Source organism: Heyndrickxia sp. FSL W8-0496, assembly GCF_038007825.1.
Classification (GTDB): Bacteria; Bacillota; Bacilli; order Bacillales; family Bacillaceae_C; genus Heyndrickxia; species Heyndrickxia oleronia.
Window position 1 is genome coordinate 1 of the sequence record NZ_JBBOXX010000003.1, and the last position, 40594, is coordinate 40594.

Here is a 40594-nt window from a genome sequence, read left to right on the forward strand (position 1 = left end):
AGAACAAGCCTACATGGAGAAGAATGCGATTAATCATCAAAGACAAAATGAGGGATATTGATATGAAATGTCCATCTTGTGGAGGGAAAACCAAAGTTAGTTACTCTAGGCCAGTAGGGAACATGGTTCAAAGGTGGAGACATTGTTTAACATGTGATACTCGATTTGTTACGTATGAACAGTTTACTTATGTATATAAAGAGCCTTCAGATAATAGTTTTAAGAAACATTTTAGCAATTAAGTTTGTTAGAAAGGAGGAAATAGAGTAATGAAAATCTATAATTTGCTAAAAGGGTTAGATTGGAATGAAGTAAATCAAAATAGAATAAAACGTTATGAAATGTTATTGAAAGTAACAAAACATACTGTGAAACGAAACAAAATTATCCAACATTTGAATTGGTTAAAGGAAAAGTCAAGTTAATCAAGTTTAATACGAAACAAAATGATAGGAGAGTTGCCAAGTGAAAAAGTGCAAAAATTGCAAGGGCATGGGTTTCACATTCACAGGGGTTGAATATGTTTCAAAAGGATTTAGGTTGCAATCTTTAAATAAAAAGGAAACTTGTAAAAAGTGCCATGGAAAAGGATTTAAATAGATCAGTTGATTAGGAGGATAGAGTATTGCCGAAGATTCCAAGTATAAAAATCCCTTTGTTATCAGATTTATGTCATTACTGTATGGGATCAGGAAAACTTAAAGCTATGCAAAGAGCAAAATTACTTAACTTAAATAAATCGATAAGAGTACAAGATACAGAATTGGAATGTCCCCATTGTAATGGTACCGGAAGACACTAATTACAAATGAACATTTCGAAGATTAAAAGAAACAAATTTCAAATAAAAAGGAGCCAATACTATGACAAAAGTACAATTAAATCAAAAAGAACAACATTATGCAGATACACGTGAAGAAGCAGAGGAAATTATTTCAGTTGCTAAAGAAAATGATAATCTTCAAATGCACAAAATCACAGAGAAATATAACAAATACGGACAATATTTCTTAATTGATTTAACATACGCATATCAAACTCCTAAAGAAGTAATGGAGAGTCGTCCGCAAAAAGATGATAGCGTACCGGAAGGACAAATGAGTATGGATGATCATGAGGGCATTGAGTATTCTGTGGACAAGAGTGGAGAAGTTAACGTGCCAGATGGTCAACTTGAATTAGTGAAGTAATATAAATTGCCCTGGGATAATTCCCAGGGTTCCTGATGATAAAGTATTCAATACTTTATTCTGTCATACAGGAGGGGGCAACAATTGATGAAACAATTAACATTTAAGCTGCCAGAAATAGATAGAAAACTGACTCAAGAAAATGTTGAATCTGCTATTGAAACATATCGAATGTATTTACTTACTGTTCCAGAAGAGATTATGCCTAAAGTAACTACATCCTTCTCATTAGTTCCTCCTACTTACACAAATGCTTTTCATTCTACAACTGAAGATGTTGCTATAGAAAGAGTAGATGAAGAACGTGCTCGAATTGAATATATTGAGAAGTTCCGTAAAGCTGTAAACCGATTAAGTAAAAAAGAACGTGAAGCTATCATTCTTAGATACTTAGGTGATGAGGAACTATTCGATTATGAAGTATACAACCAGTTAGGTATGAGCGAATCATATTACCATAACAAGTTTAAACCAAGGATATTTTACAAATTAGCCTTAGCTTTAAGGATTGAAGTATATAAAAAGAAGGTGGATCAGTAATGGCATATGCAAAATCAGAGCAAGAAACTGTTTTGGTTTTTGATTATGAGTTGAATCTGTGGAGGGCATATTCGACCGTACCTAAGCACATTCGAAAATTAATGAGTATTGCTGAAATGGAAACCGTAGAAATGGAAGATGATAGACCAATAGCATTCAAAGGTACATTAACAGAAAAACAGGTTTCTATGAAAAAACCTAGAGTCTACACTGAAAAACAATTAGAGGAATTTAAACAAAGGGGAAAGGCTTTAGCGAAGAAAACAAATAATTAATAGTAAAGTTTTCGTAAGGAAACTAGAAGGAAAATGAAAAGAATTTAGAATGAGCATTTGGATTTTTATGTGTTAAATTTATATCATAGATAATTTATCAAAGGGGCCAGCAATCGTTGGTTCCTTTTTCTTTTAATAATTATTTAATTTTGGTATAAGGAGGATTCTCAGTGATTAATGATTTTGAAATTAGAGGGGATATAACAGCAATCTTCTTAGATACAAAAAATTACGGCAGAATCGAAACTCTAATATCTACCAACAAGCTAGAAATGGTAAAAGAATTCCCTTATGCTTGGAGAGCAAAGTGGAGTGAAGATGTAGAAAATTTTTATTGTGTTGGTTATATAAATCTAGATAACAACAAAAAGAAAATTATCAGATTACATAGATTAATAATGAACTGTCCAGAAGATAAAATTATTGATCATTTTAATCACAATACACTTGATAATACAGATAGTAATCTGCGAATTGTTTCAAATGCTGAAAATCAACAAAATCGATTAGTTCAAAAAAACAATAGCTCAGGGGTTAGGGGAGTTTATTGGCACAAACATAGTCAAAAATGGTTGGCTAGGATTCAAGTATATAAAGAGAGGAAAATTATAGGTTATTATGATTCGATAGAAGAAGCAGAGTTTGCAATAAAAGAAGCTAGAGCAAAATATATGCCATATTCACAAGAGGCGTTCCTTAAACAGGAGCGTCTTTTTGTATAGTCATATAACTTTGATTCCTATTTACGGAAGTGAGAAATGACTTTTATATTTTCATAAACTTGTAAAATAGGCAGGAAAATAGTCACCCCTTGTCAAAATATTGGACTAAGGAGGTGATTAAATTGTCAAATAAAGAAAAAATGTTACAAATACTAAAAGCGTATTATGATAAAAAAATGTCTAATGAACAAATAGATGTTAATTCATTTAACTTAGAAGATGGTAGACATGAAGGTGCATTTTATTTATCCAGTTTAGAACGAGACGGTTTTATTGAGTTCGAAGGAGAAGTGATTGTACCAGGCGGACAAAGACATCAGAAATATAGTAACAGTGTTGCAGCTATATGGTGGAGTAATGCACACATCACAAAATCAGGGGAAAATGAATTGAAAGAAAATAACATTATTTAAATTATTTATCAAGGCACTCAAATTTTGGGTGTCTTTTTATTATACCTAAAGGTAGGTGAATTAAATGGATGAAGAACAAATTCTAAAACCTATTGAGCAGTTTCTTGAATTAATTAAAGGTACTGAATATGAAGACTATGCATTAAAAATGAAAAGGGAAATTGTAGACGCAATTGATTATTATAATCTTGATCTAAAGGCGGCAGGTGAAAGGGAAGATTAGTTAGGTTCATTAGGGTTTTGCTTATGTATGTAATCAAAACTGAATAAAAATTGATCTTTCAGACATCCACCATGGGTGTCTTTTTATTATACATAAAAGAAGGTGATGAGATGAGATTACTTGAGAAATGGCAATGCCTTAATGAAAAGTGTGAGAGATCATTTCTAGTCGATAAGTTTTCAGCAGTTAACACGCAGTTATGTTGTCCTTTCTGTTCAGATTTAGCTGAAGCTGTTGCAGTTCAAAATAATGAAACTAATATCGAAGATCAATTAGAAGGTTGCCTATATCCGAGTAACCTTTAGAAAGGTTGGGGGAATCGTGAAACTTGCTGATCATTTAAACCATGAAGAAAGAAAGCATATGGAGAAATTGAGGGAAAGAAATAAACCTCCATCTAAAAAGAAGCGTAAGGGGAAAGTGAAGGAAGAGAAAGTTAATTGGCATGACATTATGGGAACTAATCGTGACACGTTTAAAAGAGTAGGAGGAAGGCTGAGAAGGAAATGAAAAAGTATTTTAATCTATTAATTTTATTAATTGCAATTGTAGTTCTTTCATCTGGGTGTTCATCTTTAGAACGGGCAAAGAAGGATATGAAATCTGAATATGGCGGTGGCTTGGATAGGATAGTCACTGTGTATGATAATGCTGGTAATGTGATTAGGACATATGAAGGAAAGATTGATATTGCAAACCAGACAGATTCAAAAGGTGGTGCAACTGGTTCAGATAAAATAAAGTTTGAATTCAATGGTAAAAGAATAATTCTTTATAATGCCACAGTTGTTGTAGAGGAAAAGTAAGGAGCTGTTTATGATGTCAAATAGCTATGCAGCAAGTGATGACATATGAATTTTTATAAAACAACAGCATGGAAGAAGAAAAGACCAAGAGTTTTAAAACGTGATTCATACCAATGCCAAGAATGTAAACGATACGGAAAAAGTACTGAAGCAACTACAGTCCATCACATCATTCCTTTAGCTTGGTGCTTATTATTCAATAAAGTATTAGCACTATCAAACATTAACCTAATTAGCTTATGTAATCAATGTCATGACAAGATGCATGATAGGATTTCTAACAAACTAACAAATCTTGGTTTGAGTTGGGTAAGGAGATTAGGTTCTTTGGGTGATGATTGGATTGAAAAGTATAGTAATGAGGGGTGGAAGTAGCCCCCCCTACTTAATGATATATTTTTAGGTCTAATGGGGACCGAGGAGGGGAGCTTTTTCCAATAGAGCGACTTTTTCAAAATCAAAAGGGGGTGTGAAACGTCGTGACAAAACTTTTAACGAAAAAACAATTGAAAAATCAAACAGTAAAACGTATGGAACATTTAGGAGTTTATAGGGATGATTTTGATCAAATAATTGATATTTATGTTGGGATGTTAGCACAATACCAGGCTTTTGAAAAAGCGTTTGAGGAATCCGGTTATCAAATTACTGAAGAATATACGAATAAAGCTGGTGCAACCAACGATCGTAAAACACCCATTTATTCTGCAATGGAATCGCTAAGAAAAGACCTTGCAACCTATTCAAATATTCTTTGTATCAATCCAAAAACATTCCAAAGTTTAAAAAGACCAGACCCTCCTAAGCGTAAGGAAGAGCCAAAGAGTAAGCCGAAATCAAAGTTACAATTAATTTTGAGTGATAGTTCATGAGTTTTAAAAATTATGATCTAGTGATGGAATATGCTCACAGCATTGTGGACGGAACCAAATTAGCAAACAAAGAACAGATACAAGGATGTGAGAGATTCTTTAGGGATTTAAAAAATCCTGATTATGACTTTGATCCAACTGACGCTGAGTTTGTAATTGAAATAATTGAAAATACATTTGTACATGCTCAAGGTGAATTGTTAGACGGTACACCATTAAGAGGAACACCATTTTTATTAGAACCATTTCATAAATATCAAGTTTACAACCTATTAGGTTTTTATCATAAAGGAACTAAGATAAGACGCTTTAAAGAAGCGTTTATTTTTATTCCACGGAAAAATATTAAGACAAGTTTTGCTGCTGCATTAGCGTGGGCTCTTGGGATATTAAACAGACGGAGCGGGAGTAAAGTCTATATCGTTGCTGCAGCATTAAAACAGTCATTAGAAAGCTTTAATTTTATTAATTTTAACTTGGCTCAAATGGGAGAAAAGGAGAACTTCCGAGTAATAGATAATAACCAGGAGCATTCTATTGCTGGCGATTTTGGGGACGGTTCATTATTTATTCAGGCACTTGCGGCCAATCCAGATAAGCAGGATTCCTTGAACTGTAATATTGCAATTGCCGATGAGCTTCATGCTTACAAAACACCTAAGCAATATAACATCATCAAGGAAGCCATGAAAGCTTACACAAATAAACTAATGATTGGTATTACTACAGCCGGAGATGATATGACAAGTTTTTGTTATCAAAGGTTGCAGTATTGTAAAAAGATTCTTGATGGAACTATTAAAGATGAACAGTATTTTGTATTCATTGCAAAAGCTGATGAAGATGAAAAAGGAAATGTGGACTATACTAATCCAATTGAACACCAAAAAGCTAACCCTGCTTATGGTGTCTCTATCCGCCCTGATGACATATTGAATGATGCACTTCAAGCACAAAATGATCCACAACAGCGGAAAGACTTTTTAGCGAAGTCGTTGAATATATTTACTTCTGCATTAAGAGCATACTTCAATATCGATGAATTTAAAGCTTCAGACCGTCAATATGATTGGACCTTAAAGGATCTATTAAAATTTAATATTGATTGGTATGGTGGAGCTGACTTATCTAAAATGCACGACTTAACAGCTGCAGCATTATACGGGAGATATAAAGATATTGACATCGCCATCACTCATGCTTGGTTCCCAATCGTTGCAGCTAAACAAAAAGCAGAGGATGATAATATCCCACTCTTTGGGTGGAAAGATGATGGTTGGTTAGATATGTGTAATACCCCAACCGTCAACCATTCTGATATTGTTAACTGGTTTATAACAATGAAAAAGATGGGATTTAAAATAAAAAAGGTTGGCTTTGACCGTAAATTCTCTCGTGAGTTTTTCTTAGAAATGAAAAAGAAAGGATTTAAAATGGTTGATCAGCCACAGTACTTTTATAAAAAGTCTGAAGGATTTAGAAGGATTGAGAAAAAGGCAAAGGATGGGAAGCTTTACTATCTCCACTCACAAGCATTTGAGTATTGCACACAAAATGTAGCAGCAATTGAAAAAACTGATGACATGATTCAGTACGAAAAAGTAATGCCTGATTTACGAATTGATATTTTTGACGCTGCCGTTTTTGGCTCCATTCAAATGTTAGAGGATATGACTAAAGCTTCTGATGCTTCAAGTTGGCTTAACAACTAGGAAGGAGGTGTATAAATGGCTTTTTGGAATCGGAAGGAAAAAATGAGAAGTACAACAGGTATACCAATAACTTTAGGTTTTGGAGATGTAGAAACAGTTGGGTATACAAGATTATCTGATAATCCAGATGTTTTAATTGCTGTTGATAAAATAGCCGATTTAGTATCAAATATGACTATTCATCTTATGGAAAATACTGATGAAGGTGATAAAAGGGTCCGTAATCAATTATCTAGAAAAATAGATATTGAACCCTATAAAAATATGACTCGTAAAGGTTGGATATATAAAATTGTTCGGGATTTACTACTGTTTGGTGATGGAAATTCTGTGGTCCATATTGGTATAGATCCTGAAACAACATTTATTAGCGATCTAACTCCTTTCCAGATGCAAGCTGTAACATTTGAGGATACAGATAATGGTTACCTTATCAACTATAATGGAAAAGTTTATTCACCAGATGAAGTGATTCATTTTGTAATTAATCCTAACCCTAACTATCCATACAAAGGAACTGGATATCGTGTAGCATTGCGAGAAATTGTGAAGAATCTTAATCAAGCAACCAAAACCAAGAATAATTTCATGAGTGGTAAATACATGCCTTCACTCATTATAGCTGTGGATGCTTTGACCGAAGAATTATCAAGCAAAGAAGGAAGAGAAAGCATCATGAAAAAATACTTTGATGAAACTGAAGGAGGTAAACCATGGATTATTCCTGCAGATTTAATCAAAGTAGAACAAGTTAAGCCTTTGTCCTTAAAGGATATAGCAATTGTGGAAGGCGTAGAACTGGATAAAAAAACGGTAGCTGGACTCATTGGAGTGCCGGCTTTTTTTCTTGGAGTTGGAGAATTCAACAAGGAAGAATATAACAATTTTATCAATACAAGAATCTATGCAATAGGTCAGATAATCTCTCAAACATTGACCAGAGACCTTTTATATTCACCAAATTGGTTTTTTAGATTGAATCCACGAAGTTTATATTCGTATGACTTAACAGAAATGGTCACAGCAGGAGCACAACTAGTGGACCGCAACGCAATGAGAAGGAATGAATTGAGGGATTGGATTGGTTTGGATCCAGACACTGAAATGAATGAATTGATTGTGCTAGAAAATTATATCCCTGCTTCTGCTATTGGGCAACAAAACAAATTGAAAGGTGGTGATGAATAAATGGAGAAGCGTTTAATGGTTTTTGCATCTGAATTAAAAACCCGTGATGAAGAAAATGGTGAAGCTTTTATAGAAGGTTACTTTGCAGTTTTTAATCAAGAAACTGAACTATGGCCAGGAGCATTTGAAGAGATTGCGCCAGGAGCATTCGATAAGAGTTTAAAGGAAAACGACATTATGTGTCTGGATAATCACGACACAAGGGCAGTTTTGGGGAGTACAGGAAGTCAAACCTTAGAACTTAAAACAGATTCTCACGGTTTGTGGGGACGAGTGAAAGTTGATTTAGAAGATCCTTTTGCTAAGAGTGCATATCGTAAAGTTCAAACAGGGAAAGTTCGAGGATGTTCGTTTGGATTCATACCATTGAAGGAAGAAACCGAATACCGAGAAGATGGGACAGTGAAATGGGTTGTGACAGAGGCAGATACACATGAAGTCTCAATCACTGCATTTCCAGCATACCCACAAACAGAAGTAGCAGCACGAAAAAAGGATGTTGCTGCAATAAAAAAAGAAAAATTTGAGCAGAGAAAAGCTAAATTAAAGGAGAGATTGAATAATGCCTAATCCAGTTTTAGTCGGGGTTAAATTGAAAATGAAACGCGATGCTTTGTCAACTGTGGAAGGAAAGTTAACAGAACTTCTTGCTAAAAGAAGTGAATTTGAATCTGCTGTAGAAGCTGCTGAAAGTGAAGATGATCTAACAGCGATAGAAAATAGTATGAATGAAAATGATGAAGAAATCAAAACGAAAGAAGAAGAGAAAACAAAGTTAGAAGAAGAAATTGAAGAGCTTGAAAAAGAGCTAGAGCGTTCAAATGATAAGAAGCCAAAAAATCGCAGTAAATTAGGAGGTAAAGGAAAAATGGATAAGGAACAATTACAAGAACTACGTTCAGCAATTAATACTTATATTCGTTCAAAAGGGGCAGAAATTCGAGCGGTAGAAGGATTTAAAGTTGTTGATGGTGGGGCGTTGGTACCAGAAGAATTATTGACACCAGAAAAGGCTGTTGAAGATGTTGTAGATTTATTGTCATATGTTAAAAAGGTTCCTGTAAAACGTGGTAGTGGAAAATACCCAGTAATCAAAAAATCAGGCAGTAAAATGAATACAGTTGCAGAGCTAGAAGCTAACCCAGAATTAGCAAAACCATCTGTATCTGATGTTGCTTATGATATTGAGACTTATCGTGGTTATATACCTGTTTCGCAGGAAGTTATTGATGATGCAGATTATGATATTGTTGGTTTAATTGATGAAGAGATTCGAGATCAAGAATTAAATACTCGTAATGCAGCAATTGCTACTGTGTTAAAATCAGCTACTCCAAAAACTGTTTCATCACTAGATGAAATAATTACTCTATTAAATACAGGATTCAAAACTGCATACCAAGTAAAACTTTACGTATCACAATCTTTCTTTAACGATTTAGATTTAATGAAAGATGGTAATGGTCGTTACCTACTTCAAGATGATGTTACTGTGGCTTCAGGGAAACGTCTAAAAGGTAAAGAAATTGTAGTTTTAGATGATGATATGATCGGAACTTCAGCTGGTGATAAAGTGGCTTTCATCGGAGATGCTAAGGCATTCTGTAAATTCTTTGATCGTAAACAAGTATCAGTAAAATGGGTAGATAACAATATTTATGGTCAAATGCTAGCAGGGTTTGTTCGATTTGATGTTAAGAAAGCGGATGCTGAAGCTGGTTATTACATTACTTACACAAGTGGTACTACTACTCCAGAAGTATAAGAGGTGAATTAATTATGAAGTACAAAGTAATTAAAAGATTTCAAGATAAGATTACTAAGGCTATCTTTCCTGTCAATTCAACTTATCAAACTGATGATGAAGAGAGAGCGAAGTTTTTACAGGATAATGGCTTTTTATATGTAGAAAAACAAGAAGATTCTCCTTATGGGGCGGAACGCTCTATCCTTGATGAATCTGTGGAGGAAATCAAGAAAAACGTTACTGCAGAATTAGGAAAAGATAAATTAGAAGTTCTTTTAGAATTAGAAAAAGAAGCAAAAAATAGAAAAGGTGTTGTGGAGCATATAGAGGAACTACTTCAAGAGGTGGAGTAGATGGATGAAAAAACAAAATCTACTTTACTGGATTTATTAAAACTTGACTTGGGTATCACTCATAATTTGAGAGATCCCTATTTTAATAGTATTTTAGATAGCTCCTATAATGAAATTATCACTATGGGAGCTTCTTTAAATTTATCAAATACTGATGATCAAATGCTTATTGTAGATTTTGCAGCATGGAACTATAGAAATAGACAAGAAAACATTCCTTTATCTCGGAGTATTCAGTTTAGAATCCACAATAGATTGATCAAAAAGGCAGGGAGTGCGGATGCCATCACTGAAGCCTAGTCTAGGAAATAAAGAAAATATATCATTGGATGATGTGTGTGAACTCATTAGTATAACAACCACACAAGATGAATTAGGACAAGATATAGAGACAGAAATACCTAGACAAATATTCTGTTCTAAATTGAGTGTAAATAGGGCTGAATTTCTTGTTGCTGGTCAACTAAATCATAAACCACAAATAGTATTGGTTGTTGATTCAGATGAATATGACGAGGAAACAAAGATTAATTACCAATCGAAAAAATTCACGATTTACCGTTCTTTTATGAGGTCTGATGGATTTACTGAGCTCTATTGTGAGGTGCGAGCTGGTGGTTAAGGTAAAGGATCTTTCAAAAGAGATTGCTAAACAATTAGCGCTATATACTGATGCTGTTAAAGAAGAAGTGGAAGTTATAAAAGAAGATGTTACGAAAGAAGCAGTGTCCCTTTTAAAGCAAAAGAGCCCTAGGGATTCTGGTGATTATGCAAAAAACTGGGCAAAGAAAAAGGTTGGTAAAAATATTGTCATTTACAACAGAAAATATCAGATCACACATCTTTTGGAGTTTGGCCATGTAAAACGTAGTGGTGGTAGGGTTGCAGCAAAGGTTCATATACGACCAGTTGAAGAAAAGATTGTGGATGAATATGTGAGTAGAGTGGAGAGGGCGATCAGACAATGAATTTAGTTCAATTGAAAAAGATACTTGATGAAACAGGTTATCCAGTCACTTATTCACATTTCACACCAACAGATAATAATCCAGTTCCTGATCCACCTTATATTTGTTATTGGACACCGTATTCTTCTCACTATATTGCTGACAATAAGGTCTATCAAAAGATAGAAAATGTACAAATTGAACTTTATACCTTAAAGAAAGACTTATCAGCAGAAGCTAAGCTTGAATCAGTACTAGATAAATATGAAATACCCTACCAAACTACTGAAACTTTTATAGAATCAGAAAATTTATTTCAAAGAATATATGAAGCGAGGTTGATTTAATATGCCAGAAAATAAAGTAACGTTTGGTTTAAAAAATGTTCACTATGCTCCTTACACTGTAGTAGATGGGAAAATTACTTTTGAAACGCCCATAAAAATGCCAGGTGGTATTGAATTATCCTTAGAACCACGTGGGGATATGATCGAGTTTTATGCAGATGATATGCTCTTTTATTCTGCAAGTAATAACCAAGGATACGATGGTACCTTATCAATTGCCAATATCATAGAACAATTTGCTATTGATGCTTTAGGCGAACAAAAGGACGAAACCGATATGGTATTGAATGAATTAGCGGATGCTAAAGGGAAACCATTTGCACTCCTGTTTGAATTTGATGGTGATGTAAAAGCTACTCGCCATGTTCTATACAATTGCACTGCTAATCGTCCAACTGTAGGATCAAAAACAAAAGAAAGTTCAGCTGAACCTAATCCCAATGAATTAACGTTTGTAGCTAGTCCTTTAGAAATCAACGGTAAACCAATGGTTAAAACCAAGACTACTGTTGCAACTCCTGCATCTGTTTATGATGATTGGTATACAAAAGTTTATGAAAAAACTCCGGCAGCATAAGGGAGTTTAAATGAATTCTATGAGGTGATTAAATATGGAAAAAACAGTTACTATAGATGGTAAAGAAATAAAGTTTAAATCCACAGGGGCAACACCTATTCGATTCAAATCTCAATTCGGAAAAGATTATTTTACCGAAATCATGAAATTAGGTGTACTTGATAAATTAAACAAAATACAAGATGATGATTTTTCTGCAGAAGACCTTGAAGGATTAGACTTTGAGGTCTTTTATAATATCGCATGGACTTTAGCAAAAACAGCCAATAAGGAGATACCTGAACCATTAGAATGGTTGGATTCCTTCGATGAATTTCCAATGTTAGATGTCATTCCAGAACTAATGGAAATGATTCAAAAAACTATTCAATCTAAAAAAAAATAAATGATGATGACCAAGGAACAGATAATGATGGAGAGTTTTCCACAGAACTGTTCCTTGCTCTTTGTTATAAATGCAAGTTAACTAGAAACGATCTAGAAGATATGACAATTGGAATGTGTATGGACTATATTCATGAATTTATAGACATGCAAAAACCACCAAAGAAAAAGGCTAGAAAAGCCACACAATCCGATTTTGATTCATTTTAAGCACTCTTTTATAGGGGTGCTTTTTTCTTTGTTTGAAAGTGGGGTGAGGATATGGCAGGTAGTAATAAAATCAAAGGTATTACGATAGAAATAGGGTCTGATACAGTAGGTTTGGAGAAAGCTTTATCAGATGTAAATAAGCAAAGTACAAAGTTGCAAACTGAATTAAAGGACGTTGAACGACTACTAAAATTTAATCCTGGTAATGCAGAATTGTTAGCACAGAAACAAAAGCTTTTAGCTGATCAAATTCAGGTTACTACACAAAAATTAAATCAGTTAAAAGAAGCGCAGTCTCAAGTTGATCAGCAATTTGCACAAGGGAAAATATCTGAGGAGCAATATCGTGCTTTTAATCGTGAACTTGTAGCAACTCAAAGTGTGTTAGATGGTTTAAAAGGGAAATTATCTATTGTTAATCAAGAACAAGATAACATTGCTAAATCTACTAGACAATTAAACACACTTTTTGAAGCCACAGGGACTAGCGTAGACAATTTTTCAAGTGCTTTAGGCGGAAGGCTTACAAATGCTATCAAGAACGGTACAGCATCTTCCAGACAGCTTGAGGATGCTATTAATAAAGTTGGGGTAACTGCCCTAGGTACAAATGCAGACTTGGATAAAATGAAACGAGCTCTATCCAAAGTTGATGACGGTGGTTCTTTAAAGTCTGTAAGGAAAGAATTAAGTCAGATTGCTAAAGAAGCTGAGAATGCAGGGGATAAAGTTAACGGTTTTGGTGATGAACTTTCAGGGGTTGTTGGTGCACTTGCTGCAGGTGGCGGAATAGCAGCAACAATAGAAAAAGCACTGGATACTTCTTCTTTGAAAACTAAAGTTGACATTGCATTTGAGGTTCCAGAAGAATCTAAGGAATCTATTCGTGAAGTAATACGAAATCTTGAAGCATATGGTGTGGACGGAGCAGAAGCATTAGAAGGTGTAAGACGTCAATGGGCATTAAATAAAACGGCAAGTGACGAAGCAAATAGTTCCATAGTTAAAGGAGCATCTGTTATTTCTCAAGCTTATGCAGGAATAGATTTTATTGAACTAATTCAGGAAGTTAATGAATTATCTGGTGAAATTGGAGTTTCTAATGATCGAGCTCTTGCTTTAACGAATTCACTTTTAAAAGCGGGTTTTCCACCTGAACAATTAGATACAATTGCTGAATATGGAAAACAAATGAAAGATGCTGGTTTTTCTGCAAAAGAAATTCAAGCCATTTTTGAAGCGGGTATTAATACGAAAACTTGGAATATTGATAACCTAAATGATGGGGTGAAAGAAGCAAGGCTTCAAATGGCTAGCTTTGGTCTAGGTGTTAGTAAGGATATGACACCTTTAATAAACAGTACTGGCATTTCTGTTAAAAAGTTTGAGGATTGGGGAAAAGCGGTAGCCAAAGGCGGAGAAGATGGATCGAAAGCTATGAGTGAGGTTGCTACATGGCTTGAAGGCATTAAGGATAAAACAGTTCAGAATGAACTTGCTACAAAAGTGTTTGGTACTAAATGGGAAGACCAGGGACAGAACATGATTGCAGTATTTAAAGGTGTATCAGATGCTACAGATAAAACAAAGCAAAATCAGGAACAATTAAATGATGCAATCTCTAAAATGAATGCTGATCCAGCGATTCAATTGAAACAAGCATTTGCTGATTTAAAAACGGCTGCTGAACCATTTTTATTAAAGGTTGCAGAGCTAGTTTCTAAAATAGCTGAATGGGTGAAGGAAAATCCAACTTTAGCGGCTACAATTGCAGGAGTTGTTACAGCACTTGGTGTATTAATGGGTATTTTTATGGCACTTTCCCCAATAATATCAACCATAACAGCGTTGATACCAATATTAGGAACAGTATTTACTGCTCTAGCTGGACCTATAGGAATTATTGTTGCAGCGATTGGATTATTAGTTGCTGCAGGTATAGCAATATATAAAAACTGGGATGAAATTAAAGAAAAAGCCATTGAAGTATGGGGAGTTATAAAAGACTTTTTATCCTCCACATGGGGAGGAATAAAAAGTACTGCTGAATCAGTATGGACAGGCATTAAAGACTTCTTTTCTGGAATATGGGAAGGGATAACAACAGCGGCAACATCTATTTGGGATGGAGTTACATCGGTGTGGACTTCAACCGTTGAAACATTAAAATCTATTTTTACTCCAATAGTTGATTTTTTTACTAGCACATGGGATTCAGTTTCCAGTGCTTTTTCTAATGCCTGGAATAACATTAAAAAAGTTTTAGAAACATCATGGAATGCAATTAAAACAGTGGCACAATCATCTTGGGAAATTATCAAGAATGTTATCCTTGGTCCTGTTTTATTATTAATAGATTTATTAAAAGGTGATTTTGACGGATTTAAAAGTCATTTATCACAGATATGGAATAACATTAAGACCGCTGCATCAACTGCTTGGAATGCAATTAAGACAGCTATTTCCACAATCATAAAAGCCTTTGTGGACGGTGCTAAATCAATATTTGAAGGGTTTAAAACAGCAATAAGTACGATTTGGAATGCAATGAAAACAACTGCTTCAACAGTGTGGAATGGAATCAAGAGTGCTATTTCAAGTATTGTTAATGCCATAAAAACAACTGTTGTAAGTGTTTGGAATGCGATTAAAACAGCTATTTCAACGATTATAAATGGGATTAAGTCAACAGCTACTAGCATTTGGAATGGGATTAAATCCTCAATAACTTCCATTGTTAATGGAATGAAAACAGCTATTACAAATGTCTGGGAAAATATTAAGTCTGCTACTAAAACGGCTTTTGACCAAGTTGTTAAGTTCATTAAGGACCCATTAAAGGCAGTTGATCTATTTTCTATTGGAAAAGATATTATTCAAGGTTTACTAAATGGTATCGGTTCACTTGCTAAGTCTGTTTGGGATAAAGCTAAAGATATAGCAAACGGAATAGGGGATTCAATAAAAAAAGCATTAGGAATTCATTCACCTTCAAGGGTTACAACAAAGCTTGGAGAACACACTGGTGAAGGTTTTGCTAAAGGGATATCCAATAAACAGAAAGAAGCAGAAAAGGCAGCTAAAAAGAATGCTCAGGCTGCAGCTAAAAACTTTAAAGAAGCTTTAGATAAAGAAAATTATCGTTTTAAAATGGGTGAAGTAGATGCTCAAGCACATATAAAGTCTTTAGAAAAAATTAGAGCTCAATATGCTAAAACCCCTGAACAAGTAAGAAAAATCAATCTAGAGATTGAAAAAATCAGACAGGATTCAGTGAAAAAGGAAGCTGAATTATTAAAACAGCAATTTGAACAATCCAAATCATACATCGAAAAGAAAAAGCAGATGAATGAACTTTCTCTTGCTGACGAACTTGCTGCATGGGAACGAGTACAAGCAAGATATAAAGTTGGTTCAAAAGAAAGAGAAGAAGCAGAACAAAATGTTTTCCGTGTAAAAAAGGAAATTCATGATAAATTAACATCTTTGAATGAAGAGTATGTTACAAAGGTTCAAGAGATTAATCAGAAGTTAATTGATGAAGAGAATGCTTTAAATGCTGAATATCAAAAGGCAGTTGAAGATCGTACGAGATCATTGTATTCATTTGCAGGTATATTTGATGAAGTCTCTCAAAAGGCTGATGTTACAGGTGATAAACTCCTTAAAAATCTTGAAGATCAAGTGTCTATCTTTAGCGAATGGGCTACAAATATTCAACAACTAGCTGAAAAAGGAATAGATAAAGGGTTGCTTGCGGAACTTCGTGAAATGGGTCCTAAAGCAGCTGCAGAAGTTTCAGCTTTAAACAGTATGACTGATTCACAATTACAGGATTTTGTTCGATTGTGGAAGGTTAAAAATGAACTTGCACGTTTACAAGCGACAAGCGAATTAGAAGGACTTAAAACTGATACCAAAAAGAAAATAGATGAATTGCATAAAAACGCTAATTCCCAATTGGAGCAACTTAAAACGGATTGGACTAAAAAGGTTAAGGATATTCGTTCTGGAACTACAGCTGAATTTAACGCTATGAAAGCAAGTATGAATAGCATTGGTCAGAATACGATTAAAGGCTTAATGAATGGATTATCTTCAATGACAGGTCCTTTACTACAACAAGCTAGAGAAATTGCAAATTCTATTTCTTCCACAATCTCTAAAGCATTAGATATTCATTCACCATCTAGAGTAATGATGAGACTTGGAGAATATACAGGGCAAGGGTTAGCTGAAGGGATGAAAAACAGTATTAGGGGAATAACCTATCAAGCGAATGAATTAGCAAGAGCTGCTGTTCCAAGTGTACCAGGTTCTGATGTTTTAAATGGTTCCGTACCAGGTTCTCAATTGCCAGCCATCGAACAAAATTTTAACTTTTACCAACCTAATCCATCACCTTATGACGTATCAAGAAAAACTAAACAGGCAATGGTCCAATGGGGTATGGAATTTAATTTAGGAAGGTGATCAAGTGGCTGAAAAAGTAACTTTTATCAATTCTAGAGGGCAGTCTATTGAAATAAGTAATAGACTTCCTTTTTTATTAGAAAATATTGATGGAAAAGGTGATGTGCAAGCTGATATTCAAACGTCAAAGGCTCCCTACCAAGATGGAAATACCTTTATTGATGCTCGACTTCAACCACGTCCAATAACTCTTTATATTTCAATTATTGAATCTAGTAGAAATGGATTATTAGAAAAACGTCAATTGTTATCTTCTATCTTTAACCCTAGTTTGGGTAAAGGAAAATTGATTTATGAGAATGGAAATACAAAACGAGAAATATGGGCTGTTTCAGAAAATGTTCCAACATTTCCTTTGGGTTCTGATAATAAAGGACAGTGGTATCAAAAGTCTATTGTTAATCTCTTATGCCCTGATCCATACTGGCAGGATACTAATCCAACGAATATAAAATTGGAGGACTTTGTTTCACATTTCCGTTTTCCTTTTCATTTCCCAGTACGTTTCGCATCAAGGGGAGATTCAAGGGTATTAGTTAACATTGGTGATGCACCTGCCCCAATCAAAGTTACCTTTAGAGGTGAGGTGGTAAATCCGAAGATTACCAATTTAACAACTGGAGAATTTATTTTGATAAATTATGCAATACCAGAAGGATATAACTTAATAATCACAACTGATTTTAATGGAAAAGATGTGAACATCGTTGCTCCCGACGGTGTAGAAACTAATGGAATGGGGTTTATAGATTTAAGCAGTGAGTTTTTCATGCTAAGGCAGGGAGAAAATGCAATATCGTTTCTTTCAGATGGTGGAAAACCAGAGGTATATGTTGAATTTAGAAATCGTTATGTAAGTGTGTAAGTAATTGGAGGTGCTGTTATGGCAGAGAATTTTAGTTTTTTTGATCCAGTTGAAGTTGCTCCAGGAGTTTGGGATCGTGAGTATTTTGCACAACAATTTACTGATTATTTCCGAAGGTTAGTTACGACTGGAGTTATGAAAGGTGAGAGTGGTGAACTGAAAGTTTCTACCGAAGGAAATTCAATGATTACGACTCTTAATACAGGAGTTGCTTATGTTGTAGGTAGGAGTTATGAGAATACTAGTCCTTTATCTCATACGCATGATACTGAAGTACTTGGGAAAAATCGTATTGATAGAATTGTAGTAAGGTTAGATTTAAGAACTGAATCTCGATTTGTAAAATCTTTTATTAAAAAAGGTGTAGCATCTACTATTCCAGTTCCCCCTGCATTACAAAGAGATCAATTTGTTTATGAAATCTCTTTAGCACAAGTAAAAATTGTCGGTGGTCAAACCTATATTAATGTAAATGATGTGATTGACGAAAGAGGGAAAACAGATATATGCCCTTGGGCAGGTTCTAAGATTCTTCCAAACTTTGATAACAATGCTCTATTAGAACATGTTCACGATTTTACAGAACATATACCCTATGCAATAACAACTGGTGATGGTAGTGTATACAACGTTGAAATAGATCAATCCATCACAGAGTATAAAGAAGGATTAGCGTTAGCAATAAAAATACATTTAACAAATAATCGTTATCCTAAAATAAATGTAAATGGAATAGGCGAAGCATATATAGCTAATCCAAGTAGTGGTTTGTTAATAGCTGGTTTATTACAGAAGGGGAATGTTTATACATTAAGGTTTAATGGTAATGCATTTATAATTCAAGGTGAAACCGAATATAAGACGTCTTATTATTTTATTAATCCTTGGTCGGGTTGGCTTGCTGAAGATAGTTCAAAAAATGCTGTAAGAAGGGTGGATGATATTGTTTATGGTTTTGGAATTATGAAAAAAGAAGGTGCGAATTCAACACCGATTATTGCACAATTACCACAGGGATTTAGACCGACCTTTGATGCACCTTTTAATTTGTATGGTGGTGTTAATGGCACAAACCAAGTTTTTAATGGATTGATAACTACACAGGGTTATTTAATGATAGATCCTAAAACACCAGTCAGTCAGATAAATAATAACAATGAAATAACGTTTATTTTTTCATTTATGCTCAAGTCTTAGGAGGGATAAATGGTGAATCAAGTTTTAACGTATGCATACAAAGTAAATGAAGAGGGGTATATTATAGATGCACTACTTGTTAACCCGAATGATACATTAGATGATAGTATAGTCATAACCCCTATTCCCCCTGGACTCTTTGAACCAGTTTGGGTGAATGGTAAGTGGATAAGCAGTATGACTGAAGAGGAATTTGTAAAGAAGCAACAAGAATATGAGAGTGCTAATAAGCCTGATAATATTATTCTCGGTCAGCAATTAACTGAACGAGAGTTAGAAGCAATGGTTCATGGTCAGCAAATTACTGATTTGGAATTGAGAATGCTAATGATTGAAATGGGGGCGAGTAAATAATGACACTATTTGAATCATTGAAAGAACGCTATGCAAAGAACTGGTGCAGAAAAGATCAATTAAAACGATATGTACAATTAGAAGCAATTACACCTGAACAATACAAAGAAATAACTGGTGAAGATTATAACGCTGAATAGGCGTATTTTTTATGCTCTAAAAAGGCGGTGACTAGATGCAAAAACCAATACGGATTTTATCTGCAGACATGGATATATTAGGTGAAACAGAAGCCTATGAATCTATGTTTTTTACTAGACGTTTCCACACATTTGGAGACAATGAATTACAAATAAATAGGTACAAAAAACATGCTGATAAACTTCTCAAAGGAAACCTTATTTTAGTTGGTAAAGACCTGAATAAGGTTTTTATTATTAAACATCGTGAAATTGAATTAGATGAGCAAGGAAAGGCAACAGAAAATTGGATTATTAGAGGGTTGTCTTTGCAATCTGTAGTTGCCCAAAGGATCACCATTCCACCTGCATACACAGCTTATGACTATAAGAGTGGTAATGCTGAAACAGTTATGAAACATTACATTGAAAGGAATATTGTCAATCCAGTAGACCCAAGGCGAAAGATTCCACAACTTGTAATTGCACCGAATAAGAATAGAGGACCATCTATTTCCTGGCAATCACGTTATAAAAATCTTGCAGAGGAAATGACAGAAATCAGCTTAGCAACTGGATTAGGTTGGGATGTCATACTTGATTTAAAGAATAAACAATGGGTCTTTGATGTTGTGGAAGGAAAAGATGTATCTGTAAATCAATCCGTCCACCCTCCTGTTATTTTCAGTCCACAGTTTGAGTCTTTACAATCCCTACACTACACAGAGAGTGAATTAAATTATAAAAACTCTGCTTATGTAGCTGGTCAAGGCGAAGGTGTAGAAAGACGTATAGTTGAGGTTGGGAAAGAAGTTGGATTATCTCGACATGAGATATTTATCGATGCAAGGGATATTCCAGAAACAGAGGATATAGAAGTTCCTGATGGTGATGGTGGAACAACTAATGAAACTATTCCTAGACCGGTTGCAGACATCATAAAAGACCTAACAGACAGAGGAAATCAACAATTGGAACAACTAATTCAAGAGCATTATCTTGAGGGACAGATATTAACTTATAGTCCTTTTAAATATGAAAAGGATTATAATCTTGGCGATATTACAACCATTCAAAGTAAGGATTGGGGAGTAACATTAGATACCAGGATAACGGAAATCAAAGAAATTTATGAGGAAAATGGATTCCGAATCGAAGGAACATTTGGAAATAACAGGCCCACTTTAACTCAAAAGATTAAGCAGGAATTGGCTCAAATGAGTGGGGAAGTAAGGAAATAACACTTTTTAGAAGGAAATAGCAATCCATTAATTGAATACCACATTTAAACAAAATGTTTAGGAGTGGTATTGTAATGGATTCTATTTCTTTAAAAAGACTTGAAAATAATCGCTATGCGCTTAAAAAAGCATACGAAAGGTTAAAAAATGCAATCAAACAAAGAGATGAACAGGAAATTTACTCAGCAATTGGAGAGACTCTTCTATGGTTTTTAACAACTGAAGAATGGCATAAAAAGCATAATAGAGGTTACAAGAAAAGGAAAGAGTCAAATGAAAATGGGAAGATTTTATTTGGACTAAAGCACGCATATAACTCGATGAAGCATAATATGGAATTCATGACAATTCATAAACGTCAAGGTGGCTTTCATTTTCCAATGGTCTTTCCAGTAAGTTTTCCACCTATTACAGTTCATTGGATTAAAGCAGAAGGAGTTTTGGAAGGAGATCGAAAAGCTCAAAAGGAAAATTATGAGCAATACATCGAAGGTAAAGAAATACTAAGTACCTTTGAATCTGCTTTAGAATTTTTAGAAATGGAGTATCAAAATATTAATGAGGTGTGACCTTAATGAATCGAAATGAAGAATTGAATGTATTAGCTAAAAAATTAGGTAAACTTGAAAGTGATTTTAAAGTAAAAATCATATCAAGTAATGGCTATACCGATGCAATAATTGTAGATCAGATAAACGGTAAAGGCTATGAATACCAAAGAGGAACAATGATATTGGCAGAGGATGAATAATTTTACTCATAGAGCAATGTCTTGAACTGATCAAGGCTATTTTTATGTAGGCGGTGTTGCTTATGGATGCAAATCTTGCACAATATTTTTTAACCCAAGGACCCTTTGCGGTTCTTTTTGTTTGGCTTTTTTATTCTTCAAGAAAGGAAAGCCAAGAAAGAGAAAAACAACTGTATCAAACGATAGATGATCAGAATGAGATCATTAAAAGGTTTAGTACCAAGTACGACATCATCATAACAAAATTAGATGATATGGAAGAGCGATTGCCACCTAGGTAGTCGTTATTTTTTTGCTTGAAAGGGGGTGAGAAAAATGGATAAAGGTACTGTTATTAGAACAATCGTTTTGGCGATTGCTTTAGTAAATCAGTTCCTAGTGGGATTCGGTCTTTATGAAATACCAGGAACAGAGGAAGAGCAGACAGTAGTGATTTCTTCCACATTCACATTTGTAACTGCAACAATTGCTTGGTTTAAAAATAACTATGTAACAGCAAAGGGGAAAAAGCAAAAAGAAGTGTTGAAAAAAGAAGGTTTAACGAAATCTAAGTAAGAGCAATGACTAAAAGATTACTTTTTTCTAAATAGCCTTTCCGAAAAAGGACAGGTTAGCATAACAATAGATTAAGAAATAATTATTTCTTTTGAAAACTGTAGCCAGCTATGTACCGATCATATTAATATCTTTTAGGTGGTGCATTATGGAAGAACGAGTATCGAAACTTGAAAGTGATATTTCAGATGTTAAAACAAGGCTTGCAGTAGCAGAATCAAACATTAAAGACATAAAAGAAGATATCGCAAGTATAAAAAACAATACGACTTGGATTTTGAGAATTGTTATTGGTGCAGTTGTTTCTGCGGTTTTAGGATTAATAATTAAAGGAGGAATATAAAAAATATCGTAAAGAGCGACAGCAATTAGTTGTTGCTCATTTTATTTTAAAAGGAGTTTTGTAAATGAAAATAGCAATCGATGCTGGACACGGAAAAAATACTCCAGGTAAACGTACTCCTGATAATTCCTTACATGAATGGGAGTTTAATAGTGGAGTAGTAACGAAACTAATAAATAAGTTAAATACGTGTGAGAATGTTTCAATATTAAGGACTGACGATCCAACAGGTAAAACAGATGTTTCTTTGAAATCCAGAACAGACAAAGCAAACAAATGGGGTGCTGATGTATTCTACTCTCAACACGGAAACGCTGCATATAGTTCATGGAATAGCGCAAACGGTCTTGAAACATTTGTATATACTTCATGGCCAAAGGATTCATTAGCATTCGCTAAAGTAGTACAAGAATATGTTGTTAAAGCTACAGGGTTACGTGATCGAGGAGTAAAAGCTAAAGACCTTCATGTACTGCGAGAAACAAATATGACAGCAATCCTACAAGAAGGTCCATTTATGAGTAATAAAGAAGAAGCGGAATTATTAAAATCAGAGGAATTCCGTGAGAAGTATGCAGAAGCAGTATTTCAAGCTTTTGTATCTCACTTTAAATTAAAAATCAAAGAGGTATCTAAAGCAATTGTAAAGGATGAATCCAAAGTGGAAAAGAAAATTTCTTTTTATACTGGTGGATATTCGGGAGATTCGCTTGTAAAGATTCATAATTTCCTTATTCAAAAAGGATATTATTATAAGCCAATGCGTAACGATGGAGGATCACTATCATTTGAAATTGGACAGTTTACAGAAGGATCACCAAAAGCAAAAGAGATGGAGAACTTCTTAAAAAGTATTAATGCTTGGTATCAAATTAGATAGTTTTAAGGGGGAAGTATGGTTACCTGGAGTACGTACTTCCCCCTTAAACGAAACACCAAAAGTAATCTCTTGGGTAAAAATATTATTTGTTAATTAGATTAAATTTATTCAAATTAAATGTATTAATTATTTTTTATTATCAATACTATAAATAATCCTGATATTGATTATTCAAGAACCCCTTCTCAAACGAGAGGGGGCTTTTTTTGTTTGAACACACAACATTGAAAGTAACTATTCTGGTTTATTTCCTTCTGCTACATCAATTAGCTTTTGAATATATTTATTTCTTTTTTGTTCGGGAAGCATATCCAACAGTTCCACGAATCTCTCATAGAGTTTCATGTCTTCTGGGGCTATACTTTCATAGAATTCTAGATCTTCTTGTTCCTTATTTTTGCGAATTTTAACTTTAATTTCTTCATATTTATTTTTTCTACTGATTTTCATAATGCACCTCTTAGAAAAATTGATCCATTTATATTAGTTTCTACAAGGTGGTTCAATTTTCCTACAAAAAAATAATTATAGTACAAAATACACATAAAGATATTATTTATTTCACTTTTAATATAAGTAGTACTTCAATAATTCCTCGGTCCGATTTAATGAGATATTAAATGTAACTGTAATAGATTAAAAACCGCCCATATGGACGGTTATTTTTTATAGGCCTAATAATTCTTTTTTCTTTGTTGCGAATTCTTCCTCAGTAATTATGCCTTCATCAAGTAATTCTTTAAATTTTCTAATCTCATCAGCTGATCCTGTTTGTACTTGTGGTCCAGTAGATGAATTTTTGTTAGCTATAATATTTTCAATATATGCTTTTATTTCATTTGCCATATCTTGTTCTTTTTTTATAAACATAATAGTATTTTCATCTTTTGTTGCTGCAAATAAACCGCCCTTATTTTCTTTACTACCCATAAAGATAAATTGTAAATATCCACTGGTAACAGATCCAGCTTCTTTCATTTGAACACCAGACATGTTATATATATCTATTGTTTTTTCTCCGTCCATACCATGGTTAGCAAAGTTAAGGAATCCTTTTCTTTTAATTCTCAAAAAATTACCATCTAAAATAACTCTTGTTTTCCCAGCACCTTTAAAGTTAAACTCCTTCATTTTCTTCCCCCTCAAATTTATATAAATCGTCAACTTTCTTATCTAATAATCTAGCCAAAATATATGCCTTGTCAATGGGAATTAATGATTCTCCTGTTTCATATTTCCTCAATTGCCGTACTGACACTTTCAGTTTATTTGCAATAAAATCTTTTCGAAAACCACTGCTTTTTATAATTTTCTCAATGTTAGGAGTTAATTTCATTTATCATCACCAATAATTATATTCTTTAAAACTTGTCTAATTCCTTTAAGAATCAAAATTACAAAAAAAGCGTCATTAAAATTCATGTAGACATGCATTTTTAGTTCATTCGCCCATACAATGTACTATACAAAGAAGGGAGAGTGAGAAAGAATGGATCCTTTCACATTTGGATTAGTATTTGTAGGTGCTACAGGCGGGGCATTAATAGGAGTTTCTTTACTTGATAAATCTGGTATAGCAATCAATGGATCATTAGTGTCTTTCGTAATGGAGGTGGTCAAATACGGAGGAATTTTGTATTTATTGAAAGAGTTAAGCCGGATATTTCTATAAGTATATAAATATATAGCCCTATGAAATATAAAGTGAAATATACGAATTAATCATTGCCCTATCTATCATTGCATACTTCAATGAACAATACATTTAGTGAATCTTACAATGAAGTATTCAAAGAAAAGAGGAATGAACATGTCAATGAATAATATGTTGAGGTCAATGTTTCAAAGCTTGGCTAATAGTAAGTGGAACAAAGACAGATTAAGAAGAAATCAATTTGATGAATTAAACGAACCTTTCTTATTTTCATCCAGTCATCTGAATTCTATTTTTGAAGAGTGTGAGACAAAAGAAGAATATGAATCCATTCTAGATCACATGTACAAATTTGATGCTTGTGAAGTTGATAGTTACAAGGCAATTGAAAATAAAATTATTGATAAATTGTGGTGAAAAGGAGGTTTAATAATGATTGAATGGTTAGCAATTCCAGCGATTGTGGTTGGTGCAGCACTTATTCCAAAGAAACAAGTATCCGATGTAAAAAAGATTCAAACCATATTTGAAAATAGAAAAGTAGGTATCAAAAAGAATGATTCATTTTTATATCCAAAGTTGTACAAAAAACACGATAATGAACAGTTTTCAACTTACTTATATACATTACCCTTGGGAATACCTTCAGAAGCATTTGAAACCATAAAATCAGCTATTGTGGACGGTCTAAACAAGGATATTGAAATAGAGTATGATGGTCTTTTGAAAATTAAAGTTTATAAGCAAAAGTTGCCTGAAAAATGGTCATATACGGATGATTTATTGAATGAGGGGAAATGGGAGATACCAATTGGAAGAAATTACGAAGGTATCTTATATCATGACTTTGATAAATACCCTCATATGCTTGTAGGTGGTGTAACAAGGTTTGGTAAAACAGTTTTAATTAAAGAGATATTTTACTCATTACTCATGAATCAAATTGAGAATGTAGAATTTTATATTCTTGATTTAAAAGGTGGAATGGAGTTTGGTCATTATGTTGGTATTCCACAAGTTAAAGAAGTATCGAGTGATATATTCGAATCTACAGAGTTACTCTCCACAATCATTGAAGATTTGAAAGGACGTCAGAAATTCATGAGAACCAAGCAATATACCAATATTGTTGATACACCTATACAGAAAAGAACTTTCATCATAGTAGATGAAGGAGCAGAATTATCTCCCAATATTGTGGAAGGTGATTCTAAAAAATATGCAAAGTTTTGTCAGGCAGCATTATCTGAAATTGCTCGTATCGGTGGAGCATTAGGATATAGATTAATCTTTTGTACTCAATATCCAACTAAGGAAGCAGTGCCAATGCAAGTAAAAATGAATATTGTGGCCAGATTATCTTTTATTGCTGCAGCTCAAATTGCAAGTAGAGTCATCTTGGACGATATAGGAGCTGAAGATCTTCCTTCTATACCAGGAAGAGCCATTTACAAAATAGAAAAGAATCGTACCATTCAAGTTCCATATATTGATGATAAATATATGTTTAGCAAGTTGGAGGGGAAACAAGATGCTATTATCAACGCAGTCAAGGATAGAAAGTCTACTTACAACAATTGACCAACTTGGAATGGTTACAATCAGACAATTAAGGCAGAAGCATGACTTGAAAAGTTATCGAAATGCATGTAGGGTTGTTAAACAACTGGAACCATACATTCATACAACTTTTTTTAATAAAGAAAAAGTCCTGTATTTGAATAAAAATGGAGTAGATTTAATTGGATCGACTAGAGATATTAAACGTAATCCAGCCTTTATAAAACATAGTCTGTTAGCAAATGAAGTTTATTTTCATTTCAATTGTCCATTAGATTGGAAAAGAGAACACATATTTGAACTCGAATCCATTAAACAAGGAATCATCTTCAGTGGATTAAATCTGACTTACAAGAAAGTAATTGCTGATGCTAAATTTGAACGTAATGGATATATGCACTTAATAGAAATTGATAACGCTCGAAAAATGATTGAAAATCACAAGAAAATTGATTCGTATGTTGAAGTAATGAAACAAATAAATCATACTATTCCTGTCCTGTATGTATTTACTATAAGCAAAGATCGTAAGAGAAAATTCGAATCCTGGATCAAACAAAATAATCTAAGAGCTCATGTTCACACTTTTGATGAAATTAAATAAGTCTCATAAATTCAACTCGAAATAAAGGGTAAACTCGGATTTGAATAGAATAATATAAAAAAATAGTGTTCTTCGAAAGGAGTCCATTTCATGAAACAATTAATTGCATCAATATACTTGTCCTTTGGTTTTTTGTTTTATATGTTTACTTTTTTTGATAACTTCTATCAAAGAGGTATAACTACATTTATTTCGTTATTATTTATCTTGGTTGGTATTATTTATTTGATAAAAGGCATTAGTGAATCTAAAAAACAAGGTAAATAATGTTTTCTAGTTGATTCCCATAAATTCATCATCAAAATAAAGCTTGTCCATAATCTTGTTAACAATCCCATTAAAGTATCCAAATTTATTCTTAATACTCATTCCACTTTTAACCTTCATAACCAACTCTTTTAGTGCCTTAATTCCAATATGTAATTCTTGTTTATCAGTAAATGCTCGAGTGCCTTCCACATGATTGATGATAGGATTGTTCTGTTTAACCACTTTCCAAAATTCATTGATAGTTATAGCTTCATGATAGAAACAGTTAGCAAGTTTTCCAAATTGTTCTGGAACCCAAGAAGCAATAAAATTCGCTTGAGCAAATGAAACGATTGCTTTACGTTTATTATTAATATTTTGTTTTAAAGAACTAGAATTGGTTTTAATGGTCGGACACTTCCCGGACTTTTTAGGAGGGGTCTTGTCGGACACATCATTTTTAGCTGGAATGATCTGAATAGCGTTAGCAGTTTGCAACATATCAGATTTTCTTTTCATTGGTATTTGACGGATCATTCCTAGATCCTCTAATTTTTTCATTAAGCGTTGTACAGTTTTATAAGATAGTTCTAACTTATCAGCAATAGTATTTTTAGACATGTAGCTAACACCGATTTGCTTGCAGCTATGGCGCTTTAATACTTCCAGTAATGCAATTAGTCTAGTTTGTACGTCAGAACGACTTACGGATGATTTAATGATATCTCTATAAATACGAACAGTTTTATTCATACCTTCAATACAGTCAAATGTTGAAAGATTGTGGAAGGAATCCACACTTGCTATTACATCAATTTTCTTTTTCATACTAAAACTGCTCCTTTAAGAAAGAAAAAAGCAACGGTTCACCATAAGACAAACCATTGCTTTATCAAACTACACGTAATAAAATACATGTAAGGAGTACAGCAAGTGTTTGCCTAGTCTACTTAGGCGGACGGTATGAGAGTGTTGGTAGCACTACTTATACACGTTGTGCTTCTTCTTTTTATTTCGATTTAAGTTTTAGTATTCATTACCAGCCGTTTGAATCGCCGGATATGAATACCGAAAAAATAAGCATTAAAAATTCCAAGCGATTTCTATATTTTCGCCATGGATATATATTTGTTTTATTAGTTTTTGAATAATAGATTGTTTTTTATTAAAATCTGCAGTGTAAAGATCGGATACATATTTCTTTAACTCTTTTGGAGTTAACACATTTTGTTGCTGAGAATTTTGATTTTCTTTTTTCTTAATTAATTCGTGTTTTTCATCCTCTAGGGATTGAATACGTTGATCCAATTTGTTTTTATCAATCCTGCCGAGTTCATATAAATCTAAAATACGATTTTCTCTTTCATCTACGTTGCTGATTAATTTATCATAGTCAATTATTTTATAATTATCATTTATTGTCTCTTTGTTTTTAATAAGCTCATTTATTTCGTTAATAATTAAATCCTCAAGTTTTGAAGAATTCCATGTTTTGTTCATACATTTCTTATCATATTCCGATGGGAATCTTCTAGCACGACAAAGGTAATATCTATATGTTTTCCCCTTATCATTAGTTTGATAAGTATGGTAGATTTCTCCGCAACGTCCACAAGTGATTAATCCAGAAAAAAGGCTTTGTTTAGCTTTATGTGCATTATTACCTTTATGTCTCGATAAAAGTACTTGTACACGGTTAAATTGTTCCTCTGTAATAATAGGTTCATGTCTTCCTTTGTAGTACTTACCAGCAAAACTAACATAACCACAGTAAAGTTTATTTCTCAATATGTCGTTATACCTTCTAAAACGCCACACAGGGAATCCTAAGTCTTTTAGATGTTTTTGTACCTTGGTGATAGAAAGATGCTGTTCATAGAGGTTATACGCGGTCTGGATGTGCTTCACTTCATCTTCCTTTGGTACCAGCTCACCGTTTATCCTTGAATATCCAGATGGATCATAGTCTCCACCAGATGTTCTATATCCATTTTCAGCTCGTTTGATATGCCCCATTCTCATTCTTTCTGCTATTGTTTCCCGCTCCAACTGAGCAAATACAGATAAAATACCTATCATTGCTTTTCCGAAAGGAGTAGAAGTGTCTAAGGTTTCAGTTATAGATACGAATTCAACGTTGTTCTTAAGAAAGTGCGCTTCAATTAATTCCAGAGTATCTTTTTGTGATCGAGACAACCTATCTAGTTTGTATACGACTACAACATCAATATTTGGTAATTCAGATAACATACGCTGTAAACCAGGTCTGTTGATATTTGAACCACTGAATCCGGGATCCAAATAAGTATCATAGATTGTCCAATCTTTTGATCTACAGTATGCTTCAATTCTTTCTTTCTGGGATTCAATACTATAGTTTTCAACTTGTTCTTGTGTACTAACTCTTATATAAATAGCAGCTTTCAAAAATAACACCCCTATAAAAAGAGAGCATTTCAGCTCCAATTTATTCTAGAAATTTAAAACAACTTTTTTTAGTTTCCCAATGATACGAATATTTTTCTTATCGTCAAGCACAATTGGAGGATAATTAGGGTTTTCGCTTTGGAGAATTATATTATTATTTGTTTTATAAACCCTTTTTAAAACAGCTTCATCTCCAATAGCAACAGCTGCAATTTCTCCATTTTCAACATCATTTTGTCTACGAATAAGTAATAGATCTCCATCTAAGATGCGCGCATTAACCATACTATCTCCTTTAGCTCTTAGATAAAAATATTCTCCACCATTTAACCAATCTAATGGTGTTTCTTCATATCCTTCTATTTCTTCAAAGGCAAGTACACCTGGCCCACAAGAAATTTTTCCGACCACAGGGAGTTTTTTAGTTGTTGTGGAAATGTAACTAACTTTTCCTTCATTTACAGTTTTTGAATTGTTATTAAAACTTGGGTCAATTTCAAACTTAGGGACCCCGAATGCCTCAGAAAGTTTTTCTACATTACCAGGATTAATTAACGTTTTACAATTTATATAGTCAGAAAGTGTACTTTTTGATATACCAGATTTTTCGCTAGTTCTTAATTGAGTCCATCCGCGTTGTTTCATTAAACTCTTTATATTATCGGATATCTCTTTTTTTAAAGGTAAATCTCTATCTAACAAAACATATCCCTCCTTAACTCTTGAACAAATTATATCCGAAAAAATACGGAAAGTAAAGAATAATTCCGAAAAAAGTCGAAATAATTCTTCTGGTTTTTAAATAATTTTTATAATATTTCCGAGAAAAATCGGTTGACATTCCGAAAATACTCGGATATATTAGAAACAAGCCGAGGGGAACAAGGAGGTGATAACATGATAAAAATAACTTTAAGAGCAGCTCGTGTGAATGCTGGCTTAAAATTAACAGAAGCAGCGAAACTCTTTGGAATCAATAAAGATACCCTTTCGAAGTATGAAAAAGATTCTTCTAATGTTCCAAGATCTTTTTTCATAAACATTGAAAAGTTTTATAAAATTCCTGTTGAAAATATTTTTTTTGGACCTCAATCCGATTTTTTTCGGAAATTAAAAACTGCATAAAGGAGGAATTCTCTAAGGAGGTTAATTAGATGATTGTTGTTACTGAAATGAAGGTAGGTGAGTACCAAGTTCCAGTTCCAGCTGGTCTTTCTGAACTATTAGCAGATACTTGGGTGAAAAAGAAAAAAACTCCCTCGATTGTTTATGAATACGAAAGAGTAGTTGAATGCCGAAATGGTTCTTTATTTACCAAACTGATTAAAAAGGAGGAGACATAATGCCAATAGAAGCACTACTGTTTTTAACTAGTTTTGTAGTTTTACTTGGCATCATGATTGGCGACTTTATGGCAGATAAAAATGAATAAGGAGATATGTAAATATGAAATGTTGTATGTGTAGTCGACCATCTAAAGATATGGTTATTCGTAAAAATGGAGATTCCTTTTGTAAGGAATGTCATGAAAACAATTGTGAACACAACCAAACTGAAACTATTCCAGTAGCGAATGGATGGGAAACAGTCACTATTTGTCATGATTGTGGTAATGAAATATAGTTACTTCACATTTCGAAGATACAATTTATCAAGCCTAATTAGGCTTTCCTTTTTAGCCACATGGCGAAATTTGATGATAAGTAATCGGAATATTTGAAGGGAGGTGAGAATAGTGAGTGTGAACAAATTAATGTCTCCAGCAGATTTGATGGAATTAAGCAAAATAGGTAAGGAAGCCTATAAAGAAAGTGTTTTATCAGGTCCTACACTTAAAAAAATAATTGAGAACATTGAAGATTCAGCTTTAAAAGGATACACAGGTTGGAGAAAAAAATTAACCTCAAATGATGATTTAAGGGAGCTTAAGATTATCAAAGATTATCTCTGTGAAAATGGTTACGATTGTGAATTTAAAACAGAAAAGAAGAAGTCTTTAATTGCTGAGTATTATGAACGGTACTTTGTGATTAGTTGGGAAAAAAATAATCCCACCAGCTGCAACTGATGGGAACAAAACAAATAAAAGTTAACTTCAGTTTATGAAAAATTGAATAAAAAATCAACTGGAGGATGTAAAATGCCATATTTTGAATCGAAAGATCGTACTGTTTTCAGTCCACAAAATGATAAGTTGCTACCATTCTATAAATTTTTAGAGCAATATAATCAATCCCTTGGTGGCAGTAACTTATTTGAGGATTTAGTAGAAACATATGAATATCTTGATTTTGTATTTAAGGAGGGAAAAGTAGATGAATGCACTACAACAAAATGAATTATTGGAAATTGATGAAATTGAATCACAGGAGCAAACACAGTTTGAAATTACTGATCTCGATAGCCTTAACTGGGCATTTCGTAAACTATCAGCTTTGAAGTCTAAGGAAAAGGAAATCAAGCAATTAGCAAATGTTGAACGTGATCGTATCGCTCAATGGGAGCAAAGTGAGCTTTCCACAATTGAAAATAGTACAAGCTTTTTCGAAAGTTTGATTCAACAATACCATGCTAAACAACTTGCTGAGGATCCAAAGGTAAAAACAATTAGCACTCCATACGGTAAGTCGAAAACTCGTAAGAGTAAAGAAGCACCTGAAAAGGCTAACGAAGATGAACTCCTTGAATATGTTCTTGAAAATGAAATGCTCGATTTTATAAAAAATAGTGTGAAATGGTCTGATCTTAAAAAGACACTCAAGATTGTTGAAATCAGTGGTGAAAAGGTAGTTGTGGATGAAAATGGCCAATTAGTAAAAGGTGTGACTGTTAAGCCGGAATCAATTTCTTATTCTGTGGAGGTCTAACCATGGACAATCGAGAGATTGATAAATTAGTTGCTGAAAAAGTAATGGGTTGGTACTCCTGCACAGATGCAAACGGAAATAAGTGGTGGGCGCCTAGTGCTGAAGAGTTTCCGATTTGGCTTAAACCGCAAAAAGGTTTTGAACCTTCCACAAATATTAAAGATGCTTGGTTAGTGGTTGAAAAGTTGGACTTTGATGTGAAAGTAACCAAATACGAAAACTCAGCTGGTTATCAATGTCATGTATTTATTCCTAGTAACGTTCAAATGGTATTTGATAAGACAGCACCATTAGCAATCTGTAAAGCCGCACTACATGCAGTGGGAATTGAAGTAGAAAAGGAGTGAATTAATTGGAAATCACAAATGGTGCTCAAATTACTAAAAGTAAAAAAGCAAAAATTATCATCTATTCAAAGCCTGGTGATGGAAAAACAACAGTAGCTGGAAAACTTCCGGGGAAAACGTTGGTTCTTGATATTGATGGGACAAGTCAGGTGCTTGAGGGTTATTCAAATGTTGATGTAGCAAAAATAGATATAAACGATCCACACACTAGCATACTTAAATTTTACGGTATTGCAAAAGCAAATATAGCAAACTATGACAATATCTTTGTGGACAACCTTACACATTACCAAAAGCTTTGGTTAATGAATAAGGGAGAAAACACTAAAAGTGGTATGCCAGAGTTGAAGGATTATGCTTTATTCGATAATCACATACTTAAATTAATTGAATCATTTAATTCACTGGATGCAAATGTGATTTATACAGCTTGGGAAACAACTCGAAGCATCATTCATGATGATGGTCAACAATACAATCAATTTGTTCCAGACATTCGAGATAAAATTGTAAATCACATCATGGGAATTGTTCATGTTGTCGCAAGGTTAGTTAGAAAAGCTGATGGCACTAGAGGTTTTATGCTTGAAGGCAACCAAAGTATTTTTGCTAAAAATCATTTAGATCAACGTAAAGGTTGTTTACAAGAAGAATTATTACCCAGTAATGAAGAAAAATCAAATGCCTAACATTAACCACCCATTTTACTGTGTAGGGTGCGGAAAGATTCAGCCAGATAAGGAAACTTTTAATGAACATTACCAAAAGTGCTGGTTAGAACAGGATGATTTTTCGGAGGAAGAAATCTTTAACCTAGTTTATAACGAAAACAATTATTAGGGGGAAATCAATAATGTCATTCTTTAAATTTGATAAAGAAAATGCAAGTGCAGGATTTGAATTAGTAGCAGAAGGTAAATATGAAGCCGTTATTGTGAATGCTGAAGCAGGTAAAACACAAGCAGGTAAACCAAAGTTATCAGTAGATTTCGAGATTCGTAGTGATGTCCCACAAAAACATCAGGGAGCAAAAGTGCTTTATAATACATTTACCTTTGAACATGAAGTTTCTGTAAGAATCGTCAATTCTTTAATAAAAGCGTGTGGGTTCCCAAACGGTTATTCCTTCAATTCAGCAGAGGATATGGCAAAACAACTTATTAATAAAAATCTAAAAATCACTGTTAAGCATGAAGAATATGAAAAAGTGGTTGATGGAGAGAAACAAAAACGTACAGCTGCAAAAGCAAAATATTATGATGTTACAGATGTAAAACCAGTAATGGAAGCTGGTGGAATAAATATCGGTGATGACGATCTTCCGTTTTAAAAAACTAAATAGAGAAGTTGGTATTTTGCTAGCTTCTCTTTTTTATACCCAAAAACAAGTGAATGAACAATAGAACTATTATCCGTATCGAATTTGATCATAGAACGGAAGAAATCTTGACTAAATTAAATATAAAAAAAGAAGCCTTTTAAGACTCCTTTGTTTTAGTTCGTTTGTACTTTACTATGTCGTAAATTGCTCTAAGGGTAAGCAAGAGTATGCACAAAACAATAACCCAAACGTCCACAATACGAGAAAGACGAATTTGTAAAATAATAAGAATTGCATAGGTTACTAGGCTGAAAATTAAATTTGCAAATTCTGATTTGAACATTAATATCACCGGCTTTTGTTTATTTACTAGAGTAATACGTTCAAAAAATAAATAAGTTTCACTCGAGGTGAATTTTAGCAGAAATGCGAAGAATGAAATGTAGCTTTACAAATACTAAGTGAACTAATAAAAAATGGAGGGCAAAATGAAGGAAAATCCATACAATTTCAACGAAATCCCTGCCGAACTAAAAGCCCTTCCTCAATGGATTTTGTGGAAATCAGAAAAACGAAATGGCAAGCCAACAAAAGTTCCATATCAGGCAAATGGAGAAATGGCCCAAGCAAATAATAGACGTACCTGGAGCACCTTTGCTACTGCCGTTAAGTTTTATTTACAAGGCGATTATGACGGCATCGGATTTGTGTTTAGCCGGCAAGACAATTACATCGGGATCGACATTGATAAGTGTGTTACAGACGAAAAGCCTAATACATTTGCAACGGAAATTATAGACACGCTTGATAGCTATACGGAGTTTTCACCGTCTGGTAAAGGCATCCACATCATTGTTAAGGGAAATCTTCCACAAGGAGTTATTGGAACAGGACGTAAGAACACAAAGCATGGTTTAGAAATTTATTCATATGGTCGCTATTTTACCTTTACTGGTAATAAGGAAAATTCCAATGACATATATGAACGTTCGGATGAATTAGCAGAAGTATTTGAACAATATTTTGATGATAGCGACATTCAAGGACGTATCAACCTAGCTGAATTTGAAAAAGATGAAATAAAAATTTCTAATGACGCTCTTTGGGAAAGAATATTTCGTTCTAAAAACGGTGATGAAATTCGCTCATTGTATAACGGTCATTTAATCAATGGAGATCATTCAGCAAGTGACCTTGCTTTATGTAACCATCTAGCATTCTGGACAGGTAATTCTGCAACTCGAATGGATGCAATGTTCCGTGAAAGTGGACTGATGCGTGATAAATGGGATGTTATCCATTTCAGAGATACAAATGAAACCTATGGTGAAAGAACAATAGCGACAGCTATTTCTTCAACTTCTACAACTATATTAGATAACAAGGAACAATTCGCAGAATTCTCTTTTGACTTCCTCAAAGGTGATGCTGCAGAAGTTGTGGAGGAAAAGCCTAAAAAGAAATTCCGTTTAACCGAACTTGGAAATGCTGAACGAATTGCTTATGAATATGGCCATGTTATCAAGTATGTATCGGATATGGGTTGGCTAATATGGGACGGTAAACGGTGGAAAATTGATACTAAAAAAGAAATCGAACGAATTACAGCAAAGGTCCTGCGTAGTCTCTATAAATCGGAGGATGAAGCAGAAACAAAATGGGCCAGAATGTGTGAGAGAAGAAACATACGTATGAATAGCATTAAGGATCTTATGCCATTAGTTCCAGGAGAACGCGAGGACTTTGATAGACATAAATATTTGTTCAATGTGGAGAATGGCATTGTAGATTTAAAAACAGGCAAGTTGCAGCAACATGATAGAGATCTTAACCTAACTAAAATCACAAATGTTGAATTTGATGAAAACGCAAAATGTCCAATATGGTCAAATTTCTTAGAACAAATTTTTAAAGGCGATAAGGAATTAATCGATTATATGCAAAGGCTTGTTGGCTATTCACTAACAGGGGATATTTCAGAGCAATCGATGTATTTCTTAGTCGGTGGTGGATCAAACGGTAAATCGACATTTATAAATACTATCAAAAAATTAATGGGCGATTACGGTGCACAAACAAAATCAGATACGTTCATTAAGAAAAAAGATACTGGAGCAAATAACGATATTGCTAGATTGGTAAATTCAAGATTTGTTTCTGCAGTTGAATCTGAAGAGGGCGAAAAATTACAGGAATCACTTGTTAAGACCATTACGGGTGGTGAACCTATTTTAGCTCGATTCTTAAGACAAGAGTACTTTGAATTTATTCCAGAATTTAAGGTGTTCTTTACGACAAATCATAAGCCGATTATTGGTGGTGTAGATGATGGTATTTGGAGACGTGTAAAAATCATTCCATTTACTTTAAATCTAAAACCACATGAACGTGATAAAAAGCTTGAAGAAAAGCTATCACTCGAAATGCCTGGAATCTTGAATTGGGCAATTGAAGGATGTTTGAAGTGGCAGAAGGATGAATTAAAAGAGCCGAAAGTTGTTGTGGACGCAACAGGAAATTACAAAGAAGAAATGGATATATTAGCTCCATTCTTAAGTGAAGTTTGCTACATCGATGAGCCGAAAAATGAAGCTATCAGAATCGAAGCTAAAGAATTGTACAACGTATACGACAATTGGTGTTACAAGTCGGGTGAACGTACTTTAGGGAATAGATCGTTTTATCGAATGTTGGAAACGAAAGGTTTCGGAAAAATGAAGGGAGCAGGTAATAAAACATTTCTTACAGGAATTACCTTAAAGGAACGTAAACCAGTTACTAAAGGGGTTACTGAAAACGAGCAAAACGGCTTTTTCAAGGTCGTTCAATAACTAAAAGTTAGTTTCGATAACTCCAAGTAAAAGAGTGTGAATTCAGTAGTATCAAGGCTTTAAGAACTATATTTATATTTTTAGTTATTTTAGTTATTGGATTTCCAGAAGATAAAAAAAACCAAAAAATAAAATATATATATTATATAGAGTTTTAACAACTTGGAAAAAGATGATAACTATAATAACTTTTGGTGTGTGAAAATCACTATCAGCCTTAGAGCGACAAGGGTTTTAAAAAAGTTACTGAAATGAAAAAATAGTTATTTAAGTCCGTTTTTAGTTAGTAAACAAGCATTTTTGAAAATCTTTAATAACTAGAGGTTAAAAGAATGATAGAAAAATTCATTGTAGAAAATATTGAACGAGATATTACAAGGTATGAAACGGTGGAAAATTTATATAAAAGATATTTATTGTTTTGTGATTTTTATAAATTTGAGCCTTTAACAAAAACAAAATTCCACAATCAGATTAAGTATTTTGCTGTCGGAGCAACTGATAAGAGAAGAAGGAAGGGAAGAGAAAATAAAGTTTGTAGATGGGGAGTGAAACTTCTTCCATGCAAGTATTAATGATACTCAGCCAAATATGGAAATCAGGTGCGGATATCTATCTTGATAAAGAAGATAATCGGATTGCGATAAAAAATCAAAACTTAATTCCGAAACCAGTAATGGAATCAGCAGAACATAACTTTCAAAAAATCGATGAATGGTTTAAGTCTTGGAAAAGTGCAAATGGCGAGAAACTTACACTTAGGAAAATGGTTCATCATATGTGCGGATGGCAGCACAATGAGCAAATAGAAAAATGGTTATCTGCTGAAGATGATTCTCTAATTCTATTTGATGATTGGATGGTTGTTCTTGCTAAGAACGGTTGGAATGATATTTATGAAGATTATCGTCAATTTGAAAATAATGAATCAAATAAAATGGCACATGAATTATATGTGCGTGCGGTTAGTTTTGCGAAGAAAGGAGCATGAGGATGAGACAACCCAAATTTAGAGGTTATAGTCTTGAAACAAATACTTGGCATTATGGACATGGTTGGTTCGAAGTTGACTATACGGAAGAATACAAGAAAGAGAAAGGTATTGAAGATAAAGCAAGGCTATATACAGAAGGATATCCTGTTGAATGTGAATTGAAATCAATGGGGGAGTATACAGGCCTTAAAGACAAAAACGGTAAAGAGATTTATGAGGGAGATATCTTAAAAGCTCGCAAAAGTATTTCAGATGAAACAGAAGTGTATTTCAGAGTGAAATATACAGGAGCAGCATTTGCTTTAGTCCATCCAGAATATCATAACACTATCTATATGGAAGTTATGCCTTGGTATGTAAGAGAAACTGCTGAGGTAATAGGCAACATTTACGAAAACCCTTCTTTATTGGAGGAATCTGAATGATTCATTTTCATTACACAGATGCAGAATTAAATAAAATACTCAAAACGCTCACCATCGTTATAGATACTCGTGAAAATGTAAATGGCCACATTCTTAATTATTTGCGCCAAAAGGATATACCGATAAAAATTCAAAAATTAGATACCGGTGATTATGGTTGTATGATTCCAAAAAATGAAGAGTTGGGAATAGCAAGGGATATCTATCTAGATAGTCGAGTTGAACGAAAAGCACACATGGATGAAATAACTGGTAACTTACAAAAAGATACGGCAACGGCTTTTGAAAATGAATTGATCCGTGCAAAGGACATTCCATTTACTTTAATTGTGGAGGATCTCAATGGTTACGAAAAAATGCTCAAGGGTGAGTATCGTTCTAAATACAATCCGTTAGCATTGCTCGGAAGACTTAATACATTCAAAGCAAAATACAATTTTGAAATCGTGTATTTAAACCAAAAATATAGTGGCAACTGGATATACCATCATTTTTATTACCAAGCTAAACATTATCTCAAAACAGGAATTTTTTAATAAAAAACATCATGAATCTACATAAAGCAAAAACAAATTGAAAGGTTGGTTTTATGGAACAAACTTTATTGGATTTTTCAAAGCATGCTGTTTCTGATAAATCATTAGAAACGTTAAAAGAAGTCATGTATAAGCAAGATGATTTCGGAGTTACAAAATACGGTATAGCTTTAGACCATTCTCATAAATATGATTGGTTGAAAATGCTACAAGAGGAATTAGCAGATGGATTGAAATATCTTCAATGTGAAATGGAACGGAAAGAATATGTTATCAGTCTATTAAAAGCTGGTGTACGGTCGGATGAACCAAAGACATTCATAGAGGTTGCTCTTGATTTACTTACTATGGACGGTACAGGCAAATGAATCTATCAAAAGCTAATGATTCGCAATTGAAAAATATTCTAGAGTGGGATGAAGGATGTTCCAACGTCCTACTCTATCCGATATATGAAGAATGTGTGAAACGTGATTTATATAATTCGTTCATAATCGGATTCTTAATAAAGCTTTATGGATCGACTAAAAAGGCTCAACAGTTAACTAGATTATCTGTAGATGAAATTAAATGGTTATCTTATGAGCAAGGATTTAAGATATTGAAGGTCTTTAAGCCAGGTAATCGTCCTTTTATTGCTGCTTGGAGCCATGTTATCAAATGTAAAATACATGAAATCATTCGTAAACAGTATGCGAAGAAAAGGACTGGTGAAGAAATCAATATTGATGAAATGGTAATCGGTATACCTTCGTCAAATCATGATACTGAAAAAACTGCTATCAATCGAGTATACATTGAATTTCTATTTCAGAATCTTAGACCGTTTGAAAAAGAGATTGTTTTGGCAAGGTATCAAGGATTTACCTTAGATGAAATTGGAGCAATGCAGGGTGTTACTACACCAGGTATTCAGAAACGAATAAAAACTTATGTGAAGCGATTGAGGGAGGTAGAAGAAATTGAATTTAAAGCCACTGTTTGAAATTCAAAGAAAACTTGATGACCACATAATGGATGAACATCCTGAGTTAAAAGAACAAAATAATTTAGATTGGAAAATCCTAGCCTTACACGTTGAAATAGGTGAATGTGCAAACGAATGGAGAGGTTTTAAAAAGTGGAGCCATGATCAGGAGCCTAGAACCAGAGTATATGACAAAAATAATTCTAGGATAGATAAGGTAGTTTTTAAAAACCCACTCCTTGAAGAATATGTGGACGGATTACATTTTGTTTTGAGTATTGGACTTGAAAATTATAGTTGGTATAACGAATTATTGCCAGTAAATCAAGGTTTAAGAAATACAGATCCAATAAAATATGAAAATACTATTAAGCAATTTAACTATCTATTTGAAACTCTAGGATATTTTATGGATTGCTGCCTTGATCATGAGATTGGAACGACTTCAGAGGTTGAAGAACAGTATGAAAATATCGTCAGAATGTATTTAGGTCTAGGTGAAATGCTTGGTTTTTCTTGGGAACAAAT

General features: G+C 33.6%; 65 protein-coding genes. 59 read left to right on the forward strand and 6 right to left on the reverse strand.

What is annotated here, in order from left to right:
* Nucleotides 1-13 precede the first annotated feature (13 nt).
* The 37 genes from NST63_RS27855 (at nucleotide 14) to NST63_RS27455 (ending at nucleotide 23284) form a co-directional block, all read left to right on the forward strand.
* A complete protein-coding gene (locus NST63_RS27855) occupies nucleotides 14-61 on the forward strand; it encodes a hypothetical protein (protein ID WP_445663904.1) in 48 nt (15 codons plus the stop codon).
* A 1-nt stretch (nucleotide 62) separates the two neighbouring features.
* Nucleotides 63-242, forward strand: coding sequence for an NrdR family transcriptional regulator (locus tag NST63_RS27280; RefSeq protein ID WP_445663905.1), 180 nt, complete (start codon nucleotides 63-65; stop codon nucleotides 240-242).
* 27 nt (nucleotides 243-269) lie between these two features.
* A complete protein-coding gene (locus NST63_RS27285) occupies nucleotides 270-425 on the forward strand; it encodes a hypothetical protein (protein ID WP_341044317.1) in 156 nt (51 codons plus the stop codon).
* 200 nt (nucleotides 426-625) lie between these two features.
* Nucleotides 626-802, forward strand: a complete 177-nt coding sequence (locus NST63_RS27290; RefSeq protein WP_341044318.1) for a hypothetical protein — start codon at nucleotides 626-628, stop codon at nucleotides 800-802.
* A 61-nt stretch (nucleotides 803-863) separates the two neighbouring features.
* Nucleotides 864-1190 carry an organic solvent tolerance protein OstA gene (locus NST63_RS27295; RefSeq protein WP_341044319.1) on the forward strand — a complete coding sequence of 109 codons (327 nt, stop codon included), beginning with the start codon at nucleotides 864-866 and terminating at the stop codon, nucleotides 1188-1190.
* A gap of 87 nt (nucleotides 1191-1277) precedes the next feature.
* Complete coding sequence (locus NST63_RS27300) at nucleotides 1278-1730, forward strand: ArpU family phage packaging/lysis transcriptional regulator (protein ID WP_259549241.1); 453 nt, start codon at nucleotides 1278-1280, stop codon at nucleotides 1728-1730.
* On the forward strand, nucleotides 1730-2005 hold the full coding sequence (locus NST63_RS27305; protein WP_341044320.1) for a hypothetical protein: 276 nt from the start codon (nucleotides 1730-1732) through the stop codon (nucleotides 2003-2005). The genes NST63_RS27300 and NST63_RS27305 overlap by 1 nt, the downstream gene beginning before the upstream one ends.
* A gap of 170 nt (nucleotides 2006-2175) precedes the next feature.
* Nucleotides 2176-2727 (forward strand): HNH endonuclease, encoded by a 552-nt coding sequence (locus tag NST63_RS27310; protein ID WP_341044321.1) that lies wholly within the window; start codon nucleotides 2176-2178, stop codon nucleotides 2725-2727.
* A 122-nt stretch (nucleotides 2728-2849) separates the two neighbouring features.
* Entirely contained in the window at nucleotides 2850-3140 is a 291-nt protein-coding gene (locus NST63_RS27315) for a hypothetical protein (protein WP_341044322.1), read from the forward strand.
* Between the two features lie 64 nt (nucleotides 3141-3204).
* A complete protein-coding gene (locus tag NST63_RS27320; protein WP_341044323.1) occupies nucleotides 3205-3363 on the forward strand; it encodes a hypothetical protein in 159 nt (52 codons plus the stop codon).
* Between the two features lie 321 nt (nucleotides 3364-3684).
* Nucleotides 3685-3873: a hypothetical protein gene (locus tag NST63_RS27325; protein WP_341044324.1), complete on the forward strand. Its 189-nt coding sequence runs from the start codon at nucleotides 3685-3687 to the stop codon at nucleotides 3871-3873.
* Entirely contained in the window at nucleotides 3870-4169 is a 300-nt protein-coding gene (locus NST63_RS27330; RefSeq protein WP_216386475.1) for a DUF5052 family protein, read from the forward strand. The genes NST63_RS27325 and NST63_RS27330 overlap by 4 nt, the downstream gene beginning before the upstream one ends.
* Nucleotides 4170-4214: 45 nt before the next feature.
* Nucleotides 4215-4544: an HNH endonuclease gene (locus NST63_RS27335; protein WP_280616708.1), complete on the forward strand. Its 330-nt coding sequence runs from the start codon at nucleotides 4215-4217 to the stop codon at nucleotides 4542-4544.
* Between the two features lie 104 nt (nucleotides 4545-4648).
* Nucleotides 4649-5041, forward strand: a complete 393-nt coding sequence (locus tag NST63_RS27340) for a P27 family phage terminase small subunit (RefSeq protein WP_280616709.1) — start codon at nucleotides 4649-4651, stop codon at nucleotides 5039-5041.
* Nucleotides 5038-6753 carry a terminase large subunit gene (locus NST63_RS27345; protein ID WP_216386473.1) on the forward strand — a complete coding sequence of 572 codons (1716 nt, stop codon included), beginning with the start codon at nucleotides 5038-5040 and terminating at the stop codon, nucleotides 6751-6753. Before NST63_RS27340 ends, NST63_RS27345 begins: the two co-directional genes overlap by 4 nt.
* A gap of 15 nt (nucleotides 6754-6768) precedes the next feature.
* A complete protein-coding gene (locus NST63_RS27350; protein ID WP_341044325.1) occupies nucleotides 6769-7941 on the forward strand; it encodes a phage portal protein in 1173 nt (390 codons plus the stop codon).
* Nucleotides 7942-8511 (forward strand): HK97 family phage prohead protease, encoded by a 570-nt coding sequence (locus tag NST63_RS27355; protein ID WP_216386471.1) that lies wholly within the window; start codon nucleotides 7942-7944, stop codon nucleotides 8509-8511.
* Nucleotides 8504-9706, forward strand: a complete 1203-nt coding sequence (locus NST63_RS27360; RefSeq protein WP_216386470.1) for a phage major capsid protein — start codon at nucleotides 8504-8506, stop codon at nucleotides 9704-9706. Before NST63_RS27355 ends, NST63_RS27360 begins: the two co-directional genes overlap by 8 nt.
* Before the next feature lie 14 nt (nucleotides 9707-9720).
* Entirely contained in the window at nucleotides 9721-10041 is a 321-nt protein-coding gene (locus tag NST63_RS27365; protein WP_216386469.1) for a hypothetical protein, read from the forward strand.
* Nucleotides 10042-10341: a hypothetical protein gene (locus NST63_RS27370; RefSeq protein WP_216386468.1), complete on the forward strand. Its 300-nt coding sequence runs from the start codon at nucleotides 10042-10044 to the stop codon at nucleotides 10339-10341.
* On the forward strand, nucleotides 10322-10663 hold the full coding sequence (locus NST63_RS27375; protein WP_216386467.1) for a phage head closure protein: 342 nt from the start codon (nucleotides 10322-10324) through the stop codon (nucleotides 10661-10663). The genes NST63_RS27370 and NST63_RS27375 overlap by 20 nt, the downstream gene beginning before the upstream one ends.
* Entirely contained in the window at nucleotides 10620-11009 is a 390-nt protein-coding gene (locus NST63_RS27380; protein WP_216386466.1) for an HK97 gp10 family phage protein, read from the forward strand. The genes NST63_RS27375 and NST63_RS27380 overlap by 44 nt, the downstream gene beginning before the upstream one ends.
* The gene (locus NST63_RS27385; RefSeq protein WP_078109227.1) at nucleotides 11006-11335 is read left to right on the forward strand and encodes a hypothetical protein; all 330 of its coding nucleotides are present in this window, start codon (nucleotides 11006-11008) and stop codon (nucleotides 11333-11335) included. The genes NST63_RS27380 and NST63_RS27385 overlap by 4 nt, the downstream gene beginning before the upstream one ends.
* Nucleotide 11336: 1 nt before the next feature.
* Complete coding sequence (locus NST63_RS27390) at nucleotides 11337-11912, forward strand: major tail protein (protein WP_341044327.1); 576 nt, start codon at nucleotides 11337-11339, stop codon at nucleotides 11910-11912.
* A 34-nt stretch (nucleotides 11913-11946) separates the two neighbouring features.
* Complete coding sequence (locus NST63_RS27395; RefSeq protein ID WP_058003623.1) at nucleotides 11947-12297, forward strand: hypothetical protein; 351 nt, start codon at nucleotides 11947-11949, stop codon at nucleotides 12295-12297.
* 260 nt (nucleotides 12298-12557) lie between these two features.
* Nucleotides 12558-16979: a phage tail protein gene (locus NST63_RS27400; protein ID WP_341044330.1), complete on the forward strand. Its 4422-nt coding sequence runs from the start codon at nucleotides 12558-12560 to the stop codon at nucleotides 16977-16979.
* A 4-nt stretch (nucleotides 16980-16983) separates the two neighbouring features.
* On the forward strand, nucleotides 16984-17844 hold the full coding sequence (locus NST63_RS27405) for a phage tail family protein (RefSeq protein ID WP_341043950.1): 861 nt from the start codon (nucleotides 16984-16986) through the stop codon (nucleotides 17842-17844).
* Between the two features lie 18 nt (nucleotides 17845-17862).
* Entirely contained in the window at nucleotides 17863-19041 is a 1179-nt protein-coding gene (locus NST63_RS27410; protein ID WP_341043949.1) for a hypothetical protein, read from the forward strand.
* Between the two features lie 12 nt (nucleotides 19042-19053).
* Entirely contained in the window at nucleotides 19054-19395 is a 342-nt protein-coding gene (locus tag NST63_RS27415) for a hypothetical protein (protein ID WP_341043948.1), read from the forward strand.
* Nucleotides 19395-19535, forward strand: coding sequence for an XkdX family protein (locus NST63_RS27420; RefSeq protein ID WP_341043947.1), 141 nt, complete (start codon nucleotides 19395-19397; stop codon nucleotides 19533-19535). The genes NST63_RS27415 and NST63_RS27420 overlap by 1 nt, the downstream gene beginning before the upstream one ends.
* 35 nt (nucleotides 19536-19570) lie before the next feature.
* Nucleotides 19571-20755 (forward strand): siphovirus ReqiPepy6 Gp37-like family protein, encoded by a 1185-nt coding sequence (locus NST63_RS27425; RefSeq protein ID WP_341043946.1) that lies wholly within the window; start codon nucleotides 19571-19573, stop codon nucleotides 20753-20755.
* Between the two features lie 74 nt (nucleotides 20756-20829).
* Entirely contained in the window at nucleotides 20830-21324 is a 495-nt protein-coding gene (locus NST63_RS27430; protein ID WP_216386509.1) for a hypothetical protein, read from the forward strand.
* A 5-nt stretch (nucleotides 21325-21329) separates the two neighbouring features.
* Nucleotides 21330-21506, forward strand: a complete 177-nt coding sequence (locus NST63_RS27435) for a hypothetical protein (protein WP_216386510.1) — start codon at nucleotides 21330-21332, stop codon at nucleotides 21504-21506.
* Nucleotides 21507-21568: 62 nt separating this feature from the next.
* Nucleotides 21569-21787, forward strand: coding sequence for a BhlA/UviB family holin-like peptide (locus NST63_RS27440; protein ID WP_078109218.1), 219 nt, complete (start codon nucleotides 21569-21571; stop codon nucleotides 21785-21787).
* 25 nt (nucleotides 21788-21812) lie between these two features.
* Complete coding sequence (locus NST63_RS27445; RefSeq protein ID WP_251346587.1) at nucleotides 21813-22061, forward strand: phage holin; 249 nt, start codon at nucleotides 21813-21815, stop codon at nucleotides 22059-22061.
* A 148-nt stretch (nucleotides 22062-22209) separates the two neighbouring features.
* Nucleotides 22210-22404 (forward strand): hemolysin XhlA family protein, encoded by a 195-nt coding sequence (locus NST63_RS27450; protein WP_251346588.1) that lies wholly within the window; start codon nucleotides 22210-22212, stop codon nucleotides 22402-22404.
* Nucleotides 22405-22468: 64 nt separating this feature from the next.
* Complete coding sequence (locus NST63_RS27455; protein WP_341044332.1) at nucleotides 22469-23284, forward strand: N-acetylmuramoyl-L-alanine amidase family protein; 816 nt, start codon at nucleotides 22469-22471, stop codon at nucleotides 23282-23284.
* Nucleotides 23285-23518: 234 nt separating this feature from the next.
* Here NST63_RS27455 and NST63_RS27460 read toward each other — a convergent pair whose 3' ends face one another.
* The 3 genes from NST63_RS27460 to NST63_RS27470 form a co-directional block, all read right to left on the reverse strand.
* Nucleotides 23519-23734 carry a hypothetical protein gene (locus NST63_RS27460; protein WP_341043944.1) on the reverse strand — a complete coding sequence of 72 codons (216 nt, stop codon included), beginning with the start codon at nucleotides 23732-23734 and terminating at the stop codon, nucleotides 23519-23521.
* A gap of 216 nt (nucleotides 23735-23950) precedes the next feature.
* Complete coding sequence (locus NST63_RS27465) at nucleotides 23951-24415, reverse strand: SHOCT domain-containing protein (protein WP_058002978.1); 465 nt, start codon at nucleotides 24413-24415, stop codon at nucleotides 23951-23953.
* Entirely contained in the window at nucleotides 24402-24620 is a 219-nt protein-coding gene (locus NST63_RS27470) for a helix-turn-helix domain-containing protein (protein WP_058002977.1), read from the reverse strand. Before NST63_RS27470 ends, NST63_RS27465 begins: the two co-directional genes overlap by 14 nt.
* Nucleotides 24621-24773: 153 nt before the next feature.
* On the opposite strand from NST63_RS27470, the gene NST63_RS27475 reads away from it, so the two are divergent.
* From NST63_RS27475 to NST63_RS27495, 5 genes are all read left to right on the forward strand, one after another.
* Nucleotides 24774-24956: a malate:quinone oxidoreductase gene (locus NST63_RS27475; RefSeq protein WP_216384789.1), complete on the forward strand. Its 183-nt coding sequence runs from the start codon at nucleotides 24774-24776 to the stop codon at nucleotides 24954-24956.
* A 138-nt stretch (nucleotides 24957-25094) separates the two neighbouring features.
* Nucleotides 25095-25355: a hypothetical protein gene (locus NST63_RS27480; RefSeq protein WP_280616724.1), complete on the forward strand. Its 261-nt coding sequence runs from the start codon at nucleotides 25095-25097 to the stop codon at nucleotides 25353-25355.
* 15 nt (nucleotides 25356-25370) lie between these two features.
* Nucleotides 25371-26519, forward strand: coding sequence for an FtsK/SpoIIIE domain-containing protein (locus NST63_RS27485; protein ID WP_341044333.1), 1149 nt, complete (start codon nucleotides 25371-25373; stop codon nucleotides 26517-26519).
* Nucleotides 26470-27102 carry a hypothetical protein gene (locus NST63_RS27490; RefSeq protein WP_058002973.1) on the forward strand — a complete coding sequence of 211 codons (633 nt, stop codon included), beginning with the start codon at nucleotides 26470-26472 and terminating at the stop codon, nucleotides 27100-27102. The genes NST63_RS27485 and NST63_RS27490 overlap by 50 nt, the downstream gene beginning before the upstream one ends.
* A 90-nt stretch (nucleotides 27103-27192) precedes the next feature.
* The gene (locus NST63_RS27495; RefSeq protein WP_161809511.1) at nucleotides 27193-27369 is read left to right on the forward strand and encodes a hypothetical protein; all 177 of its coding nucleotides are present in this window, start codon (nucleotides 27193-27195) and stop codon (nucleotides 27367-27369) included.
* A 6-nt stretch (nucleotides 27370-27375) separates the two neighbouring features.
* Here the strand turns inward: NST63_RS27495 and NST63_RS27500 are convergent, their stop codons facing one another.
* The 3 genes from NST63_RS27500 to lexA all read right to left on the reverse strand — a co-directional run bounded on the left by NST63_RS27500 (nucleotide 27376) and on the right by lexA (nucleotide 30480).
* Nucleotides 27376-28179 (reverse strand): helix-turn-helix domain-containing protein, encoded by an 804-nt coding sequence (locus NST63_RS27500; RefSeq protein ID WP_341044334.1) that lies wholly within the window; start codon nucleotides 28177-28179, stop codon nucleotides 27376-27378.
* A 255-nt stretch (nucleotides 28180-28434) separates the two neighbouring features.
* On the reverse strand, nucleotides 28435-29787 hold the full coding sequence (locus tag NST63_RS27505) for a recombinase family protein (protein ID WP_235849525.1): 1353 nt from the start codon (nucleotides 29785-29787) through the stop codon (nucleotides 28435-28437).
* Between the two features lie 36 nt (nucleotides 29788-29823).
* Nucleotides 29824-30480 carry a transcriptional repressor LexA gene (gene lexA, locus NST63_RS27510; RefSeq protein WP_058003596.1) on the reverse strand — a complete coding sequence of 219 codons (657 nt, stop codon included), beginning with the start codon at nucleotides 30478-30480 and terminating at the stop codon, nucleotides 29824-29826.
* A 195-nt stretch (nucleotides 30481-30675) separates the two neighbouring features.
* Here lexA and NST63_RS27515 point away from each other — a divergent pair, with 195 nt between their 5' ends.
* The 17 genes from NST63_RS27515 to NST63_RS27595 all read left to right on the forward strand — a co-directional run.
* Nucleotides 30676-30903: a helix-turn-helix domain-containing protein gene (locus tag NST63_RS27515; protein WP_058003597.1), complete on the forward strand. Its 228-nt coding sequence runs from the start codon at nucleotides 30676-30678 to the stop codon at nucleotides 30901-30903.
* Between the two features lie 29 nt (nucleotides 30904-30932).
* Nucleotides 30933-31121: a hypothetical protein gene (locus NST63_RS27520; protein WP_078109254.1), complete on the forward strand. Its 189-nt coding sequence runs from the start codon at nucleotides 30933-30935 to the stop codon at nucleotides 31119-31121.
* 103 nt (nucleotides 31122-31224) lie between these two features.
* Nucleotides 31225-31401: a hypothetical protein gene (locus NST63_RS27525; protein WP_341044337.1), complete on the forward strand. Its 177-nt coding sequence runs from the start codon at nucleotides 31225-31227 to the stop codon at nucleotides 31399-31401.
* 118 nt (nucleotides 31402-31519) lie between these two features.
* Nucleotides 31520-31846, forward strand: coding sequence for a hypothetical protein (locus NST63_RS27530; RefSeq protein ID WP_341044338.1), 327 nt, complete (start codon nucleotides 31520-31522; stop codon nucleotides 31844-31846).
* 72 nt (nucleotides 31847-31918) lie between these two features.
* Nucleotides 31919-32116 (forward strand): hypothetical protein, encoded by a 198-nt coding sequence (locus NST63_RS27535; RefSeq protein WP_341043980.1) that lies wholly within the window; start codon nucleotides 31919-31921, stop codon nucleotides 32114-32116.
* Nucleotides 32094-32645 carry a host-nuclease inhibitor Gam family protein gene (locus tag NST63_RS27540; RefSeq protein ID WP_341044339.1) on the forward strand — a complete coding sequence of 184 codons (552 nt, stop codon included), beginning with the start codon at nucleotides 32094-32096 and terminating at the stop codon, nucleotides 32643-32645. Before NST63_RS27535 ends, NST63_RS27540 begins: the two co-directional genes overlap by 23 nt.
* A gap of 2 nt (nucleotides 32646-32647) precedes the next feature.
* A complete protein-coding gene (locus NST63_RS27545; RefSeq protein ID WP_341044340.1) occupies nucleotides 32648-32992 on the forward strand; it encodes a BC1872 family protein in 345 nt (114 codons plus the stop codon).
* A 5-nt stretch (nucleotides 32993-32997) separates the two neighbouring features.
* Nucleotides 32998-33681 (forward strand): AAA family ATPase, encoded by a 684-nt coding sequence (locus NST63_RS27550; protein WP_341044341.1) that lies wholly within the window; start codon nucleotides 32998-33000, stop codon nucleotides 33679-33681.
* A 164-nt stretch (nucleotides 33682-33845) separates the two neighbouring features.
* Entirely contained in the window at nucleotides 33846-34322 is a 477-nt protein-coding gene (locus tag NST63_RS27555) for a DUF669 domain-containing protein (protein WP_341044342.1), read from the forward strand.
* A gap of 479 nt (nucleotides 34323-34801) precedes the next feature.
* Complete coding sequence (locus NST63_RS27560; RefSeq protein ID WP_341044343.1) at nucleotides 34802-37144, forward strand: phage/plasmid primase, P4 family; 2343 nt, start codon at nucleotides 34802-34804, stop codon at nucleotides 37142-37144.
* A gap of 332 nt (nucleotides 37145-37476) precedes the next feature.
* Entirely contained in the window at nucleotides 37477-37719 is a 243-nt protein-coding gene (locus NST63_RS27565) for a hypothetical protein (protein ID WP_180212418.1), read from the forward strand.
* The gene (locus NST63_RS27570) at nucleotides 37707-38135 is read left to right on the forward strand and encodes a hypothetical protein (protein WP_341044344.1); all 429 of its coding nucleotides are present in this window, start codon (nucleotides 37707-37709) and stop codon (nucleotides 38133-38135) included. The genes NST63_RS27565 and NST63_RS27570 overlap by 13 nt, the downstream gene beginning before the upstream one ends.
* A gap of 2 nt (nucleotides 38136-38137) precedes the next feature.
* On the forward strand, nucleotides 38138-38563 hold the full coding sequence (locus NST63_RS27575) for a YopX family protein (RefSeq protein ID WP_341044345.1): 426 nt from the start codon (nucleotides 38138-38140) through the stop codon (nucleotides 38561-38563).
* The gene (locus NST63_RS27580; RefSeq protein ID WP_341044346.1) at nucleotides 38560-39099 is read left to right on the forward strand and encodes an ERCC4 domain-containing protein; all 540 of its coding nucleotides are present in this window, start codon (nucleotides 38560-38562) and stop codon (nucleotides 39097-39099) included. Before NST63_RS27575 ends, NST63_RS27580 begins: the two co-directional genes overlap by 4 nt.
* Nucleotides 39100-39152: 53 nt before the next feature.
* Nucleotides 39153-39467 (forward strand): hypothetical protein, encoded by a 315-nt coding sequence (locus tag NST63_RS27585; RefSeq protein WP_341044347.1) that lies wholly within the window; start codon nucleotides 39153-39155, stop codon nucleotides 39465-39467.
* Nucleotides 39464-40084 (forward strand): hypothetical protein, encoded by a 621-nt coding sequence (locus NST63_RS27590; protein WP_341044348.1) that lies wholly within the window; start codon nucleotides 39464-39466, stop codon nucleotides 40082-40084. The genes NST63_RS27585 and NST63_RS27590 overlap by 4 nt, the downstream gene beginning before the upstream one ends.
* A partial coding sequence (locus NST63_RS27595; RefSeq protein WP_341044349.1) for a dUTP diphosphatase occupies nucleotides 40062-40594 on the forward strand: 533 nt, incomplete at its 3' end. The genes NST63_RS27590 and NST63_RS27595, both read left to right, overlap by 23 nt.

What these genes read in the sequence shown, in the direction of transcription:
- NST63_RS27285 (WP_341044317.1), top strand. Translation starts at nt 270, where the DNA reads ATGAAAATCTATAATTTGCTAAAAGGGTTAGATTGGAATGAAGTAAAT.
- NST63_RS27525 (WP_341044337.1), top strand. Translation starts at nt 31,225, where the DNA reads ATGAAATGTTGTATGTGTAGTCGACCATCTAAAGATATGGTTATTCGT.
- NST63_RS27295 (WP_341044319.1), top strand. Translation starts at nt 864, where the DNA reads ATGACAAAAGTACAATTAAATCAAAAAGAACAACATTATGCAGATACA.
- NST63_RS27420 (WP_341043947.1), top strand. Translation starts at nt 19,395, where the DNA reads ATGACACTATTTGAATCATTGAAAGAACGCTATGCAAAGAACTGGTGC.
- NST63_RS27590 (WP_341044348.1), top strand. Translation starts at nt 39,464, where the DNA reads ATGAATCTATCAAAAGCTAATGATTCGCAATTGAAAAATATTCTAGAG.
- NST63_RS27395 (WP_058003623.1), top strand. Translation starts at nt 11,947, where the DNA reads ATGGAAAAAACAGTTACTATAGATGGTAAAGAAATAAAGTTTAAATCC.
- NST63_RS27585 (WP_341044347.1), top strand. Translation starts at nt 39,153, where the DNA reads ATGGAACAAACTTTATTGGATTTTTCAAAGCATGCTGTTTCTGATAAA.
- NST63_RS27345 (WP_216386473.1), top strand. Translation starts at nt 5,038, where the DNA reads ATGAGTTTTAAAAATTATGATCTAGTGATGGAATATGCTCACAGCATT.
- NST63_RS27330 (WP_216386475.1), top strand. Translation starts at nt 3,870, where the DNA reads ATGAAAAAGTATTTTAATCTATTAATTTTATTAATTGCAATTGTAGTT.
- NST63_RS27375 (WP_216386467.1), top strand. Translation starts at nt 10,322, where the DNA reads ATGCCATCACTGAAGCCTAGTCTAGGAAATAAAGAAAATATATCATTG.
- NST63_RS27475 (WP_216384789.1), top strand. Translation starts at nt 24,774, where the DNA reads ATGGATCCTTTCACATTTGGATTAGTATTTGTAGGTGCTACAGGCGGG.
- NST63_RS27385 (WP_078109227.1), top strand. Translation starts at nt 11,006, where the DNA reads ATGAATTTAGTTCAATTGAAAAAGATACTTGATGAAACAGGTTATCCA.
- NST63_RS27545 (WP_341044340.1), top strand. Translation starts at nt 32,648, where the DNA reads ATGGACAATCGAGAGATTGATAAATTAGTTGCTGAAAAAGTAATGGGT.
- NST63_RS27440 (WP_078109218.1), top strand. Translation starts at nt 21,569, where the DNA reads ATGGATGCAAATCTTGCACAATATTTTTTAACCCAAGGACCCTTTGCG.
- NST63_RS27460 (WP_341043944.1), bottom strand. Translation starts at nt 23,734, where the DNA reads ATGAAAATCAGTAGAAAAAATAAATATGAAGAAATTAAAGTTAAAATT.
- NST63_RS27515 (WP_058003597.1), top strand. Translation starts at nt 30,676, where the DNA reads ATGATAAAAATAACTTTAAGAGCAGCTCGTGTGAATGCTGGCTTAAAA.
- NST63_RS27485 (WP_341044333.1), top strand. Translation starts at nt 25,371, where the DNA reads ATGATTGAATGGTTAGCAATTCCAGCGATTGTGGTTGGTGCAGCACTT.
- NST63_RS27490 (WP_058002973.1), top strand. Translation starts at nt 26,470, where the DNA reads ATGCTATTATCAACGCAGTCAAGGATAGAAAGTCTACTTACAACAATT.
- NST63_RS27500 (WP_341044334.1), bottom strand. Translation starts at nt 28,179, where the DNA reads ATGAAAAAGAAAATTGATGTAATAGCAAGTGTGGATTCCTTCCACAAT.
- NST63_RS27555 (WP_341044342.1), top strand. Translation starts at nt 33,846, where the DNA reads ATGTCATTCTTTAAATTTGATAAAGAAAATGCAAGTGCAGGATTTGAA.
- NST63_RS27400 (WP_341044330.1), top strand. Translation starts at nt 12,558, where the DNA reads ATGGCAGGTAGTAATAAAATCAAAGGTATTACGATAGAAATAGGGTCT.
- NST63_RS27320 (WP_341044323.1), top strand. Translation starts at nt 3,205, where the DNA reads ATGGATGAAGAACAAATTCTAAAACCTATTGAGCAGTTTCTTGAATTA.
- NST63_RS27425 (WP_341043946.1), top strand. Translation starts at nt 19,571, where the DNA reads ATGCAAAAACCAATACGGATTTTATCTGCAGACATGGATATATTAGGT.
- NST63_RS27390 (WP_341044327.1), top strand. Translation starts at nt 11,337, where the DNA reads ATGCCAGAAAATAAAGTAACGTTTGGTTTAAAAAATGTTCACTATGCT.
- NST63_RS27575 (WP_341044345.1), top strand. Translation starts at nt 38,138, where the DNA reads ATGAGACAACCCAAATTTAGAGGTTATAGTCTTGAAACAAATACTTGG.
- NST63_RS27410 (WP_341043949.1), top strand. Translation starts at nt 17,863, where the DNA reads ATGGCAGAGAATTTTAGTTTTTTTGATCCAGTTGAAGTTGCTCCAGGA.
- NST63_RS27540 (WP_341044339.1), top strand. Translation starts at nt 32,094, where the DNA reads ATGAATGCACTACAACAAAATGAATTATTGGAAATTGATGAAATTGAA.
- NST63_RS27570 (WP_341044344.1), top strand. Translation starts at nt 37,707, where the DNA reads ATGCAAGTATTAATGATACTCAGCCAAATATGGAAATCAGGTGCGGAT.
- NST63_RS27565 (WP_180212418.1), top strand. Translation starts at nt 37,477, where the DNA reads ATGATAGAAAAATTCATTGTAGAAAATATTGAACGAGATATTACAAGG.
- NST63_RS27355 (WP_216386471.1), top strand. Translation starts at nt 7,942, where the DNA reads ATGGAGAAGCGTTTAATGGTTTTTGCATCTGAATTAAAAACCCGTGAT.
- NST63_RS27360 (WP_216386470.1), top strand. Translation starts at nt 8,504, where the DNA reads ATGCCTAATCCAGTTTTAGTCGGGGTTAAATTGAAAATGAAACGCGAT.
- NST63_RS27335 (WP_280616708.1), top strand. Translation starts at nt 4,215, where the DNA reads ATGAATTTTTATAAAACAACAGCATGGAAGAAGAAAAGACCAAGAGTT.
- NST63_RS27470 (WP_058002977.1), bottom strand. Translation starts at nt 24,620, where the DNA reads ATGAAATTAACTCCTAACATTGAGAAAATTATAAAAAGCAGTGGTTTT.
- NST63_RS27350 (WP_341044325.1), top strand. Translation starts at nt 6,769, where the DNA reads ATGGCTTTTTGGAATCGGAAGGAAAAAATGAGAAGTACAACAGGTATA.
- NST63_RS27430 (WP_216386509.1), top strand. Translation starts at nt 20,830, where the DNA reads ATGGATTCTATTTCTTTAAAAAGACTTGAAAATAATCGCTATGCGCTT.
- NST63_RS27455 (WP_341044332.1), top strand. Translation starts at nt 22,469, where the DNA reads ATGAAAATAGCAATCGATGCTGGACACGGAAAAAATACTCCAGGTAAA.
- NST63_RS27370 (WP_216386468.1), top strand. Translation starts at nt 10,042, where the DNA reads ATGGATGAAAAAACAAAATCTACTTTACTGGATTTATTAAAACTTGAC.
- NST63_RS27520 (WP_078109254.1), top strand. Translation starts at nt 30,933, where the DNA reads ATGATTGTTGTTACTGAAATGAAGGTAGGTGAGTACCAAGTTCCAGTT.
- NST63_RS27380 (WP_216386466.1), top strand. Translation starts at nt 10,620, where the DNA reads ATGGATTTACTGAGCTCTATTGTGAGGTGCGAGCTGGTGGTTAAGGTA.
- NST63_RS27580 (WP_341044346.1), top strand. Translation starts at nt 38,560, where the DNA reads ATGATTCATTTTCATTACACAGATGCAGAATTAAATAAAATACTCAAA.
- NST63_RS27365 (WP_216386469.1), top strand. Translation starts at nt 9,721, where the DNA reads ATGAAGTACAAAGTAATTAAAAGATTTCAAGATAAGATTACTAAGGCT.
- NST63_RS27300 (WP_259549241.1), top strand. Translation starts at nt 1,278, where the DNA reads ATGAAACAATTAACATTTAAGCTGCCAGAAATAGATAGAAAACTGACT.
- NST63_RS27280 (WP_445663905.1), top strand. Translation starts at nt 63, where the DNA reads ATGAAATGTCCATCTTGTGGAGGGAAAACCAAAGTTAGTTACTCTAGG.
- NST63_RS27535 (WP_341043980.1), top strand. Translation starts at nt 31,919, where the DNA reads ATGCCATATTTTGAATCGAAAGATCGTACTGTTTTCAGTCCACAAAAT.
- NST63_RS27305 (WP_341044320.1), top strand. Translation starts at nt 1,730, where the DNA reads ATGGCATATGCAAAATCAGAGCAAGAAACTGTTTTGGTTTTTGATTAT.
- NST63_RS27450 (WP_251346588.1), top strand. Translation starts at nt 22,210, where the DNA reads ATGGAAGAACGAGTATCGAAACTTGAAAGTGATATTTCAGATGTTAAA.
- NST63_RS27495 (WP_161809511.1), top strand. Translation starts at nt 27,193, where the DNA reads ATGAAACAATTAATTGCATCAATATACTTGTCCTTTGGTTTTTTGTTT.
- NST63_RS27560 (WP_341044343.1), top strand. Translation starts at nt 34,802, where the DNA reads ATGAAGGAAAATCCATACAATTTCAACGAAATCCCTGCCGAACTAAAA.
- NST63_RS27480 (WP_280616724.1), top strand. Translation starts at nt 25,095, where the DNA reads ATGTCAATGAATAATATGTTGAGGTCAATGTTTCAAAGCTTGGCTAAT.
- NST63_RS27435 (WP_216386510.1), top strand. Translation starts at nt 21,330, where the DNA reads ATGAATCGAAATGAAGAATTGAATGTATTAGCTAAAAAATTAGGTAAA.
- NST63_RS27465 (WP_058002978.1), bottom strand. Translation starts at nt 24,415, where the DNA reads ATGAAGGAGTTTAACTTTAAAGGTGCTGGGAAAACAAGAGTTATTTTA.